Origin of the sequence: Exobacillus caeni (assembly GCF_005747095.1) — a bacterium.
GTDB classification, from domain to species: Bacteria; Bacillota; Bacilli; order Bacillales; family Guptibacillaceae; genus Exobacillus; species Exobacillus caeni.
This window is the reverse complement of the sequence record NZ_SWLG01000020.1, coordinates 1-56,288: the sequence shown is the minus strand read 5'-3', so window position 1 is coordinate 56,288 and position 56,288 is coordinate 1. Positions and strand designations below refer to the sequence as shown.

At 42.4% G+C, this 56,288-nt stretch carries 73 protein-coding genes, 1 rRNA gene and 2 other annotated features (1 of these 76 running past the window's edge); of the genes, 72 read left to right on the top strand and 2 right to left on the bottom strand.

The annotated features are described in order from the left end of the window. From clpC to FCL54_RS19870, 69 genes are all read left to right on the top strand, one after another. Positions 1–1,133 carry the end of an ATP-dependent protease ATP-binding subunit ClpC gene (gene clpC / locus FCL54_RS20210; RefSeq protein ID WP_138128845.1) on the top strand. The gene continues 1,309 nt to the left of window position 1, outside the view, so 1,133 of the gene's 2,442 nt are visible here — the last part of the coding sequence; the start codon falls outside the window, past its left edge; its stop codon occupies positions 1,131–1,133. Between the two features lie 272 nt (positions 1,134–1,405). Further along, entirely contained in the window at positions 1,406–2,779 is a 1,374-nt protein-coding gene (gene radA / locus FCL54_RS20205) for a DNA repair protein RadA (RefSeq protein ID WP_138128843.1), read from the top strand. Positions 2,780–2,781: 2 nt separating this feature from the next. Next, a complete protein-coding gene (gene disA, locus FCL54_RS20200; protein WP_138128841.1) occupies positions 2,782–3,846 on the top strand; it encodes a DNA integrity scanning diadenylate cyclase DisA in 1,065 nt (354 codons plus the stop codon). A gap of 279 nt (positions 3,847–4,125) precedes the next feature. Continuing rightward, positions 4,126–5,223: a PIN/TRAM domain-containing protein gene (locus FCL54_RS20195; protein WP_138128859.1), complete on the top strand. Its 1,098-nt coding sequence runs from the start codon at positions 4,126–4,128 to the stop codon at positions 5,221–5,223. 42 nt (positions 5,224–5,265) lie between these two features. Then, positions 5,266–5,958 (top strand): 2-C-methyl-D-erythritol 4-phosphate cytidylyltransferase, encoded by a 693-nt coding sequence (ispD, locus tag FCL54_RS20190; protein WP_246055370.1) that lies wholly within the window; start codon positions 5,266–5,268, stop codon positions 5,956–5,958. Beyond that, positions 5,955–6,431 carry a 2-C-methyl-D-erythritol 2,4-cyclodiphosphate synthase gene (ispF, locus tag FCL54_RS20185; RefSeq protein WP_138128838.1) on the top strand — a complete coding sequence of 159 codons (477 nt, stop codon included), beginning with the start codon at positions 5,955–5,957 and terminating at the stop codon, positions 6,429–6,431. Before ispD ends, ispF begins: the two co-directional genes overlap by 4 nt. Before the next feature lie 78 nt (positions 6,432–6,509). Next, positions 6,510–7,982 carry a glutamate--tRNA ligase gene (gene gltX, locus FCL54_RS20180; protein ID WP_138128836.1) on the top strand — a complete coding sequence of 491 codons (1,473 nt, stop codon included), beginning with the start codon at positions 6,510–6,512 and terminating at the stop codon, positions 7,980–7,982. Between the two features lie 40 nt (positions 7,983–8,022). Further along, positions 8,023–8,235 (top strand) — a binding site (T-box leader). A gap of 82 nt (positions 8,236–8,317) precedes the next feature. Beyond that, complete coding sequence (gene cysE, locus FCL54_RS20175) at positions 8,318–8,962, top strand: serine O-acetyltransferase (RefSeq protein WP_138128834.1); 645 nt, start codon at positions 8,318–8,320, stop codon at positions 8,960–8,962. Between the two features lie 119 nt (positions 8,963–9,081). Next, entirely contained in the window at positions 9,082–10,482 is a 1,401-nt protein-coding gene (cysS, locus tag FCL54_RS20170) for a cysteine--tRNA ligase (protein ID WP_138128832.1), read from the top strand. Beyond that, on the top strand, positions 10,479–10,907 hold the full coding sequence (locus FCL54_RS20165; RefSeq protein WP_138128830.1) for a Mini-ribonuclease 3: 429 nt from the start codon (positions 10,479–10,481) through the stop codon (positions 10,905–10,907). The genes cysS and FCL54_RS20165 overlap by 4 nt, the downstream gene beginning before the upstream one ends. Further along, positions 10,904–11,650, top strand: a complete 747-nt coding sequence (rlmB, locus tag FCL54_RS20160) for a 23S rRNA (guanosine(2251)-2'-O)-methyltransferase RlmB (RefSeq protein ID WP_138128828.1) — start codon at positions 10,904–10,906, stop codon at positions 11,648–11,650. Before FCL54_RS20165 ends, rlmB begins: the two co-directional genes overlap by 4 nt. Before the next feature lie 6 nt (positions 11,651–11,656). After that, positions 11,657–12,166, top strand: a complete 510-nt coding sequence (locus FCL54_RS20155) for an NYN domain-containing protein (RefSeq protein WP_138128826.1) — start codon at positions 11,657–11,659, stop codon at positions 12,164–12,166. Between the two features lie 71 nt (positions 12,167–12,237). After that, positions 12,238–12,912, top strand: a complete 675-nt coding sequence (sigH, locus tag FCL54_RS20150; protein ID WP_246055367.1) for an RNA polymerase sporulation sigma factor SigH — start codon at positions 12,238–12,240, stop codon at positions 12,910–12,912. 182 nt (positions 12,913–13,094) lie between these two features. After that, on the top strand, positions 13,095–13,244 hold the full coding sequence (rpmG, locus tag FCL54_RS20145; RefSeq protein ID WP_138128824.1) for a 50S ribosomal protein L33: 150 nt from the start codon (positions 13,095–13,097) through the stop codon (positions 13,242–13,244). Between the two features lie 73 nt (positions 13,245–13,317). Then, positions 13,318–13,512: a preprotein translocase subunit SecE gene (gene secE / locus FCL54_RS20140; RefSeq protein ID WP_138128822.1), complete on the top strand. Its 195-nt coding sequence runs from the start codon at positions 13,318–13,320 to the stop codon at positions 13,510–13,512. 81 nt (positions 13,513–13,593) lie between these two features. After that, positions 13,594–14,127, top strand: a complete 534-nt coding sequence (nusG, locus tag FCL54_RS20135) for a transcription termination/antitermination protein NusG (protein ID WP_138128820.1) — start codon at positions 13,594–13,596, stop codon at positions 14,125–14,127. A gap of 159 nt (positions 14,128–14,286) precedes the next feature. Continuing rightward, positions 14,287–14,712 (top strand): 50S ribosomal protein L11, encoded by a 426-nt coding sequence (gene rplK / locus FCL54_RS20130; protein ID WP_138128818.1) that lies wholly within the window; start codon positions 14,287–14,289, stop codon positions 14,710–14,712. Positions 14,713–14,853: 141 nt separating this feature from the next. Continuing rightward, on the top strand, positions 14,854–15,546 hold the full coding sequence (rplA, locus tag FCL54_RS20125) for a 50S ribosomal protein L1 (protein ID WP_138128816.1): 693 nt from the start codon (positions 14,854–14,856) through the stop codon (positions 15,544–15,546). Positions 15,547–15,602: 56 nt separating this feature from the next. Further along, positions 15,603–15,739 (top strand) — a sequence feature (ribosomal protein L10 leader region). 34 nt (positions 15,740–15,773) lie between these two features. Further along, positions 15,774–16,274 carry a 50S ribosomal protein L10 gene (rplJ, locus tag FCL54_RS20120; RefSeq protein WP_138128815.1) on the top strand — a complete coding sequence of 167 codons (501 nt, stop codon included), beginning with the start codon at positions 15,774–15,776 and terminating at the stop codon, positions 16,272–16,274. A gap of 73 nt (positions 16,275–16,347) precedes the next feature. Then, the gene (rplL, locus tag FCL54_RS20115) at positions 16,348–16,710 is read left to right on the top strand and encodes a 50S ribosomal protein L7/L12 (protein ID WP_138128813.1); all 363 of its coding nucleotides are present in this window, start codon (positions 16,348–16,350) and stop codon (positions 16,708–16,710) included. Positions 16,711–16,863: 153 nt separating this feature from the next. Further along, a complete protein-coding gene (locus FCL54_RS20110; protein ID WP_138128811.1) occupies positions 16,864–17,472 on the top strand; it encodes a class I SAM-dependent methyltransferase in 609 nt (202 codons plus the stop codon). Positions 17,473–17,793: 321 nt separating this feature from the next. Next, a complete protein-coding gene (rpoB, locus tag FCL54_RS20105; protein WP_138128809.1) occupies positions 17,794–21,336 on the top strand; it encodes a DNA-directed RNA polymerase subunit beta in 3,543 nt (1,180 codons plus the stop codon). Positions 21,337–21,371: 35 nt separating this feature from the next. After that, the gene (rpoC, locus tag FCL54_RS20100) at positions 21,372–24,989 is read left to right on the top strand and encodes a DNA-directed RNA polymerase subunit beta' (protein ID WP_138128807.1); all 3,618 of its coding nucleotides are present in this window, start codon (positions 21,372–21,374) and stop codon (positions 24,987–24,989) included. An 87-nt stretch (positions 24,990–25,076) separates the two neighbouring features. Then, complete coding sequence (locus FCL54_RS20095; protein ID WP_138128805.1) at positions 25,077–25,325, top strand: 50S ribosomal protein L7ae-like protein; 249 nt, start codon at positions 25,077–25,079, stop codon at positions 25,323–25,325. A 113-nt stretch (positions 25,326–25,438) separates the two neighbouring features. Next, positions 25,439–25,861 (top strand): 30S ribosomal protein S12, encoded by a 423-nt coding sequence (gene rpsL, locus FCL54_RS20090; protein ID WP_138128803.1) that lies wholly within the window; start codon positions 25,439–25,441, stop codon positions 25,859–25,861. 35 nt (positions 25,862–25,896) lie between these two features. After that, a complete protein-coding gene (gene rpsG / locus FCL54_RS20085; RefSeq protein WP_138128801.1) occupies positions 25,897–26,367 on the top strand; it encodes a 30S ribosomal protein S7 in 471 nt (156 codons plus the stop codon). Positions 26,368–26,417: 50 nt separating this feature from the next. Then, entirely contained in the window at positions 26,418–28,496 is a 2,079-nt protein-coding gene (gene fusA, locus FCL54_RS20080; protein WP_138128799.1) for an elongation factor G, read from the top strand. Between the two features lie 122 nt (positions 28,497–28,618). Further along, positions 28,619–29,809: an elongation factor Tu gene (tuf, locus tag FCL54_RS20075; protein ID WP_138128797.1), complete on the top strand. Its 1,191-nt coding sequence runs from the start codon at positions 28,619–28,621 to the stop codon at positions 29,807–29,809. A 739-nt stretch (positions 29,810–30,548) separates the two neighbouring features. After that, a complete protein-coding gene (gene rpsJ / locus FCL54_RS20070; protein ID WP_138128795.1) occupies positions 30,549–30,857 on the top strand; it encodes a 30S ribosomal protein S10 in 309 nt (102 codons plus the stop codon). A 46-nt stretch (positions 30,858–30,903) separates the two neighbouring features. Beyond that, positions 30,904–31,542 carry a 50S ribosomal protein L3 gene (gene rplC / locus FCL54_RS20065; RefSeq protein ID WP_138128793.1) on the top strand — a complete coding sequence of 213 codons (639 nt, stop codon included), beginning with the start codon at positions 30,904–30,906 and terminating at the stop codon, positions 31,540–31,542. A 17-nt stretch (positions 31,543–31,559) separates the two neighbouring features. Next, positions 31,560–32,183, top strand: coding sequence for a 50S ribosomal protein L4 (rplD, locus tag FCL54_RS20060; protein WP_138128791.1), 624 nt, complete (start codon positions 31,560–31,562; stop codon positions 32,181–32,183). Next, entirely contained in the window at positions 32,183–32,473 is a 291-nt protein-coding gene (rplW, locus tag FCL54_RS20055) for a 50S ribosomal protein L23 (protein WP_138128789.1), read from the top strand. Before rplD ends, rplW begins: the two co-directional genes overlap by 1 nt. Positions 32,474–32,499: 26 nt before the next feature. Then, the gene (rplB, locus tag FCL54_RS20050) at positions 32,500–33,330 is read left to right on the top strand and encodes a 50S ribosomal protein L2 (RefSeq protein ID WP_138128787.1); all 831 of its coding nucleotides are present in this window, start codon (positions 32,500–32,502) and stop codon (positions 33,328–33,330) included. A 57-nt stretch (positions 33,331–33,387) separates the two neighbouring features. Further along, positions 33,388–33,666 (top strand): 30S ribosomal protein S19, encoded by a 279-nt coding sequence (gene rpsS, locus FCL54_RS20045; protein ID WP_138128785.1) that lies wholly within the window; start codon positions 33,388–33,390, stop codon positions 33,664–33,666. Between the two features lie 19 nt (positions 33,667–33,685). Next, positions 33,686–34,027 carry a 50S ribosomal protein L22 gene (gene rplV, locus FCL54_RS20040; RefSeq protein WP_138128783.1) on the top strand — a complete coding sequence of 114 codons (342 nt, stop codon included), beginning with the start codon at positions 33,686–33,688 and terminating at the stop codon, positions 34,025–34,027. 3 nt (positions 34,028–34,030) lie between these two features. Further along, positions 34,031–34,690, top strand: coding sequence for a 30S ribosomal protein S3 (gene rpsC, locus FCL54_RS20035; RefSeq protein WP_138128781.1), 660 nt, complete (start codon positions 34,031–34,033; stop codon positions 34,688–34,690). Between the two features lie 3 nt (positions 34,691–34,693). Beyond that, positions 34,694–35,128 carry a 50S ribosomal protein L16 gene (gene rplP / locus FCL54_RS20030; protein WP_138128779.1) on the top strand — a complete coding sequence of 145 codons (435 nt, stop codon included), beginning with the start codon at positions 34,694–34,696 and terminating at the stop codon, positions 35,126–35,128. After that, positions 35,118–35,321: a 50S ribosomal protein L29 gene (rpmC, locus tag FCL54_RS20025; protein WP_138128777.1), complete on the top strand. Its 204-nt coding sequence runs from the start codon at positions 35,118–35,120 to the stop codon at positions 35,319–35,321. Before rplP ends, rpmC begins: the two co-directional genes overlap by 11 nt. 20 nt (positions 35,322–35,341) lie before the next feature. After that, on the top strand, positions 35,342–35,605 hold the full coding sequence (gene rpsQ, locus FCL54_RS20020) for a 30S ribosomal protein S17 (protein ID WP_138128775.1): 264 nt from the start codon (positions 35,342–35,344) through the stop codon (positions 35,603–35,605). A gap of 43 nt (positions 35,606–35,648) precedes the next feature. Next, a complete protein-coding gene (gene rplN, locus FCL54_RS20015) occupies positions 35,649–36,017 on the top strand; it encodes a 50S ribosomal protein L14 (RefSeq protein WP_138128773.1) in 369 nt (122 codons plus the stop codon). Positions 36,018–36,061: 44 nt separating this feature from the next. After that, positions 36,062–36,373: a 50S ribosomal protein L24 gene (gene rplX / locus FCL54_RS20010; protein ID WP_138128771.1), complete on the top strand. Its 312-nt coding sequence runs from the start codon at positions 36,062–36,064 to the stop codon at positions 36,371–36,373. 27 nt (positions 36,374–36,400) lie between these two features. Continuing rightward, a complete protein-coding gene (gene rplE, locus FCL54_RS20005; RefSeq protein ID WP_138128769.1) occupies positions 36,401–36,940 on the top strand; it encodes a 50S ribosomal protein L5 in 540 nt (179 codons plus the stop codon). 16 nt (positions 36,941–36,956) lie between these two features. Continuing rightward, a complete protein-coding gene (locus tag FCL54_RS20000) occupies positions 36,957–37,142 on the top strand; it encodes a type Z 30S ribosomal protein S14 (RefSeq protein ID WP_138124838.1) in 186 nt (61 codons plus the stop codon). Positions 37,143–37,171: 29 nt separating this feature from the next. After that, entirely contained in the window at positions 37,172–37,570 is a 399-nt protein-coding gene (gene rpsH, locus FCL54_RS19995) for a 30S ribosomal protein S8 (protein WP_138128767.1), read from the top strand. A 27-nt stretch (positions 37,571–37,597) separates the two neighbouring features. After that, positions 37,598–38,137, top strand: coding sequence for a 50S ribosomal protein L6 (rplF, locus tag FCL54_RS19990; protein ID WP_138128765.1), 540 nt, complete (start codon positions 37,598–37,600; stop codon positions 38,135–38,137). 32 nt (positions 38,138–38,169) lie between these two features. Continuing rightward, complete coding sequence (gene rplR, locus FCL54_RS19985; RefSeq protein ID WP_138128763.1) at positions 38,170–38,532, top strand: 50S ribosomal protein L18; 363 nt, start codon at positions 38,170–38,172, stop codon at positions 38,530–38,532. 18 nt (positions 38,533–38,550) lie between these two features. Further along, positions 38,551–39,051, top strand: a complete 501-nt coding sequence (gene rpsE, locus FCL54_RS19980; RefSeq protein WP_138128761.1) for a 30S ribosomal protein S5 — start codon at positions 38,551–38,553, stop codon at positions 39,049–39,051. 13 nt (positions 39,052–39,064) lie between these two features. Then, a complete protein-coding gene (rpmD, locus tag FCL54_RS19975) occupies positions 39,065–39,253 on the top strand; it encodes a 50S ribosomal protein L30 (RefSeq protein WP_138128759.1) in 189 nt (62 codons plus the stop codon). A 29-nt stretch (positions 39,254–39,282) separates the two neighbouring features. Further along, positions 39,283–39,723, top strand: coding sequence for a 50S ribosomal protein L15 (gene rplO, locus FCL54_RS19970; protein WP_138128757.1), 441 nt, complete (start codon positions 39,283–39,285; stop codon positions 39,721–39,723). Next, the gene (gene secY, locus FCL54_RS19965; RefSeq protein WP_138128755.1) at positions 39,723–41,015 is read left to right on the top strand and encodes a preprotein translocase subunit SecY; all 1,293 of its coding nucleotides are present in this window, start codon (positions 39,723–39,725) and stop codon (positions 41,013–41,015) included. The genes rplO and secY overlap by 1 nt, the downstream gene beginning before the upstream one ends. Positions 41,016–41,081: 66 nt before the next feature. Further along, on the top strand, positions 41,082–41,732 hold the full coding sequence (locus FCL54_RS19960; protein WP_138128753.1) for an adenylate kinase: 651 nt from the start codon (positions 41,082–41,084) through the stop codon (positions 41,730–41,732). After that, complete coding sequence (gene map, locus FCL54_RS19955) at positions 41,732–42,478, top strand: type I methionyl aminopeptidase (protein ID WP_138128751.1); 747 nt, start codon at positions 41,732–41,734, stop codon at positions 42,476–42,478. The genes FCL54_RS19960 and map overlap by 1 nt, the downstream gene beginning before the upstream one ends. Positions 42,479–42,494: 16 nt before the next feature. After that, a complete protein-coding gene (locus FCL54_RS19950; RefSeq protein WP_138128749.1) occupies positions 42,495–42,809 on the top strand; it encodes a KOW domain-containing RNA-binding protein in 315 nt (104 codons plus the stop codon). After that, on the top strand, positions 42,802–43,020 hold the full coding sequence (gene infA, locus FCL54_RS19945) for a translation initiation factor IF-1 (protein ID WP_113808059.1): 219 nt from the start codon (positions 42,802–42,804) through the stop codon (positions 43,018–43,020). The genes FCL54_RS19950 and infA overlap by 8 nt, the downstream gene beginning before the upstream one ends. 40 nt (positions 43,021–43,060) lie before the next feature. Next, positions 43,061–43,174, top strand: coding sequence for a 50S ribosomal protein L36 (rpmJ, locus tag FCL54_RS19940; protein ID WP_003156543.1), 114 nt, complete (start codon positions 43,061–43,063; stop codon positions 43,172–43,174). Positions 43,175–43,195: 21 nt separating this feature from the next. Further along, positions 43,196–43,561, top strand: coding sequence for a 30S ribosomal protein S13 (gene rpsM / locus FCL54_RS19935; protein WP_138128747.1), 366 nt, complete (start codon positions 43,196–43,198; stop codon positions 43,559–43,561). A gap of 16 nt (positions 43,562–43,577) precedes the next feature. Further along, the gene (gene rpsK / locus FCL54_RS19930) at positions 43,578–43,967 is read left to right on the top strand and encodes a 30S ribosomal protein S11 (protein ID WP_138128745.1); all 390 of its coding nucleotides are present in this window, start codon (positions 43,578–43,580) and stop codon (positions 43,965–43,967) included. 184 nt (positions 43,968–44,151) lie between these two features. Further along, a complete protein-coding gene (locus FCL54_RS19925; RefSeq protein WP_138128743.1) occupies positions 44,152–45,099 on the top strand; it encodes a DNA-directed RNA polymerase subunit alpha in 948 nt (315 codons plus the stop codon). A 39-nt stretch (positions 45,100–45,138) separates the two neighbouring features. Beyond that, a complete protein-coding gene (rplQ, locus tag FCL54_RS19920; RefSeq protein WP_138128741.1) occupies positions 45,139–45,501 on the top strand; it encodes a 50S ribosomal protein L17 in 363 nt (120 codons plus the stop codon). 219 nt (positions 45,502–45,720) lie between these two features. Then, positions 45,721–46,560, top strand: a complete 840-nt coding sequence (locus FCL54_RS19915) for an energy-coupling factor ABC transporter ATP-binding protein (protein WP_138128739.1) — start codon at positions 45,721–45,723, stop codon at positions 46,558–46,560. Beyond that, on the top strand, positions 46,536–47,405 hold the full coding sequence (locus FCL54_RS19910) for an energy-coupling factor ABC transporter ATP-binding protein (RefSeq protein ID WP_138128737.1): 870 nt from the start codon (positions 46,536–46,538) through the stop codon (positions 47,403–47,405). Before FCL54_RS19915 ends, FCL54_RS19910 begins: the two co-directional genes overlap by 25 nt. Beyond that, on the top strand, positions 47,402–48,199 hold the full coding sequence (locus tag FCL54_RS19905; RefSeq protein ID WP_138128735.1) for an energy-coupling factor transporter transmembrane component T family protein: 798 nt from the start codon (positions 47,402–47,404) through the stop codon (positions 48,197–48,199). The genes FCL54_RS19910 and FCL54_RS19905 overlap by 4 nt, the downstream gene beginning before the upstream one ends. 10 nt (positions 48,200–48,209) lie before the next feature. Continuing rightward, positions 48,210–48,947, top strand: a complete 738-nt coding sequence (gene truA, locus FCL54_RS19900; RefSeq protein ID WP_138128733.1) for a tRNA pseudouridine(38-40) synthase TruA — start codon at positions 48,210–48,212, stop codon at positions 48,945–48,947. A 181-nt stretch (positions 48,948–49,128) separates the two neighbouring features. After that, entirely contained in the window at positions 49,129–49,566 is a 438-nt protein-coding gene (gene rplM / locus FCL54_RS19895; RefSeq protein ID WP_138128731.1) for a 50S ribosomal protein L13, read from the top strand. Positions 49,567–49,586: 20 nt separating this feature from the next. Further along, the gene (gene rpsI, locus FCL54_RS19890) at positions 49,587–49,979 is read left to right on the top strand and encodes a 30S ribosomal protein S9 (RefSeq protein ID WP_138128729.1); all 393 of its coding nucleotides are present in this window, start codon (positions 49,587–49,589) and stop codon (positions 49,977–49,979) included. 210 nt (positions 49,980–50,189) lie between these two features. Further along, positions 50,190–50,657 (top strand): hypothetical protein, encoded by a 468-nt coding sequence (locus FCL54_RS19885; RefSeq protein ID WP_138128727.1) that lies wholly within the window; start codon positions 50,190–50,192, stop codon positions 50,655–50,657. 138 nt (positions 50,658–50,795) lie between these two features. Then, positions 50,796–51,233 (top strand): DUF2521 family protein, encoded by a 438-nt coding sequence (locus FCL54_RS19880; protein WP_138128725.1) that lies wholly within the window; start codon positions 50,796–50,798, stop codon positions 51,231–51,233. Positions 51,234–51,300: 67 nt separating this feature from the next. Then, positions 51,301–52,017: an N-acetylmuramoyl-L-alanine amidase CwlD gene (cwlD, locus tag FCL54_RS19875; protein ID WP_138128723.1), complete on the top strand. Its 717-nt coding sequence runs from the start codon at positions 51,301–51,303 to the stop codon at positions 52,015–52,017. A 147-nt stretch (positions 52,018–52,164) separates the two neighbouring features. Next, a complete protein-coding gene (locus FCL54_RS19870) occupies positions 52,165–53,202 on the top strand; it encodes an Mrp/NBP35 family ATP-binding protein (protein WP_138128722.1) in 1,038 nt (345 codons plus the stop codon). Between the two features lie 56 nt (positions 53,203–53,258). Here FCL54_RS19870 and gerD read toward each other — a convergent pair whose 3' ends face one another. Next, positions 53,259–53,888 (bottom strand): spore germination lipoprotein GerD, encoded by a 630-nt coding sequence (gene gerD, locus FCL54_RS19865; protein ID WP_138128855.1) that lies wholly within the window; start codon positions 53,886–53,888, stop codon positions 53,259–53,261. A 148-nt stretch (positions 53,889–54,036) separates the two neighbouring features. Here gerD and FCL54_RS19860 point away from each other — a divergent pair, with 148 nt between their 5' ends. Next, a complete protein-coding gene (locus FCL54_RS19860) occupies positions 54,037–54,639 on the top strand; it encodes a KinB-signaling pathway activation protein (protein ID WP_138128720.1) in 603 nt (200 codons plus the stop codon). 63 nt (positions 54,640–54,702) lie between these two features. Here the strand turns inward: FCL54_RS19860 and pdaB are convergent, their stop codons facing one another. Next, a complete protein-coding gene (pdaB, locus tag FCL54_RS19855) occupies positions 54,703–55,464 on the bottom strand; it encodes a polysaccharide deacetylase family sporulation protein PdaB (RefSeq protein ID WP_246055365.1) in 762 nt (253 codons plus the stop codon). 140 nt (positions 55,465–55,604) lie between these two features. Between pdaB and FCL54_RS19850 the strand changes: the two genes are divergently transcribed. Next, the gene (locus FCL54_RS19850) at positions 55,605–55,829 is read left to right on the top strand and encodes a hypothetical protein (protein ID WP_138128718.1); all 225 of its coding nucleotides are present in this window, start codon (positions 55,605–55,607) and stop codon (positions 55,827–55,829) included. Between the two features lie 363 nt (positions 55,830–56,192). Continuing rightward, a 16S ribosomal RNA gene (locus FCL54_RS19845) occupies positions 56,193–56,288 on the top strand; the annotation flags it as partial.

Here is a 56,288-nt window from a genome sequence, read left to right as displayed (position 1 = left end):
AGTTCGAAAAGGCAGCTTCGTTAAGGGATTCCGAACAACGCCTTCGTGAAGATTTAGAACAGACTAAGAAGGCATGGAAAGAAAAACAGGGCAAAGAGAACCAGGAAGTAACACCGGAAGACATCGCGATCGTGGTGTCGAACTGGACTGGTGTTCCGGTTTCGAAATTGGAAGAAGAAGAAACAGAACGTTTGCTTAAGATGGAAGAAATCCTTCATAACCGGGTTATCGGTCAGGAAGAAGCAGTAAAAGCCATCTCTAAAGCCGTTCGCCGTGCCCGGGCAGGGTTAAAGGACCCTAAACGTCCGATCGGTTCCTTCATCTTCCTCGGACCGACCGGGGTAGGTAAAACAGAACTTGCCCGTGCTGTTGCAGAAACCCTATTTGGGGATGAAGATTCTGTTATTCGCATCGACATGTCTGAGTATATGGAAAAACATGCAACGTCACGGCTTGTAGGTTCACCTCCAGGATACGTAGGATATGAAGAGGGTGGCCAATTAACCGAGAAAGTAAGGAGAAAGCCATACTCAGTTATCCTTTTGGATGAGATTGAAAAAGCACATCCTGATGTTTTCAACATTTTGCTTCAAGTTCTTGAGGATGGGCGCTTGACTGATTCCAAAGGGCGTGTAGTGGACTTCCGCAACACTGTCGTAATCATGACATCAAACGTTGGAGCAAGCACGTTAAAGCGTAACAAGTATCTTGGCTTCACTACCCAATCCGAAGGCCAGGAATATAAAGATATGAAAGACAAAGTAATGGAAGAACTGAAGAAAACATTCCGTCCTGAGTTCTTAAACCGTATCGATGAGATCATTGTCTTCCATTCCCTTGAGAAAAAACATCTCAAAGAAATTGTTCAGCTCATGGCAGATAGTTTAAAACAACGTCTTGTTGAACATGGCATCGAGTTTGAACTTACAAGTGAGGCACTGGAGAAAATCTCTGAAGAAGGTTACGATCCAGACTATGGTGCCCGTCCGCTGCGCCGTGCGCTGCAGAAACAAATTGAAGACCGGCTTTCAGAAGAATTGCTGAAAGGTAATATCTCTAAAGGCCAAAAAGTAAGAATCGATTATAGAGATAATGATTATGTGGTAGACTCATTGTCAGCGACAAAATCTTAAGTCGAATCTGCTTTAATAACCGGAAGGCGTAATTGCCTTCCGGTTGTTTTGTGATAAAATCGAACAGTTTTGATATTAATGGAGCAGAGGTGGTATTTTGTCGTTTTTTAAGTCCAAAATATTCCTTCTAAATTGATAGCAAAACATTATGTTATGATAGAAAATAAGAAGAGATGTTCGCATAATATATAAATAACCATTGTAAATAGGGGAAAAATTAATGCTTATGCAATCGTCTAACAGGCAATATATATAAGAGAGAGCGTGATGAAATGGCAAAGAAAAAAACAAGATTCATATGTCAGGAATGTGGTTATGAATCTCCTAAATGGATGGGGAAATGCCCCGGATGCCACCAGTGGAATACGCTGGTAGAGGAGTTTCTTCCATCGGATGATGATAGAAGAAGGTTCGTAACATCCTCTGATTCTAAAGGGAGCAGGCCGGAATCCATCCAAAACGTTGAGAAGGAAATAGAGCCAAGAATCAATACAAGAATACAGGAGCTAAATCGAGTTCTTGGCGGTGGAATCGTCCCTGGTTCTCTTGTTCTCGTAGGCGGTGACCCGGGGATAGGTAAATCCACCCTATTGCTGCAAACATCTTCTAAGCTGGCAGAAGCTGGCCATAAAGTTCTTTACATTTCAGGGGAAGAATCTGTCAAGCAAACAAAAATAAGGGCTGACCGACTTGATATCAATGCAGAGAAGCTCTATGTATTAGCAGAAACAGATTTAGAGTATATTAATAAAGCGATTGAAGATGTTTCTCCCGATCTGGTCATTATTGATTCCATTCAAACCGTCTACCGTTCGGAAGTTACCTCTGCACCGGGAAGTGTTTCCCAGGTAAGGGAGAGCACGTCCCAATTAATGAGAGTAGCCAAAACAAAAGGGATCGCAATCTTCATTGTTGGCCATGTGACAAAAGAAGGCTCCATTGCCGGACCTAGATTATTGGAGCACATGGTAGATGCAGTCCTTTATTTTGAGGGAGAACGGCATCATACCTTTCGTATTTTACGGGGGGTAAAAAACCGCTTCGGTTCTACGAATGAAATCGGCGTGTTTGAGATGAAAGAAAAAGGGCTTGATGAAGTATTGAACCCATCGGAAATTTTTCTCGAAGAACGTTCACAGGGAGCTGCCGGATCCACAGTCGTTGCTTCCCTTGAAGGAACGCGGACAGTCCTTGTAGAAATACAGGCGCTAATTTCACCGACAAGCTTTGGAAACCCTCGAAGAATGGCGACAGGGATCGATCAAAATCGCGTATCTTTATTAATGGCAGTGTTAGAAAAAAGAGTTGGGCTACTCTTGCAGAACCAGGATGCTTACTTGAATGTTGCCGGAGGGGTGCGTGTAGATGAACCGGCGATCGATCTTGCGATTGCAATATCTATAGCTTCAAGCTTTCGCGATCAAGTTACGAGGCCAACAGATATTATGATCGGTGAGATCGGCCTAACAGGTGAAGTGAGAAGGGTTTCCCGAATCGAGCAGCGAATACTTGAAGCAGCAAAACTGGGCTTTGAAAGAGCAATAATCCCTCAAAAAAATATCGGGGGCTGGGAAGTGCCGAAGGGAATTAAAGTTATCGGAGTCGAAACAGTATCAGAAGCATTAGATTATGCTTTAGGAGGCTAGAAATGAATCAAGAGAAAAAGCAAGAAATCATTAATGGAATTCTGCAAATTGTGGCTCCAGGTACTATGTTAAGGCATGGGATCGATAATATCCTGCGCGCAAACACAGGAGGGCTGATCGTTGTTGGCTATGATGAAAAAATCCAGGGGATCGTAGACGGAGGATTTTCGATTGACTGCAAATTTACGCCTGCCTATTTATATGAGCTAGCAAAAATGGACGGAGCAATAATTTTAAATAAAGATGGGTCTAAGATCTTATATGCAAACACGCAGCTGATCCCGGAAACTTCTATCCCTTCATCTGAAACAGGAATACGACACCGAACTGCAGAAAGGGTAGCAAAGCAAACAGGAAACCTGGTTATTTCTATTTCACAACGTAGAAATGTAATAACGTTGTATCAGGGGAATATTCGTTATTCCTTAAAAGAAATCGGCGTGATTTTGACAAAGGCAAACCAGGCGATGCAAACCCTTGAAAAGTATAAGTCGGTGCTTGACCAGGGGATTACAGATCTCGGCGCCCTCGAATTTGAAGAGCTGGTCACTTTGCATGAGGTTGCCCAGGTCATCCACCGCATTGAAATGGTGATGAGGATAAAACACGAAATATTAAACTATATTAATGAACTCGGAACAGAAGGACGATTAATAAGCATGCAGATGGAGGAGCTTGTTACCAATATCGAAGAAGAAGCCACAAGGCTGATCAAAGATTATACAAAGGTAAAGAACAGCAATCCTAAAGATGTCCTTAAACAGCTTAAAAAACTTTCCAGTGATGAACTTCTTGAAGAAAATAACATTATCAGGTTGTTAGGCTATCATGAGCCCCCGACCGAAACGATGCCTCCTAGAGGATATCGCATTCTTTACAAAATACCTCGTGTGCCATCGATGATCATCGAGAACCTTGTCAGCGAGTTTGGCAATTTAAACAATATAGCTTCAGCTTCTATTGAAGAACTCGATGCAGTTGATGGTATAGGAGAGATCCGTGCAAGAATTATAAAAGACGGTTTAAAAAGGATCCAGGAACAGTTGTTTGTCGATAGGCATATTTGATTCAAAAAGCCTATCATATAAAGGTTTTACTTGATTATAAATAGACAATACACATACCCTGTGCTACGCTAAGAATAATTCCAGCTCACTTATCTAACAGAAAAAACAGTATGGATTTTGAAACATTTTTTACCCGTCCATCGTACAAGTATAGAGAATAATTTTAGGTTTAGGAAAAGAAAGAAAAGGAAATAACATGATATTATTGAATTTATTTTGAAAACAGGTTTCAAATTTTTTTATCTGTTTATAATGATAAAAAGGAGGTGGAACGTGTCAATGATCAAATGGGTAGTTCAATTATTTTTTGTTATTCTTGGCGGCACGTTAGGATTACTGTATATTCCTGATCTTATCCGTTTATTAAATATGGGTGCATTGCCCCCTGTATTTACTAATTCGTATGCTGGTGCAGTCATAGGAGCGATTTTATTTTTCCTTGCCACGTTTTGGATTACAGATTATATTGTTGGACTTATTCGCCTTGTAGAGGAAAAGGTCGTAAAAGCGCCGGTAACAGATGTTATTTTTGGTACGTTAGGATTGGTATTCGGACTTATAGTTGCATTTTTAATTAATGGTTCTTTAAATGAAATTAAAATACCTGTTATCAGCAGCGTGCTTCCGATTTTTATTTCTGTGCTGCTGGGTTACCTCGGGTTTCAGGTTGGATTTAAAAAACGGGATGAACTGATCAGTTTATTTTCGGTCAACCGTTCAAAGGATAAGAAAAAAGATCTTGATGATACAGAGTCATCGCCAAGTATATCAAAGCTAAAAATCCTTGATACAAGTGTGATTATCGATGGCCGTATCGCAGACATATGCCAGACTGGGTTTCTCGAAGGGACCCTTGTTATTCCGCATTTTGTCTTAGAAGAACTCCAGCATATCGCAGACTCTTCAGATGTTCTCAAACGGAACAGGGGAAGAAGAGGGCTGGATATTCTAAACAAGATTCAAAAAGAACTTGCAGTAAATGTAGAGATTTATGAGGGAGACTTTGAAGAAATCCAGGAAGTCGACAGTAAGCTTGTAAAGCTTGCAAAACTTCTTTCAGGGATGGTTGTTACAAACGACTTTAACCTGAACAAAGTGTGCGAATTGCAAAATGTGCCTGTATTGAACATCAATGACCTTGCAAATGCTGTTAAACCGGTTGTTCTTCCAGGAGAGGAACTGAATGTTCAAGTGATTAAGGATGGCAAGGAATACAATCAGGGTGTTGCATATCTCGATGATGGCACGATGATCGTTGTGGAAGATGGCCGCGATTATATTGGCAAAACAATCGATGTACTGGTTACAAGTGTGCTTCAAACATCTGCAGGACGGATGATTTTTGCTAAACCTAAGCTGCTGGAAAAAGCACTATAGAGAAAAACGACAGGTTTTTAAGAGCTTTATGGGGGAATGATAGTGAATTACACAGTTGTAATTCCTGCTGCCGGACAGGGCAAAAGAATGAATGCAGGAAAGAATAAACAATTTATTAAATTGGAGCATAAACCGATTATCATTCATACCCTATCTGTTTTTCAATCAGATGCATCATGTTCTGAGATCGTTCTTGTTGCCAATCAGAATGAACTGGAAGATCTTACTGGATTAATGAACGAATATAAAATTGATAAAGTGTCTTCTATCGTATGCGGCGGAAAGGAACGGCAGCATAGTGTTTATGAAGGGCTTAAAGCAGTTAAACGGGAGCAGATCGTCCTGATCCATGATGGTGCAAGGCCTTTTATCAAACATGAACAAATCAGGGATGTAACAGTAAAAGCTTCTGATACCGGGGCGGCCGTTGTAGCGGTCCCGATTAAAGATACCGTAAAAAAAGTGGAAGATGAGACAATCGTTGAAACGGTTGAGCGCTCTAGCTTGTGGGCAGTCCAGACCCCACAAGCTTTTCGTCTTCCTCTTATTTTAAAGGCACATAAACAGGCGGAGGAAAAACGCATCCTTGGTACAGATGATGCGAGCCTTGTTGAACAGATAGGACATGCTGTTTCGATCGTTATGGGCGATTACCGAAACATTAAACTGACAACACCGGAAGATTTGTTATTTGCAAAAGCGATTATCGAGGAACGAAATGAGGGATTTAAGTGATAAGAGTAGGACAGGGTTTTGACGTACACCAGCTTGCAGAAGGCAGGCCCTGTATTATTGGCGGAGTGGAAATACCGCATGAAAAAGGGCTGTTAGGCCACTCGGATGCTGACGTTCTGCTTCATGCCATTGCAGATGCGGCACTGGGGGCGATTGGGGAAGGAGATATAGGGAAACATTTTCCTGATACGGATGAAGCTTATAAAGATGCAGATTCAAAAAAACTCCTCAGCTCAGTCTGGAAGCTCGTTAAAGATCGAGGGTATGAGCTCGGAAATGTCGATTGTACAGTGATTGCCCAGAGGCCAAAGATGGCCCCGTATATTCGGCAAATACAAGAGACAGTAGCCGGCCTTTTAGAATCAGAAGTTTTTAACGTTAACGTAAAAGCTACAACATCTGAAAAGCTGGGATTCACTGGACGTGAAGAAGGAATAGCGGCTCAAGCAGTTATTTTAATACAGAAAACTTGACCGATGGTATTTTAATAGTGATAAAATAAGAATGCGAGAAAACGGTTCAAAATCGATTTTTAAGTGGTGGTGAAAATTATGGGAAATGAAGTAAGGGTTCGGTATGCACCAAGTCCTACAGGACATTTACATATAGGAAACGCAAGGACAGCATTATTTAACTATCTGTTTGCCCGTAATCAAAACGGGAAATTTGTCATTCGTATCGAGGATACAGACCAAAAGCGAAACGTTGAGGGTGGAGAGCTTAACCAGCTCAACTATTTGAAATGGCTTGGAATCGACTGGGATGAAAGCATCGATAAAGAAGGCGAATACGGGCCTTATCGACAAATGGAACGTATTGATATTTATAAAAAGTACTATGAAGATCTTCTTGATCGTGGCCTGGCATACAAGTGCTATTGTACGGAAGAGGAGCTTGAAAAGGAAAGAGAAGAACAGCAGGCTAAAGGCCAGATGCCGCGGTATTCAGGCAAATGCCGCCACCTTTCAGATGAGCAGCGGAAAAAGTACGAAGAAGAGGGCAGAACGCCAAGCATTCGGTTTGCTGTACCATCAGATAAAACGTATGTGTTTGATGACATCGTAAAAGAACGCGTTACGTTTGATTCTAATGGCTTCGGCGACTGGGTGATTGTGAAAAAAGATGGCATCCCTACGTATAACTTTGCGGTAGCGGTTGACGATCATTTAATGGCGATCACACATGTGCTTCGTGGAGATGACCATATTTCAAACACTCCTAAACAACTGATGGTATATGAGAGTTTTGATTGGGAACCTCCTAAGTTTGGCCATATGACATTAATCGTTAACGAAAATCGAAAAAAACTTAGTAAGCGTGACGAATCGATCGTTCAATTTATTGAGCAGTATAAAGATCTTGGATATCTCCCGGAAGCATTGTTTAACTTTATTACCCTGTTAGGCTGGTCTCCAAAAGGGGAAGAAGAACTGTTTACGAAAGAAGAACTCATTGAAATCTTTGATCCTGAACGACTGTCTACTTCGCCTGCTGTATTCGATCCTCAAAAGTTAAAATGGATCAATAACCAGTATATTAAAAAAGCTGACTTTGATAGAGTTGTTAACCTTACCCTTCCTCATCTTGTTGAGGCGGGAAGACTTCCTGAGAATATGAACAGTGATCAACAGGAATGGGCAAGGGAATTGATTTCTCTTTACCATGAGCAGCTTCAGTATGGGAAGGAAATTGTTGAGCTTACCGATATGTTTTTTAAGACAACGATTGAGTACGATGAAGAGGCGCAACAGGTACTGAATGAAGAACAGGTTCCTGAAGTGATGGAAAGCTTCCTTGGAAAAGTAAAAGAGATGGAATCGTTTGAACCGGATGAAATTAAAGCTACGATCAAAGCTGTTCAGAAAGAAACAGGGCATAAGGGGAAGAAGTTATTCATGCCGATCCGAGTCGCTACAACCGGGCAAACACACGGACCGGAGCTTCCTCAGTCTATCTCCCTGCTTGGCAAAGAAACGATTATCGCCCGCTTAGAAAATGTATTGCACACACTGAAAAATAATTAATAGGAACACTTTATCTGATTTATAATAGATATAGGTATATGAAAAAGCTTTGATGAGGAGAAGTAAGGCTGCATATTTCTTTCAGAGAGAACCGCCATAGGCTGGGAGCGGTTTAGGAAACGGCTGCTTGAAATGCACCTCGGAGCCTTTTATCGAAATTACAGTAGATAAAAGCGACTGACCACCGTTAACTGGTCCTGGAGAGGCTTTATGCCTGAAACAGAGTGGAACCACGTTTTGCAACGTCTCTGTGTGATCATCACACAGGGGCGTTTTTATTTTTCGAAACAGAAACGCAAGAAAAGCCAGTGCATTTATAAAAGGAGGGGGAGAAGATGTTTAAAACGTTGCGGGAAGATATTGAAGTTGTTTTTGACCAGGACCCTGCTGCCCGAAGCTATTTTGAAGTGATTCTGACATATGCAGGACTTCATGCGATTTGGTCACATCGGCTTGCCCACGCTTTCTGGAAGCGTAAGTTTTTCTTTTTGGCCCGTTCCATTTCCCAGATCAGCCGCTTTTTTACAGGGATTGAAATACATCCCGGCGCTAAGATTGGCCGGCGATGCTTCATCGACCACGGGATGGGTGTTGTCATTGGGGAAACTTGCGAAATTGGTGATAATGTTACCCTGTACCAGGGAGTTACTCTCGGAGGAACAGGAAAAGAGAAAGGGAAGCGACATCCGACTTTAAAGGATAACTCTCTTGTAGCAACAGGCGCTAAAGTGTTAGGCTCTATCACGATTGGGGAAAATTCAAAGGTAGGAGCAGGCTCAGTAGTACTGCAGGATGTGCCGGATAATTCTACGGTTGTCGGCATACCGGGTAAGATTGTAATCCAGAACGGAAAGAAAGTGAAGCGGGACCTGAATCATCAGAATATGCCGGATCCGGTTGCGGAGAGGCTTGAACAGCTTGGACAGCAGGTGAAAGAGCTACAAGAGGAGCTTGATCGTTTGAAGAAGCGCTCTGGATAGTGGAACACGATGGAAGCTGAAGCTTATGCTCTCAGTCATTCCTGTTTTGGTATCAATTTTTATGAAAAAAAAACTATATAAAAACAATAGAACAAGTTTCTGGAAAAGGAGTGAAAAGAATGGCGATTCATCTATATAACACGTTAACAAGGCAAAAAGAATTGTTTAAGCCGATAGAAGAAGGAAAGGTAAGAATGTATGTCTGCGGACCGACTGTCTATAACTATATCCACATTGGGAACGCCAGGCCGCCGATTGTATTTGATGTGGTACGGCGTTATTTTGAATACCGCGGATACGAGGTTAACTATGTTTCAAATTTCACGGACGTCGATGACAAAATCATAAAAGCTGCGAACGAACTTGGAGAAACGGCCCCTGAAATCGCCAATAAATTTATCGCTGCATATCATGAAGATGTAAAAGCTCTGGGTGTGATGGAAGCAACATGCCATCCGCGAGTAACCGAGAATATACAAGAAATCATCGATTTTGTCTCAGCTCTTATTGAGAAAGGATACGCATATGAAGCTGAAGGAGATGTTTATTTCAAAACAAGGGAGTTTGAAGGGTACGGAAAGCTCTCCCATCAATCGGTGGACGAACTCAGGAGCGGGGCAAGGATTGAAGTTGGAGAAAAAAAGCAAAACCCGCTCGACTTTGCGCTCTGGAAAGCTGCGAAGCCGGGAGAGCCTTACTGGGAAAGCCCGTGGGGCCCCGGACGTCCTGGCTGGCATATCGAGTGCTCTGCCATGGCCCAGAAGTATCTTGGTGACACGATTGATATCCATGCTGGCGGGCGTGACCTTGCGTTTCCACATCATGAAAATGAAGTTGCCCAATCAGAAGCATTGACCGGCAAAACGTTTGCCAATTACTGGCTTCATAATGGATATATCAATATCAACAATGAAAAGATGTCTAAGTCGCTTGGAAACTTTGTACTTGTACACGATATGATAAAAAACCAGGATCCTGAAGTAATCCGTTTCTTCATGTTGTCGGTTCATTACCGGAATCCGATTAACTTTAGTGACGAACTGCTCGAAAGTGCAAAAACCGGGCTGGAACGAATCAAGGCAACCTTTGAAAACCTGCACCACCGTCTTGCAAACAGTGCAGATCTAAGTGAAGATATCGATAGCTGGAAAGAAACGCTGGCAAACTATAAAAAGCGGTTTATCACAGAAATGGATGACGATTTTAATACTGCAAATGCTATTTCCATCCTTTTTGAGCTAACCAAAGAAGCTAACCTTTACTTGCAGGAACCAAATAGCTCAAAAGAAATTCTTGAACTGTTCATCCAGACTTTTGAAGAGATTGCTTCTGTCCTTGGCCTTGATCTGATGGAAGAAAAAGAGCTTCTTGATGGTGAAATAGAACAGTTGATCGAAGAACGAAACGAGGCAAGAAAATCCCGAAACTTTGCTCGTGCTGATGAAATCCGAGACCTGCTTAAAGAGAAGAATATCATTCTTGAAGATACACCGCAGGGCGTTCGCTGGAAAAGGAAATGATCGCGATGCGCCATAAGGATGTTAAACAATTAAACGCGCTTGCACTGGCATACATGGGAGACGCCATCATGGAATCCCATGTACGCCTGCATTTATTGCAGCTAGGGAATGTGCGGCCTCATAAACTACACCGTACTGCAACAAACTATGTCTCAGCTAGAGCACAGGCTTCTTTTCTTCATCACCTGATGGAACATGAGACGTTTGCCGATGAAGAAATGGCTGTTATAAAGCGAGGGCGGAATGCAAAATCAGGTACCATACCGAAGAATACTGATGTTCAAACATACCGGCATTCAACGGCATTAGAAGCATTGATCGGATACCTGTACTTAAGCGGAAATGATGAGCGCGTCGATGAAATGATGGACAAGATGTTTGCATTTGTTGAACAACCGATGAAAGAAAGGAGTGAAATCGAATGAATAAGGAAATGATCGTCGGACGTAACCCTGTTCTTGAAGCTTTACGATCTGGCCATGAAATTAATAAGATATGGATCAATGAAGGATCCAAAGGCGGACAGGTCCAGCACATAATCGATAAAGCAAAACAAAGCAATGTGCTGGTTCAGTTTGTCCCGAAAAAGAAACTGGATCAGCTGGCGGACACATCTAATCACCAGGGTGTAATTGCGGCGATAGCAGCTTATGAATATGCGGAAATTGATGATTTATTTGCAAAAGCGGAGAAATCCGGACAACCGCCGTTTTTCATCGTTCTTGATGAAATAGAAGACCCGCACAACCTTGGCTCCATTTTAAGAACAGCAGATTCAGCTGGCGCACACGGGATTATCATTCCAAAGCGAAGAGCAGTAGGTCTAACCGCAACCGTTGCAAAGGCTTCAACAGGAGCTATCGAATATATTCCTGTCGTAAGGGTAACCAATATCGCTAGAACGATGGATGAATTAAAAGACCGCGGAATTTGGTTTGTAGGAACAGATGCAAAGGCGAATCAGGATTTCAGGGAAGCTGATTACAACATGGGAATAGGGCTCGTCATAGGAAGTGAAGGGAAAGGAATCGGCAGGCTGGTCAAGGAAAAGTGTGACTTCCTTGTAAAAATGCCGATGGCAGGAAAAGTAACTTCTTTAAATGCATCAGTCGCAGCAGGGCTTATGATGTACGAGGTTTTTCGCAAACGCAACCCGCTCGGGGAATAACGGCCGATGGATGTACTTATTGTTGATGGTTACAACATCATTGGTGCCTGGCCTACCCTGCGGCGGTTAAAGGACAATGACTTTGCGAAAGCAAGGGATCTGTTGATTGAAAAGATGGCGGAGTATCAAGCCTATACAGGTTACAGGGTGATAGTTGTTTTTGACGCCCATCTTGTCAGGGGAGTGGAAAAGAAGCATCGCCATTATCGCGTAGAGGTTATTTACACAAGGGAAAATGAAACAGCGGACGAACGGATTGAAAAGCTAGCAAGGGAACTGAAAAACGTTAAAACAAAGATTTACGTTGCAACGTCTGATTATACGGAACAATGGGCCATTTTTGGCCAGGGAGCTCTAAGAATTTCGGCGAGGGAACTTCTTCTGGAAATGGAAAAGATCGAAAAAGGGATAGAAAAAAAGGTAAAAAAAAATAATCGTAAAAACCCTTCTACACGAATAGCCATCCCGGAAGAAATTGCTGAAATTTTTGAAAAATGGCGTCGAGGAGACCGTTGACGTGTTGACGCTCTTTTAAAAGGTGCTGTATAATATTGCTATATTTAGCTACTGGTCGGGGGGAACGCATAGTGAGCATTCTAGACCTCAAGGAGAGCACAGTTGATTTAAAAGAACAGGATCAGGTAGAATTTGATCTTCATGACGATGAAATTCTTGTTACTATGGTTCATGATGGCAACAGCACAGCCCTGGAATACTTGATTAATAAATATAAAAATTTTGTACGGGCAAAGGCAAGGTCATATTTTTTAATTGGCGCTGACCGTGAAGATATTATTCAAGAAGGTATGATAGGCCTTTACAAGGCGATCAGGGATTTTAAAGGAGACAAGTTTTCCTCCTTCAAAGCGTTTGCTGAGCTTTGTATCACCAGGCAAATGATCACCGCTATTAAAACAGCCACAAGACAAAAACATATTCCGCTCAACTCGTATGTCTCTCTCGATAAACCAATTTATGATGAAGAATCCGATCGAACTTTACTAGATGTTATTTGCGGGACAAAGGTAACCGACCCTGAAGAATTAATCATTAACCAGGAAGAGTTTGATGACATCGAAATTAAAATGTCTGAAATTTTAAGCGATTTAGAACGGAAAGTGCTAATGCTTTATCTAGATGGCCGCTCTTACCAGGAGATTTCTCTAGACCTGAATCGCCATGTGAAATCTATTGATAACGCCCTTCAACGGGTAAAAAGGAAGCTTGAGCGGTACCTGGAGTTAAGGGAAGTAAGTTTATAGACAGGACAAGCTTTAACAGGGAAGTTCCCTGTTTTTCTTTTGCTTTTTAGTAAAAGTAGCTGCGCCAGTTAATATGACACGTTTCAGGCTTTATTGACACAAGAAAACGGGCTGTGATAAAGTGTTAAAAGTACGAATGTCAAATTAAAAGGTTTTTTGCCTTGTTTGGGGAAGGTGTCACAATGCGAAATAAAGTTATTCTGGCATGCACCAAATGCAATCGCCGCAATTATACATCGATGAAAAACAAGCAATCTAGCCCTGATCGCATTGAAGTGAAAAAGTATTGCAAATACTGCAATGAGCACACCATTCACCGTGAAACAAAGTAAAAGGCAGTTAGAATGCCGTTATAACTAAAAGGCTGCAGGGGAGAACCTGTGATATAAAATGGGGGTTGCATCAATGGCAAGTTTTTTTGAACGTTCTGGAAGTTTCTTTCGCAATGTAGCAAAAGAAATGAAGCGAGTAAGCTGGCCTACTAGAAAAGAATTGGTACGCTATACGATCATCACGTTATCTACTGTTATCTTTGTAGCAGTGTTCTTTGCGTTGATCGATGAGGGTATCTCTTCATTAATTCGTGTAATTTTAGGTTAGTCCGTTATAAATTCTAGCTGAAACGGTTAGAATGATAGAGTAAATCAGCTGGGGAGGGAAGGACAAAGCCGTCCTGAATATATGGAAAAAAGATGGTACGTTGTTCATACTTATTCTGGATATGAGAATAAGGTAAAAGCCAATCTAGAAAAACGTGTGGAATCAATGGGGATGACGGACAAGATTTTTAGAGTTCTCGTACCTGTTGAAGAAGAAACAGAAATAAAAAATGGCAAAAAGAAAACACTTATGAAAAAAGTGTTTCCTGGCTATGTGCTTGCGGAAATGGTCATGACTGACGATTCCTGGTATGTAGTGCGCAATACGCCTGGTGTTACCGGCTTCGTTGGCTCAACGGGCGCTGGTTCTAAACCGACTCCTTTGCTTCCTGAAGAAGTGGAGAACATTTTGAAGCAAATGGGCATGAAAGAACCGAAGGCCGATGTAGACTTTGAGCTAAAAGAAAAAGTAAAGGTTAAAGAAGGACCTTTTGCTGATTTTGTTGGTTCTGTGGAAGAGATCGATGCGGACAAACAAAAAGTGAAAGTTCACGTCAACATGTTTGGCCGTGAAACTCCTGTGGAGCTAAACTTTACGCAGGTTGAAAAGATCTAAACGATAAGGTCTTGAAAAACGAAAAAATTAATGATAGAATCTTAATGTTTGATAAGTCTTCTATCATTAAATAGAGACGTTTTACTTGATATACAAGTAAACATGGGTGGGAGGGTGTAAGCCCAAATACCACATCACGGACTTAAGGAGGTGTGTCGCGTGGCTAAAAAGGTAATTAAAGTAGTAAAATTGCAAATCCCAGCTGGTAAAGCGAACCCAGCACCGCCAGTAGGACCAGCATTAGGTCAAGCAGGTGTTAACATCATGGGTTTCTGTAAAGAGTTCAACGCTCGTACATCAGATCAAGCTGGTATGATTATCCCAGTTGAAATCACGGTTTTTGAAGACCGTTCATTTACATTCATCACCAAAACTCCACCAGCAGCAGTGTTGCTTAAGAAAGCAGCTGGTATCGAATCTGGTTCTGGTGAGCCGAACCGTAACAAAGTTGCAACTGTTAAACGTGATAAAGTGCGTGAGATCGCTGAAACTAAAATGCCAGATCTTAACGCTGCTGACGTTGAAGCTGCAATGCGTATGGTTGAAGGTACTGCGCGCAGCATGGGAATCGTTATCGAAGACTAATAACTTATTGAAGGTTGCGATTAAAGGGGGCAGACCCTGCCTTTAAAAGGTTCGCAACCTTTATTATGGAGTTGGGATAACTCGGCTCCGTCGTACTAGTGGGAGGTTAATCCGCTAAACCACAAAAGGAGGAAATTTAAAATGGCAGTTAGAGGTAAAAAATACCAGGATGCTCTAAAACAAGTAGACCGTCAAAAATTATACGAAGCTACAGAAGCGATCGAACTAGTAAAGAAAACTTCTGTTGCGAAATTCGATGAAACTGTAGAAGCTGCAGTTCGTCTTGGGGTAGACCCTAAGAAAAACGACCAGCAAGTACGTGGAGCTGTTGTGCTTCCGCACGGTACTGGTAAAACTCAACGTGTGCTTGTTTTCGCGAAGGGTGAAAAAGCAAAAGAAGCTGAAGCTGCAGGCGCAGACTTCGTTGGTGATCAAGAGTACATCAACAAAATTAACCAGGGTTGGTTTGATTTTGATGTGATCGTTGCGACACCTGACATGATGGGTGAAGTTGGTAAGCTTGGGCGCGTTTTAGGACCAAAAGGATTAATGCCTAACCCTAAAACTGGCACAGTAACATTTGAAGTGGAAAAAGCTGTTAACGAAATTAAAGCAGGTAAAGTAGAATACCGCGTCGACCGTTCTGGAAACATCCACGTGCCAATCGGAAAAGTTTCTTTTGATTCGGACAAACTAGTAGAAAACCTTGAGACTATCGTCGAAACACTTGTTAAAGTGAAGCCTGCTGCAGCAAAAGGTACTTACCTTAAGAATATTGCAGTTGCGTCAACGATGGGTCCTGGGGTGAAAGTTAACGCTGGTTCTTACCGCTAAAAATTGGCAGTTGACATTTAATATAAATTTCAATATACTAGCTATTGTGATTTAATTAGTTAATAATTTCTATACCGTAGACAGTAGGTGCTTACAAGGCTTAATTTCCTACCGAGGTGTTAAGATAATCGATTTTGATTCGGATATCTATGCCTTCATGTCTACGTGACGTGAAGGCTTTTTTAATGCCATGCGGTATGGCTTAAAATACTGTAGGAGGTGGAACAATGAGCAGTGCGATTGAACAAAAAAAGCATGTAGTCTCTGAAATCACTGATAAGTTCCGCGCGAGCCAGTCAACTATCCTTGTTGATTATCGCGGATTGGACGTAGCAGAAGTTACTGAATTACGTAAACAATTACGTGAAGCAGGCGTAGATTTCAAAGTTTACAAAAACACAATGACACGCCGAGCTGCTGCAGAGTTAGAACTTACTGGATTGAACGATCACCTTGTTGGACCAACAGCGATCGCTTTCAGTAACGAAGACGTTGTAGCGCCAGCGAAGATCTTGAATAATTTTTCGAAGGATCACGAAGCACTTGAAATCAAAACAGGTGTGATCGAAGGAAACATCGTAGAATTGGAAAAGATCAAGGAACTTGCGGAACTACCATCCCGCGACGGACTTCTTTCCATGCTACTCAGCGTGCTTCAAGCACCTATGCGCAACTTTGCGCTTGCAACAAAAGCTGTTGCAGATCAAAAAGAAGAACAGGGCGCATAAGCGGGTTTTCCCTTGCAGCCTGGCAATATAAGAACGAAAAAATAAACAAACAAAATTTAAGGAGGATTTACTCATGAGTAAAGAGCAAATCATTGACGCGATTAAAGAAATGACAGTTTTAGAATTAAACGACCTTGTTAAAGCAATCGAAGAAGAATTTGGTGTTACTGCAGCAGCTCCAGTAGCTGTTGGTGGCGGAGCTGGTGCTGAAGCAGCTGAAGAGCAAACTGAATTCGACGTAGTTCTAGAAAGCGCTGGAAGCAGCAAAATTAAAGTTATCAAAGCAGTACGTGAAATCACTGGTCTTGGCTTGAAAGAAGCTAAAGAACTAGTTGATGGAGCTCCTAGCACAGTTAAAGAAGCGATTTCGAAAGAAGACGCTGAAGAAATGAAAGCTAAGCTTGAAGAAGCTGGAGCATCTGTTGAACTTAAGTAATCTCACCGATTACCTAAAAAAGCTCGCTTTATAAGCGGGCTTTTTTATTTCTTATGGTTAGTGAAGATCATGGATGGCTAAAATAAGTAACGGATGTTTGATTCTCTTGCTAGTTTTTGTAATTTAAATGAGTAATAGAAGTGGGGGAGTGGGATGGGAGAGCATTACTATTCAGAAAAGCCCCGGGTAAAGAGTGAGCCTCAAACAATTAAAAGCAATCTTAGAGGGCGTTCCCTAACATTTACTACTGATCGAGGAGTATTCTCCAAAGATAATGTGGACTTTGGGACAAGGCTGCTTGTAGAAGTATTTGAGTTTCCTGATCTTGAAGGTGATGTTCTTGATGTAGGCTGCGGCTATGGACCGATCGGATTGACGGTTGCAGCAAGCGAACCTGCAAGAAAAGTATCGATGGTTGACATCAATGAACGCGCTGTCGAACTTGCCCGCCAAAACGCCCATAAGAATAACATCGAAAATGTATCGATTATGCAAAGCGATAGGCTGGAAACACTTAAAGACCATCATTTTGCTGCGGTGCTGACGAATCCTCCGATTCGGGCGGGGAAGGATGTTGTGCATGATATTTTTGAACAATCCTTTCAAGTCCTAAAGCCGGGAGGAGAACTCTGGGTCGTCATCCAAAAGAAACAGGGTGCCCCATCAGCCATCAAGAAACTCGAAGAATCTTTTGAAACTGTAAAAATAGTTCAAAAGAGCAAAGGCTACTATATTTTAAAAGCAGTAAAACAGGAAAGATAAACTCATTTAAATACTATTCAAAGAAAATTCTTTTAATCTTATTTACGAATGTTATGCTTTTGTGGTAGAATTCAATATTTAAAGATTGACTTGACTTTTTGGCTATGCTAATATAGTAAAATGCCAATGATGGATTTTCCAGCGCTTGATATTTGAGGGATGGAAGTATAAAACTTGAAGCGTTTGGGAAAACTAATATAATCGATAATGGATAAGGGAAATGGATTTTTTGTGCCCTTTTTCTTTTTTGTCTAACGATAGATTCAGAATTGAATCAGTTGGACAGTAAAAATACTACGCTGGATTTGAGGGGTGAATCATTTGACAGGCCAACTAGTTCAGTATGGACGCCACCGTCAAAGAAGAAGTTATGCTCGGATCAAAGAAGTTTTGGATCTACCAAACTTGATCGAGATTCAGACCTCTTCTTATCAATGGTTTCTTGATGAGGGATTAAAAGAAATGTTCGAGGACATTTCACCCATCGAAGATTTCACCGGTAACCTGGTACTAGAGTTTGTGGATTATAGTCTGGGTGAACCAAAGTACCCTGTTGAGGAATCGAAAGAGCGGGATGCTACATTTTCTGCTCCACTTCGTGTGAAGGTCCGACTAATCAACAAGGAGACTGGTGAAGTAAAAGAACAAGAAGTATTTATGGGAGATTTCCCATTAATGACTGACACAGGAACGTTCATCATTAACGGGGCAGAACGGGTAATCGTTTCCCAGCTTGTTCGTTCGCCAAGTGTGTACTTTAGTGAAAAGATCGATAAAAACGGGAAGAAAGGTTTTACAGCTACTGTAATTCCAAACCGAGGTGCATGGTTAGAGTTTGAAACCGATGCTAAAGATGTTGTGTATGTACGGATTGATCGTACAAGAAAGCTACCGATCACAGTCTTGTTAAGAGCATTGGGGTTTGGGTCTGATCAAGAAATCATCGATTTGCTTGGTGAAGACGAGTACCTTCGTAATACGCTTGATAAAGATAATACGGACGGTACCGACAAAGCTCTCCTTGAAATCTATGAACGCTTACGACCGGGTGAACCACCTACAGTCGATAATGCTAAAAGTTTGCTTGATTCTCGTTTCTTTGATCCGAAACGGTATGACCTGGCAAACGTAGGTCGTTATAAAATCAATAAAAAGCTGCATATAAAAAATCGTCTGTTTAACCAGCGGTTAGCTGAAACGCTTGTAGACCCTGAAACAGGTGAAGTGCTGGCAGAAGAAGGAACTGTACTTGACCGTCGTATGCTGGATAAGATCTTGCCTGCATTAGAGACTAACGTTGGTTTCCGTGAAGTCTCTCCTGTTGGTGGAGTAGTACAGGATGATGAAGTTGTTCTGCAATCCATTAAAATTTATGCACCGGATGATCCTGAGGGTGAACGTGTCATAAATGTTATCGGAAACGGCGGAATTGAGAAAAAGATTAAAAACATCACTCCCGCTGACATCGTCTCTGCAATCAACTACTTCTTTAACCTCCTTCACCAGGTAGGAGATACAGATGATATTGACCATCTTGGAAACCGACGCTTGCGTTCTGTCGGAGAACTTCTGCAGAACCAATTCCGGATCGGATTATCCAGAATGGAACGTGTTGTACGTGAAAGAATGTCGATACAGGATACGAATGTGATTACACCTCAAGCACTGATTAATATCAGACCTGTAATCGCATCGATGAAAGAGTTCTTTGGAAGCTCTCAATTGTCCCAATTTATGGACCAAACAAACCCGCTAGCAGAATTAACGCATAAACGTCGTCTATCTGCGTTGGGACCAGGTGGTTTAACGCGTGAACGCGCTGGTTTTGAAGTACGTGACGTTCACTATTCCCACTATGGCCGCATGTGTCCGATCGAAACGCCAGAGGGACCAAACATCGGTTTGATCAACTCGCTTTCTTCTTATGCAAGAGTGAATGAGTTTGGGTTTATCGAAACGCCATATCGTCGTGTGGATCCTGAAACAGGAAAAGTTACGGCTCAAATCGATTATTTGACAGCAGATGAACAGGACAACTATGTTGTTGCCCAGGCGAATGCAAAGCTTGGAGAAGACGGTTCGTTCCTTGATGATGAAGTAATCGCGCGTTTCCGTGATCAGAACATCGTGGTAAAACGTGAAAAGATCGACTATATGGACGTATCTCCTAAGCAGGTAGTATCTGCTGCAACTGCTTGTATTCCGTTCCTGGAAAACGATGACTCCAACCGTGCGTTGATGGGTGCGAACATGCAGCGTCAGGCTGTGCCGTTGATGGTTCCTGAGGCTCCGATCATCGGTACCGGCATGGAGTATGTGAACGGAAAAGATTCCGGGGCAGCTGTTATCTGTAAACACCCAGGAATAGTGGAATTTGTTTCTGCTGCTGAAGTCCATGTTCGACGCGTTTCCGAAATTGACGGCAATGAAACAAAGGGAGAACTTGATAAATACAAACTCCTTAAGTTCATCCGTTCCAACCAGGGAACCTGTTATAACCAGAAGCCGATCGTTAGTGCCGGTAACAGAGTTGTCAAAGGTGAAGTTCTTGCAGACGGTCCTTCGATGGAAGATGCTGAACTTGCTCTTGGCCGTAACGTACTTGTTGGCTTTATGACATGGGACGGCTATAACTATGAGGATGCCGTTATCATGAGCGAGCGCCTTGTAAAAGACGATGTGTATACTTCGATCCATATTGAAGAGTATGAATCTGAAGCACGTGATACAAAGCTTGGACCTGAAGAAATCACTCGCGATATTCCGAACGTTGGGGAAGATGCGCTTCGCAATCTTAACGAACGTGGAATTATCCGGGTTGGTGCAGAAGTAAAAGACGGTGATATTCTAGTAGGTAAAGTAACGCCTAAAGGTGTAACAGAGCTTACAGCGGAAGAACGTCTATTGCATGCGATCTTCGGCGAAAAAGCACGTGAAGTACGTGATACTTCACTTAGAGTTCCTCACGGTGGAGACGGAATCGTCCTTGATGTGAAAATCTTCAACCGTGAAGACGGCGATGAGCTGCCTCCTGGCGTGAACCAGCTTGTTCGTGTGTATATCGTTCAAAAACGTAAAATACACGAAGGGGATAAAATGGCTGGCCGTCACGGTAACAAAGGTGTTATCTCAAGGATTCTTCCTGAAGAAGATATGCCGTACTTGCCGGATGGCACACCGATCGACATCATGTTGAATCCACTGGGTGTACCTTCCCGTATGAACATCGGACAGGTGCTTGAGTTGCATCTTGGAATGGCTGCCCGCCAGCTTGGCATCCATATGGCAACACCGGTATTCGATGGTGCCCGTGAAGAGGATGTTTGGTCTACGCTTGAAGAAGCAGGACTTCCCCGTGATGGAAAAACGGTCCTATATGATGGCAGAACAGGTGACCCGTTCGACAACCGAGTCTCTGTCGGCGTCATGTATATGATTAAACTTGCCCACATGGTAGATGATAAACTGCATGCTCGTTCAACTGGGCCATACTCACTCGTTACCCAGCAGCCACTTGGAGGTAAAGCTCAATTCGGTGGTCAGCGTTTCGGTGAGATGGAGGTATGGGCCCTTGAAGCTTACGGTGCTGCATACACGTTGCAGGAAATCCTGACAGTTAAGTCGGATGACGTTGTAGGCCGTGTGAAAACATATGAGTCGATTGTTAAAGGCGAAAACGTACCAGAGCCAGGCATCCCTGAATCCTTTAAAGTATTGATCAAGGAACTTCAGAGCCTTGGTATGGACGTCAAGATGTTAACGATTGATGAAGAAGAGATCGAAATGAAAGAACTTGATGATGAAGAAGAACAAACCAACGAAAAGCTAAACCTTAACGTTGGATCAAACCAGGCTAGTGAGTAAGGGTAAAACCTGAATTTTAAAGGGAGGTAGGCCCCTTGTTAGATGTAAATAACTTCGAATACATGAAAATCGGTCTTGCTTCACCAGATAAAATCCGTTCGTGGTCTCGCGGTGAAGTGAAAAAACCGGAAACGATTAACTACCGAACCTTAAAACCAGAAAAAGATGGTTTATTTTGTGAACGTATCTTCGGGCCAACGAAGGATTGGGAATGCCATTGCGGAAAATACAAGCGGATCCGTTATAAAGGTGTCGTTTGTGACCGCTGTGGTGTAGAAGTTACGCGTGCGAAAGTACGCCGTGAGAGAATGGGGCACATCGAACTTGCTGCCCCGGTTTCTCACATCTGGTATTTTAAAGGGATTCCAAGCCGTATGGGGCTGGTTCTCGATATGTCTCCAAGGGCACTAGAAGAAGTTATTTACTTTGCTTCTTACGTAACCACTGAAACTGGAGATACTCCGCTCGAGAAGAAGCAGCTTTTATCGGAAAAAGAATACCGTTCTTACAGGGAAAAATATGGCGATACATTTAAAGCTGAGATGGGTGCTGAAGCGATTAAAAAGCTTCTCTCAGACATCGACCTCGATAAAGAAGTTGATATGCTGAAAGAAGAGCTTAAGACTGCACAGGGCCAACGCCGTACCCGAGCAATCAAGAGACTTGAAGTTTTGGAAGCGTTCAGAGGCTCCGGTAATGATCCGGCTTGGATGATACTTGAAGTACTTCCGGTGATCCCTCCTGAATTGCGCCCGATGGTGCAGTTAGATGGTGGCCGTTTCGCTACTTCGGATTTAAATGACCTTTATCGACGTGTTATCAACCGTAACAACCGTTTGAAGCGTCTGTTAGACCTTGGAGCGCCAAGTATTATTGTGCAAAACGAAAAACGTATGCTTCAAGAGGCTGTTGACGCACTTATTGATAACGGCAGACGTGGACGTCCTGTTACAGGTCCTGGTAACCGTCCGTTAAAATCTCTGTCTCATATGCTTAAAGGTAAGCAAGGGCGTTTCAGACAGAACTTGCTAGGTAAACGTGTTGACTACTCTGGCCGTTCTGTAATCGTTGTTGGCCCTAATTTAAAAATGTACCAGTGCGGTCTTCCGAAAGAAATGGCACTGGAGCTATTCAAGCCATTCGTAATGAAAGAATTGGTAGCAAACGGTATTGCGCATAACATTAAAAGCGCGAAGCGAAAAGTAGAAAAAGTCCATCCGGAAGTGTGGGATGTGCTTGAAAACGTCATTAAGGAGCACCCTGTTCTATTGAACCGGGCACCTACTCTTCATAGATTAGGAATTCAGGCGTTCGAGCCTATTCTTGTTGAAGGACGTGCGATTCGCCTTCATCCGTTAGTGTGTACGGCATACAATGCGGACTTTGATGGTGACCAGATGGCTGTTCACGTTCCTTTATCAGCTGAAGCTCAAGCTGAAGCACGAATCTTAATGCTAGCAGCTCAAAATATCCTGAACCCGAAAGACGGAAAACCTGTTGTTACTCCATCGCAGGATATGGTTCTTGGTAACTATTACCTAACGATGGAAAGAGAAGGGGCTGTCGGGGAAGGTTCTGTTTTTGCTGATGCAAACGAAGCTATTATTGCTTACCAGAATGGTTATGTACACTTGCATTCTCGAGTAGCGGTGCCGGCCAGGTCGCTTGGCAAAACATCGTTCACAGATGACCAGATGAACAAGTTGTTACTAACAACCGTTGGAAAACTGATCTTTAACGAGATTATGCCGGAGTCGTTCCCATATATTAATGAACCGACAAATTCAAACCTTGAAATAGCGATTCCTGAAAAATATTTCTTGGCTCATGGCGCAAATGTAAAAGAAGAGATTAAAAAGCGTGAATTGATCCCTCCTTTCAAAAAGGGAATTCTCGGGAACGTAATCGCTGAGGTATTTAAACGCTTTAAGATATCGGAAACATCCAAAATGCTTGACCGGATGAAAGATCTTGGCTTTAAGCATTCTACAAGAGCTGGAATTACCGTTGGTGTAGCAGACGTAGTAGTACTTCCTGAAAAGCAAGTAATCATCGGCGAGGCTGAAGAAAAGGTTAACAAAGTTATGAAGCAGTTCCGCCGTGGCTTGATAACAGAAGAAGAGCGATATGATCGGGTAATTTCAATCTGGAGCAGTGCGAAAGACCAAATCCAGGAAAAACTGATGAAAACCCTTGATATCGACAACCCAATCTTTATGATGAGTGATTCCGGAGCCCGTGGTAACGCGTCTAACTTTACGCAGCTTGCTGGTATGCGTGGTCTAATGGCCAACCCGGCTGGACGAATCATCGAACTTCCGATCAAATCAAGTTTCCGTGAAGGGTTAACAGTGCTTGAGTACTTTATCTCTACACACGGAGCCCGTAAAGGTCTGGCGGATACTGCCTTGAAGACAGCGGACTCAGGTTATCTGACTCGCCGTCTAGTAGATGTTGCACAGGATGTAATCGTCCGTGAAGATGATTGCGGCACAGACCGAGGCCTGTGGGTTAAAGCAATTAAAAACGGAAACGAAGTTATTGAAGGGCTATATGACCGTCTTGTTGGCCGAACAGCCTTCAAAACAATCAAGCACCCTGATACAGATGAGGTTATGGTTCGTAAAAACGAAACCATCAATGAAGATACAGCTGCTGCCATCGTAGAAAGCGGAATCGAAGAGGTATACATCCGAAGCGCGTTCATGTGTAACACCCGACACGGTGTTTGTAAGAAGTGTTACGGAAGAAACCTCGCGACAGGAACAAATGTTGAAGTCGGAGAAGCGGTCGGAATCATTGCTGCCCAATCCATTGGTGAGCCAGGAACACAGCTTACAATGCGTACGTTCCATACTGGTGGGGTAGCCGGAGACGATATCACTCAGGGTCTTCCACGTATCCAGGAGGTCTTTGAAGCCCGTAATCCTAAAGGTCAGGCAGTTATTTCCGAACTCGACGGCAAAGTTATTGACCTGTCAGAAGTGAAGGATAAAAAAGAAATTGTTGTCCAGGGAGAAACGGAAACACGCAACTATCCGGTTCCTTACGGTGCCCGTCTAAAAGTTGCTGTTGGCGATGAAGTAAAAGCTGGTCAAGGGCTAACAGAAGGATCGATCGACCCTAAAGAACTTCTAGGGGTTTCTGGTGTCGATGCCGTTCAAGAATACCTGCTGCGTGAGGTTCAGAAAGTATACCGTATGCAGGGGGTTGAAATCGGCGATAAACACGTTGAGGTTATGGTACGTCAAATGATGCGTAAGATCCGTGTTATCGATGCAGGGGATACGGAAATCCTGCCGGGCTCTCTTGTTGACATCCATCAGTTTAAGGATGTTAACGTGAAAGTGCTTCAGTCAGGTGGACTTCCTGCAACAGGCCGTCCGGTGCTTCTTGGTATCACAAAAGCATCTCTTGAAACAGAATCATTCTTGTCTGCTGCTTCCTTCCAGGAAACGACAAGAGTCCTTACTGATGCTGCGATCAAAGGTAAGCGCGATGAACTTCTTGGCTTGAAAGAGAACGTTATTATCGGTAAGCTCGTGCCGGCTGGTACAGGAATGACCAGATACCGTCAGGTGAAGGCGCAGGGTGAAACGGAAGACGTTCAAACAGAAGTTTCGTTAGAAGAAAATTTAGTTAATCAAGAATAAACAGGTGAAGTGTTGACAAATGGGAGCACGGGGTGATATTATATCAAAGGTGTTCCCGAAAACCCTGTTACTTTGGAGGATATGTTAATGTCTTATGATAAAGTAGAGCAGGCAACAGAGCTAGTCATCGGGACAAAACAAACTCTGAAAGCTTTGCAAAGTGGCGAAGCAAAAGAAGTTTTTATTGCCGATGATGCTGATCGCAGGCTTACAAGCAAAGTCTTGGCGCTTGCAAAAGAAAAGGCAATACCAATTACCAGAGTCGATTCCATGAAGAGGCTTGGAAAAGCCTGTGGAATTGAAGTTGGAGCAGCAACTGTAACGATAAAAGGATAACCGTTTTTGTTGAGAGGAGAACTCCTCTCAGCAAAAACTTTACTTTTATCAAAATATGAACCACCTGGATGTGTGGGTTTATAAAACTTCTTCAGGAAGGGAGGAAAAAAAGAATGCCAACTATTAACCAGTTAGTACGTAAAGGCCGTTATACAAAAGGCAAAAAGTCTGACTCTCCAGCGTTGAACAAAGGTTACAACAGCTTTAAAAAGTCTCACACTAACCTTTCTTCACCACAAAAGCGCGGAGTGTGTACTCGTGTTGGTACAATGACGCCTAAGAAACCGAACTCTGCATTGCGTAAATATGCTCGTGTACGTTTAACTAACGGAATCGAGGTTACTGCATATATCCCTGGTATCGGCCACAACCTTCAGGAGCACAGTGTAGTGCTAATCCGTGGAGGACGTGTAAAAGACTTACCGGGTGTACGTTACCACATCGTTCGTGGTGCGCTTGATACTGCAGGAGTTAACGACCGCAGACAAGGCCGTTCAAAATACGGTACTAAAAAGCCTAAAGATGAAAAGAAGTAAAACGATAAACAGATCAGTTGAAAGGGGGTAAAACAATGCCACGTAAAGGTCCTGTAGAACGTCGCGATGTGCTGCCTGATCCGATTTACAACTCCAAGCTTGTAACTCGTTTGATCAACCGCATCATGCAAGACGGTCAAAAAGGTAAAGCACAACAAGCGCTATACAAAGCGTTTGATCTAATTAAAGAACGCAGTGGTCAAGATCCGATGGAGGTTTTCGACCAGGCGCTAAAAAATGTAATGCCAGTACTTGAGGTTAAAGCTCGCCGTGTAGGTGGTTCTAACTACCAGGTGCCGGTTGAGGTTCGTCCTGAACGTCGTACTTCACTTGGTCTTCGCTACCTTGTAAACTATGCTCGTCTTCGCGGTGAGAAGACAATGGTAGAAAGACTTGCTAATGAAATCCTGGATGCATCCAACAACACTGGAGCGTCTGTTAAAAAGCGTGAAGACATGCACAAAATGGCTGAAGCGAACAAAGCATTTGCTCACTACCGCTGGTAGAATTCAGCAAACAAACTATATTATCTTTATAAAAGGAAGGAGAATTACCCATGGCAAGAGACTTCTCCTTAAAAGATACACGTAATATCGGCATCATGGCCCACATCGATGCCGGTAAAACAACAACAACAGAGCGTATCCTGTTCTATTCCGGACGTATCCATAAAATTGGAGAAACACATGAAGGTGCTTCCCAGATGGACTGGATGGAGCAAGAGCAAGAACGTGGAATTACAATCACTTCCGCGGCTACTACTGCTCAGTGGAAAGACCACCGTGTTAACATCATAGACACGCCTGGTCACGTAGACTTCACTGTTGAGGTTGAACGTTCTTTGCGTGTATTAGACGGAGCTGTTGCGGTACTTGATGCTCAATCTGGAGTTGAACCGCAAACAGAAACTGTATGGCGTCAAGCTACAAACTACGGAGTTCCTCGTATCGTATTCATTAACAAGATGGATAAAATCGGTGCGGACTTCTTGTATTCAACTGGCACGCTTCATGAGCGCCTACAGGCGAATGCACATCCGATCCAACTTCCGATCGGTGCTGAAGATGAATTTGAAGGAATCATCGACCTTGTAGAAATGAAAGCTTTCTACTATGAAGATGACCTTGGAACTCGTACAGATGCACGTGACATTCCTGATGAATACAAAGAGCAAGCTGAAGAATACCGCACAAAGCTAATCGAAGCTGTTTCTGAGCTTGATGAAGAACTAATGATGAAATACCTTGAAGGGGAAGAATTAACAACAGAAGAAATCAAGGCCGCTATCCGTAAAGGTACTTGTAATGTTGAATTCTACCCGGTTCTTTGCGGTTCAGCATTTAAGAACAAAGGTGTTCAGTTAGTACTGGATGCAGTAATTGATTACTTACCATCACCACTTGATGTACCTGCGATCAAAGGTCATATTCCTGAAAGTGAAGAGGAAGTTACTCGTGAGTCCAACGACGAAGGTCCGTTCTCTGCTTTAGCATTTAAAGTAATGACTGACCCTTACGTTGGTAAACTTACATTCTTCCGTGTTTACTCAGGAACACTAGACTCGGGTTCTTACGTTCAAAACTCTACTAAGGGTAAACGTGAGCGTGTAGGTCGTATCCTGCAAATGCATGCGAACTCTCGTGAAGAGATTTCAAAAGTATACGCAGGGGACATCGCGGCAGCAGTAGGTCTTAAAGACACAAGCACTGGTGATACGCTATGTGATGAAAAGAGTCTTGTTATTCTTGAATCCATGGAATTCCCAGAGCCTGTTATCTCTGTTGCGATCGAGCCTAAAACGAAGAGTGACCAGGACAAAATGTCTGTAGCACTTGCAAAGCTTGCCGAAGAGGATCCTACTTTCAGAACTGAAACAAACGAAGAGACTGGACAAACAATCATCTCTGGTATGGGTGAACTTCACCTTGACATCATTGTTGACCGTCTTCGCCGTGAGTTTAAAGTTGAAGCGAATGTAGGTGCTCCACAGGTAGCATATCGTGAAACAATCCGCCAGGCTGGAAAAGTTGAAGGTAAATTCGTACGTCAATCCGGTGGTCGTGGACAATACGGTCACGTTTGGGTTGAGTTCGAACCGAACGAAGAAGGCGCTGGATTTGAATTTGAAAACAAGATCGTCGGTGGTGTTGTTCCTCGTGAATACATCCCAGCTGTTCAATCAGGTCTTGAAGATTCACTTGCAAACGGATTGCTTGCTGGATATCCAGTGATCGATATTAAAGCAAGACTAGTGGATGGATCTTACCATGATGTTGACTCTAACGAGATGGCATTTAAGATCGCGGCTTCAATGGCACTTAAGAAAGCAAAAGAAGCTTGTAAGCCGGTAATCCTTGAGCCAATGATGAAAGTAGAAGTTGTTGTTCCTGAAGAATACATGGGAGATATCATGGGGGATGTAACAAGCCGCCGTGGACGTGTAGAGGGAATGACTGCTCGTGGTAACGCACAAGTAATCAATGCTTTCGTTCCACTTTCAGAAATGTTTGGTTATGCTACTACTCTGCGTTCTCGCACACAGGGTCGTGGAACTTACACAATGCACTTCGATCACTATGAAGAAGTACCTAAGAGCATTGGTGAAGAAATCATCAAAAAAGCAACTGGTCAATAATTAAATTTACTAGTTGAGCATGTTTCATTTTTGTTGTAACCTAAGATGGGTGGGATACTAAAGCATTTCGCCTATCTTTGGCATAGATAAATTATCTCTTATAAATAAGGAGGCAATCTATAATGGGAAAAGAAAAATTTGACCGTTCAAAACCCCATGTTAACATTGGTACAATCGGCCACGTTGACCATGGTAAAACAACTCTAACAGCTGCTATCACTTCTGTACTTTTCAACAAATCTGGTAAAGGTACTGCGATGGCTTATGACCAAATCGACGGTGCTCCAGAAGAGCGTGAGCGTGGAATCACAATCTCAACTGCACACGTTGAGTATGAAACTGACAACCGTCACTATGCGCACGTAGACTGCCCAGGACACGCTGACTACGTTAAGAACATGATCACTGGTGCTGCACAAATGGACGGAGCTATCCTTGTAGTATCTGCTGCAGATGGCCCAATGCCACAAACTCGTGAGCACATCCTTCTTTCTCGTCAAGTAGGTGTACCTAAAATTGTTGTATTCTTAAACAAATGCGACATGGTTGACGATGAAGAGCTACTTGAACTAGTTGAAATGGAAGTACGTGACCTTCTTACTGAGTACGACTTCGATGGCGATGATGTTCCAGTAATCAAAGGTTCTGCTCTTAAAGCTCTTGAAGGTGACGAAGAGTATGCTAACAGAATCTTCGAACTTATGGATGCGGTTGATGAGTACATCCCGACTCCAGAACGTGACACTGACAAGCCATTCATGATGCCAGTTGAGGACGTTTTCTCAATCACTGGTCGTGGTACTGTTGCAACTGGTCGTGTTGAGCGTGGACAAGTTCGCGTTGGTGACGAAGTTGAAATCCTTGGTCTTGCTGAAGAGAACAAGAAAACAACTGTTACTGGTGTAGAAATGTTCCGTAAGCTTCTTGACTATGCTGAAGCTGGCGACAACATCGGTGCACTTCTTCGTGGTGTATCACGTGACGACATCCAGCGTGGACAGGTTCTTGTTAAGCCAGGAACTGTAAATGCACACACTAAGTTTAAAGCTGAAGTATATGTTCTTTCTAAAGAAGAAGGTGGACGTCATACTCCATTCTTCGCTAACTACCGTCCTCAGTTCTACTTCCGTACAACTGACGTAACTGGTACTATTTCTCTTCCTGAAGGAGTAGAAATGGTAATGCCTGGTGACAACGTTGAGATGACTGTAGAACTAATCGCTCCAATCGCGATCGAAGATGGAACTAAGTTCTCTATTCGTGAAGGTGGACGTACAGTAGGCGCGGGCGTTGTAGCAACAATCATCGAGTAGTTCTCGATCTGATAAAAGGCACCCAATTGTGGGTGCCTTTTTGTATTTCTTCTATATAGAAGTAGGTAGCGGGCATACTTGCTATCCCTGGCTTTTCATTATGTTCCTGTACCCTTACATGCGAGCATGAGGAATCCAGTAACATAATGAAAATTGTCGTTTCGCTCCTACAAAATAGGATTTGATAATCTATTTTTATGGGATAGCAAAGAAGTGTCGCTGCGTGGTCCATATTTTAAAAAACTAGTATAAAACCGTCTATAAGATCCATGTAGAATGGTGAGGAAATTATAGACATCCATGCCGCTATTTGAATAAAAACTGCGATTTTACTAGTGCTATAGGACAACTGGTCCTCTATTTGATTAATTTTCTAAAAAAAGTTGAAATACATAAGAGTTTCTTCCGTTAGCGGCACAAATGTGTATTGTGTTATATAAGTAACCACGACAACCTTCTACACCTTTATATAGGAAGAAATAATTGGCTAAGATTCTTTTTTGATTAAATGTTGCATTCTGTGTCGAAGATAAGTATAATAGCAGAAGTGTGGCCGGCAGATACCTAAAATAATGCTTGCATCGAGGCGTTGTTTTTATTATAATTAATAATGTTGGTCATAAACAGCGATGAAGTGGAAGGTTGCTGACACACCCGGCCCCTTTGCCATGGCGAGTGTGACAGGTTTTTCCGCGGAGAAATGTCTATTAAAAATATGGGCGATAAAGGAGGGGAAATAATGGCAAAACAGAAAATTCGTATTCGTTTAAAAGCATATGATCACAGAATTCTTGATCAATCTGCTGAGAAAATTGTAGAAACTGCAAAGCGTTCTGGAGCTAGTGTTTCTGGACCGATTCCATTACCAACGGAAAAGTCTGTATACACAATTCTACGTGCGGTGCACAAATACAAAGATTCTCGTGAGCAATTTGAAATGCGTACTCACAAACGTTTAATCGATATCGTTGAACCAACACCACAAACTGTTGATTCATTGATGCGTTTGGATCTGCCGTCTGGTGTTGACATTGAAATCAAACTTTAATGAACGAATGAATAAAAAAACACAAACATTATAGGAGGTGTGACGAATGACCAAAGGAATCTTAGGTAGAAAAATCGGAATGACTCAAATTTTCGCAGAGAATGGAGATCTTATCCCGGTAACAGTTATTGAAGCTGACTCTAACGTAGTCCTTCAAAAGAAAACTGCAGAAACTGATGGATATGAATCAATCCAGATCGGTTTTGCTGATAAAAAGAAATCTATTATCAACAAACCTGCCGCTGGACACGCTGCGAAAGCGAACGCAACACCTAAGCGCTACATGAAAGAAATCCGCGGAGTAAACGGTGCGGATTACGAAGTTGGTCAGGAAGTCAAGGTAGATATCTTTAACGAAGGTGACATCGTTGATGTAACTGGTACATCAAAAGGGAAAGGTTTCCAGGGTGCGATCAAGCGCCACAACCAATCTCGCGGGCCAATGAGCCACGGTTCACGTTACCATCGTCGTCCTGGTTCTATGGGACCGATCGACCCGATGCGCGTTATGAAAGGTAAAGCATTACCTGGTCGTATGGGCGGAGAGCGTATCACTGTTCAAAACCTTGAAATCGTAAAAGTTGATACAGAGCGTAACTTGCTTCTCATCAAAGGTAACGTACCTGGAGCGAAGAAAAGCTATGTAACAATCAAAAGTGCGGTTAAAGCAACTGAAGCTAAGTAAGAAGGGAGGATATTACAGTGCCAAAAGTAGCATTATTTAATCAATCCGGATCTCAAGTTGGCGATATCGAGCTAACTGACGCGGTATTCGGAATTGAACCAAACGAAAACGTATTATATGATGCTGTTGTTATGCAACAGGCTTCAAGACGTCAAGGGACGCACGATGTAAAAGGTCGTTCTGAAGTAAGCGGCGGAGGACGTAAACCATGGCGCCAAAAAGGTACCGGCCGTGCTCGTCAAGGATCTATCAGATCTCCACAATGGGTTGGCGGTGGAACAGTGTTCGGACCAACTCCAAGAAGCTATGCTTACAAATTGCCTAAAAAGGTTCGTCGCCTGGCGATCAAATCTGCTTTGTCAAGCAAAGTGAGAGATGAAGAAATCGTAGTTTTAGAAGGTCTTAATCTAGATACACCAAAAACAAAAGAGATGGCAGGTATTTTAACAAATCTATCTGTAGCAGCTAAAACTCTTATTGTTACTGGAGATTACAATGAAGCAGTAGAATTATCTGCCCGTAATATCCCTGGCGTGACCGTAGTTACAGCTCAAGGTATCAGTGTTTTAGACGTACTAAAGCATGATAAGCTTGTAATTACAAAAGACGCTGTGGAAAAGGTAGAGGAGGTGCTAGCGTAATGGCAAACGCACGTGATATTATCAAGCGCCCCGTGATCACTGAACGTTCAACTGAAAACATGGTTGACAAAAAATATACTTTTGAGGTTGACCCTCGCGCCAACAAAACTCAAATCAAGAGTGCGGTTGAAGAAATTTTCGGTGTGAAGGTAGAGAACGTTAATACTCAAAACTATAAAGGCAAATTTAAACGTGTAGGTCGTTACGGCGGTTTCAAATCTCGTCGTAAAAAAGCAATTGTAACTCTTACTCAAGAGAGTAAAGAACTGGACTTCTTTGAAGGAGTTTAAGATTTAAAAGAAGGAGGGAAACGAGAATGGCGATTAAAAAGTATAAACCGACATCTAACGGTCGTCGTGGAATGTCTGTTTTAGATTTTGCTGAAATCACCACTGACAAGCCTGAAAAGTCATTGCTGGCTCCATTAAGCAAAAAGGCCGGCCGTAACAATCAGGGTCGTTTGACAGTACGCCACCAGGGCGGCGGTCACAAACGTAAATATCGTATCATTGACTTTAAACGTAACAAAGACGGTATACCAGGACGCGTTGCTACGATCGAGTACGATCCAAACCGTTCTGCTAACATCGCATTGATCAACTATGCGGATGGAGAAAAGCGTTACATTCTTGCTCCAAAAGGAATCAAAGTAGGAATGGAAATCATGTCTGGCCCAGAGGCTGACATTAAAGTGGGTAACGCTCTTCCGTTACAAAACATCCCGGTTGGTACAACAATCCACAATATTGAGTTGAAACCAGGACGCGGTGGACAACTTGTACGTTCTGCAGGTGCTGAAGCACAACTTCTTGGTAAAGAAGGCAAATACGTTCTTGTACGTCTTCGTTCAGGCGAAACTCGCTTAGTTCTTGCGACTTGCCGCGCTACAATCGGCCAGGTTGGGAACCTTGAGCATGAACTTATCAACATCGGTAAAGCAGGACGTTCTCGCTGGTTAGGCAAGCGCCCTACAGTACGTGGTTCTGTAATGAACCCTGTTGATCACCCACACGGTGGTGGTGAAGGACGCGCTCCTATCGGACGTAAATCACCTATGTCTCCATGGGGTAAACCGACTCTTGGATACAAAACTCGTAAGAAAAATAAAGCTTCTGACAAATATATTGTACGTCGTCGCAAAAAATAATGAGATTAAGCTACGGTTCCTTAGAACCGTAGGCTAATCAATAAGGGAGGTTCACAAATGGGTCGTAGTTTGAAAAAAGGACCTTTCGTCGATGATCATTTAATGAAAAAAGTTGAAGATTTAAATGAAAAAAACGACAAAAAGGTAATCAAAACTTGGTCTCGTCGCTCTACTATTTTCCCGGAATTTATCGGACACACATTTGCGGTATATGACGGCCGTAAGCACGTGCCTGTATATGTAACGGAAGATATGGTCGGACATAAACTTGGTGAATTCGCACCATCCCGCACATACCGCGGACATGGAGCAGATGACAAGAAAACTAGACGTTAATTGAGAGGAGGTACACCGAATGCAAGCTAAAGCAGTTGCAAAACATATTCGTATTGCTCCTCGTAAAACGCGATTAGTCGTAGATTTGATTCGGGGAAAGCAAGTCGGTGAAGCTATTGCAATCTTACGCCTTACAAATAAAGCGGCATCTCCAGTAGTGGAGAAAGTGCTAAACTCTGCGATCGCTAACGCAGAACACAATTACGAGATGGAACCTAACAACCTTGTAGTTGAAAAAGCATTTGTTGATGAAGGTGTAACTTTAAAACGATTCCGTCCTCGCGCTATGGGACGTGCAAGTCGTATAAATAAGCGCACAAGCCACATCACAATCGTGGTATCAGAAAAGAAGGAGGGATAATTAGTGGGTCAAAAAGTAAATCCAGTAGGACTTAGAATCGGCGTTATCCGTGACTGGGAATCAAAATGGTACGCTGGTAAAGACTACGCAGACCTTTTACACGAAGACATCAAGATTCGTGAATACATTGCTAAGCGTCTTAAAGATGCTGCGGTATCCGCTGTTGAAATCGAGCGTGCGGCTAACCGTGTAAACGTAACTGTTAAAACTGCAAAGCCTGGTATGGTAATCGGTAAAGGTGGTTCCGAAGTAGAATCTCTTCGTAAATCCCTTACTGCTCTAACAGGCAAGAAAGTACATGTTAACATTTTTGAAATCAAGCAAGCTGACATCGATGCAACTCTAGTTGCTGAAAATATTGCACGTCAACTTGAAAATCGTATTTCGTTCCGTCGTGCTATGAAACAAACGATTCAACGCGCAATGAGAGCTGGAGCTAAAGGTATTAAAACTGAAGTTTCCGGACGTCTTAACGGTGCAGATATTGCTCGTTCTGAATCATACAGTGAAGGTACTGTACCACTTCATACTCTTCGCGCAGATATCGACTATGGTACTGCAGAAGCAGATACAACTTACGGTAAATTAGGAATCAAGATCTGGATTTATCGTGGTGAAGTCCTTCCAACGAAAGGAACACAAAAAGAGGAAGGGGGAAAATAAATCATGTTGATGCCTAAACGTGTTAAATACCGTAGAGAACACCGTGGAAAAATGCGTGGCCGTGCGAAAGGCGGTACTGAAATAGCATTTGGAGAGTACGGACTACAGGCTTTAGATGCTTCATGGATCACTAACCGTCAAATCGAGGCTGCACGTATTGCTATGACTCGTTACATGAAACGTGGCGGTAAAGTATGGATTAAAATTTTCCCATCCAAGCCTTATACTGCAAAACCTCTAGAAGTACGTATGGGTTCCGGTAAAGGTGCTCCTGAAGGATGGGTAGCAGTTGTAAAACCAGGAAAAATCATGTTTGAAATCGCAGGCGTATCTGAGGAAGTAGCTCGCGAAGCATTGCGTCTTGCTTCTCACAAGCTTCCAGTCAGAACTAAATTCGTAAAACGCGAGGAAGTGGGTGGTGACACAAATGAAAGCTGAAGAAATCCGTAACCTGACCACTGCTGAAATCGAGCAAAAGATCAAGGCTTTCAAAGAAGAGCTTTTCAATCTTCGCTTCCAACTTGCTACAGGTCAATTGGAAAACCCAGCCCGCATTCGTGAAGTTCGTAAGTCTATCGCTCGTGCAAAAACTGTTTTGAACGAGAGAGAGCTTGGCATCACAAACGGCTAATTTGAGGGGAGGTTTGCAGAATGAGCGAACGCAATAATCGTAAGGTGTATACTGGACGTGTAGTCTCTGACAAAATGGATAAAACAATCACTGTTTTAGTTGAGACTTATAAAAAAGATCCACTTTACGGCAAACGAGTAAAGTACTCTAAGAAATTTAAAGCGCATGATGAAAACAACACAGCGAAAATGAACGACATCGTTAAAATTATGGAAACTCGTCCGCTATCTAAAGACAAACGTTTCCGTTTATTGGAAGTTGTTGAAGAAGCTGTTATTATCTAATGATTCGGATTCGATGAACATGTCCGAAAGGAGGTCCCTATAAATGATCCAACAAGAAACTCGTTTAAGAGGTGCCGATAACTCTGGAGCCCGTGAACTACTTTGCATTAAAGTACTGGGTGGTTCTGGACGTAAAACTGCTAATATTGGCGATGTAATCGTGTGTTCGGTGAAACAAGCAACACCTGGTGGCGTTGTTAAGAAAGGCGACGTTGTTAGAGCAGTTATCGTACGAAGCAAAAGCGGTGTTCGCCGTACTGATGGTTCTTACATTCGCTTTGATGAAAATGCTGCAGTAGTAATTCGTGATGACAAGAGCCCTCGTGGAACACGTATCTTTGGACCAGTTGCACGTGAACTTCGTGACAATCAATTCATGAAGATCGTTTCTCTTGCTCCTGAAGTACTTTAATAAATCGAAATATGAAGCCCTTGCAAGGAGGTGCAGATGTCGTTATGCACGTAAAAAAAGGAGATAAAGTTCAAGTGATTTCCGGTAAGGATAAAGGCAAACAAGGTGTGATCCTTGAGGCTTATCCGAAGAAAGACCGTGTGATCGTTGAAGGTATCAACGTTGTTAAGAAACACTCAAAGCCTTCTCAAGCTAACCCACAAGGCGGTATTGTTGAGCAAGAAGCTGCGATCCATGTTTCCAACGTTATGCCGGTTGATCCAAAAACAGGTGAACCTACACGCGTCGGTTATAAAGAAGAAAACGGCAAAAAGGTTCGCGTAGCTAAAAAATCTGGAGAATTACTAGATAAGTAATTTTTGTAGTGAAAGGAGGTCCATCCTGTGAATCGTCTTCAAGAAAGATATCAAAACGAAATCAAAAATGCTCTAATGGATAAATTCAACTATTCTTCTGTTATGGAAGTACCTAAAATTGAAAAGGTCGTTGTCAACATGGGTGTAGGTGATGCGGTACAAAACCCAAAATCACTTGATACTGCTGTTGAAGAGCTTTCTTTAATCTCCGGTCAAAAACCGTTGATTACAAAAGCGAAGAAATCCATCGCTGGATTCAAACTTCGTGAAGGCATGCCGATCGGTGCTAAAGTTACGCTTCGCGGAGAGCGCATGTATGAGTTCTTAGACAAACTTATCGCTGTATCTCTTCCTCGTGTACGTGACTTCCGCGGTGTTCCTAAGAACTCTTTTGATGGTCGCGGTAACTACACTTTGGGTGTAAAAGAGCAATTGATTTTCCCTGAAATTGATTACGATAAAGTGAACAAAGTTCGTGGAATGGATATCGTAATTGTAACGACTGCTGATTCAGATGAAGAAGGCCGTGAATTGTTAAAACAATTTGGCATGCCATTTCAAAAGTAAGTAAGGAGGGAAAATTGTGGCGAAAAAATCTATGATCGCGAAACAAAAGCGCAAAGCGAAATATGGCGTACAAGAATATACACGCTGCGAACGCTGTGGACGTCCACATTCTGTAATTCGCAAATTTAAACTTTGCCGTATCTGTTTCCGTGAACTTGCATATAAAGGTCAAATTCCTGGCGTTAAAAAAGCTAGCTGGTAAACCCGATATAGGGAAGGAGGTAATTTCTAATGGTCATGACAGATCCTATCGCAGATATGCTTACTAGAATTCGTAACGCGAACACAGTTCGCCACGATAGCCTAGAAGTTCCTGCATCTAAAGCGAAAAAGCACATTGCAGAAATCTTGAAACGTGAAGGTTTTATCCGTGATTTCGAATACGTTGAAGACAACAAGCAGGGCATCCTTCGCCTTTTCCTTAAATACGGCCAAAATAACGAGCGCGTTATCACTGGTTTGAAACGAATCAGTAAACCAGGTCTTCGTGTTTATGCAAAAGCGAATGAAGTTCCTAGAGTTCTTGGTGGTCTTGGAATCGCGATTGTTTCAACTTCTAACGGTATTATGACTGATAAAGACGCACGTCAACAGCAGGTTGGCGGAGAAGTAGTAGCATACGTTTGGTAATCCTTATATAGGAATGGAGGTGTAATTATGTCTCGTGTCGGTTTAAAACCAATCGAAATCCCAGGCGGAGTAACGCTGGATCAAAAAGAAAACAACACAGTGACTGTAAAGGGGCCTAAAGGTGAACTCACTCGTACGTTCCACCCTGACATCACGATTAAAGTTGAAGATAATCAAATTCTTGTTGAGCGCCCGAGCGACAACAAAGCACACCGTGCTCTTCATGGTACAACTCGCAGCCTTTTAAACAACATGGTTGAAGGTGTAACAAAAGGTTTTGAAAGAAGCCTTGAGCTAATCGGGGTAGGTTACCGTGCAAGCAAATCTGGTCAAAAACTAGTATTGAACGTTGGTTATTCTCACCCGGTTGAAATCGTACCTGAACAAGGCGTTGAGATCGATGTTCCAGCAAACACAAAAGTGATTGTTAAAGGAATCGATAAAGAACGTGTAGGCGCAGTAGCGGCAAACATTCGCTCCGTACGTCTTCCTGAGCCATACAAAGGTAAAGGTATTCGTTATGAAGGTGAATATGTACGTCGTAAAGAAGGTAAAACTGGTAAGTAGGCCATAAGCTAGCGGAAAGGAGTGGCGTTTAAATGATTACGAAGGCTGATAAGAACAAAGCGCGTAAGAAAAGACATGCTCGTGTCCGCCGTACTGTAACAGGTACTGCAGAACGTCCGCGTCTAAATGTATTCCGTTCTTCAAAGCACATTTACGCTCAATTAATTGACGATGTAAATGGTGTAACTCTTGCTTCAGCATCTACACTGGATAACGGCGTAGAAGTTGAACAGGGCGGAAACGTTGATGCAGCGCAAAAAGTCGGCGAAGCAATTGCACAACGCGCAATTGATAATGGATATAAAGAAGTAGTATTTGATCGTGGTGGATACCTCTATCACGGACGTGTTAAGGCATTAGCAGAAGCAGCTCGAGAAGCTGGTCTGAAATTCTAATAAGAAGGAGGTAAACTAATGCAAACAATTGACCCGAACAAACTTGAACTTGAAGAACGCGTAGTTACTGTTAACCGTGTAGCAAAAGTTGTTAAAGGTGGACGTCGTTTCCGCTTTGCTGCAGTGGTTGTAGTCGGTGATAAAAACGGTCACGTTGGTTTTGGAACAGGAAAAGCCCAGGAAGTTCCTGAAGCGATCCGTAAAGCTATTGAAGATGCGAAAAAGAATTTGATCACAGTTCCAGTTGTTGGAACAACAATTCCTCACCAAATTACAGGCCACTTCGGAGCTGGTAATGTATTATTGAAACCTGCTTCTGAAGGTACTGGAGTTATTGCAGGCGGACCGGTTCGTGCGGTACTAGAGCTTGCAGGTGTCGGTGACATCCTTTCTAAGTCATTAGGATCTAACAACCCGATTAACATGGTGCGTGCAACAATTAATGGTTTGAAAAACCTTAAGCGCGCTGAAGATGTTGCAAAACTACGTGGTAAATCAGTAGAAGAACTGTTAGGATAAGGAGGGAAATGATATGGCTAAGAAATTAGAAATCACCCTCTCACGTAGTGTTATTGGTCGTCCACAGGACCAACGCGTGACGGTTAAAACTCTTGGTTTGAAAAAAATGCACCAAACAGTTGTGCATGAAGATAACCCGGCGATCCGTGGCATGATTAACAAGGTATCTCATCTGTTAACGGTTAATGAAATAAACGCTTAATAAAAATTATTAAATGAGGAGGTGCCAGAATGAAACTTCACGAACTAAAAGCAGCTGAAGGTTCTCGTAAAGAACGTAACCGTGTTGGTCGTGGTATCGGCTCTGGAAACGGTAAGACAGCAGGCCGCGGTCATAAAGGCCAAAATGCACGTTCTGGTGGAGGCGTACGTCCTGGATTTGAAGGTGGACAATTACCTATCTTTAAACGTCTTCCAAAACGTGGTTTCACAAACATGAACCGCAAAGAATTTGCGATCGTGAACCTTGAAACTTTAAACCGTTTTGAAGACGGAACTGAAGTAACTCCTGAGTTGCTGATCGAAACTGGTTTGGTAAGCAATCTTAAAGATGGAGTTAAGGTTCTTGGTAACGGTAAGATTGAGAAAAAACTTACTGTCAAAGCTCACAAGTTCTCTGCTTCTGCTAAAGAAGCGATTGAAGCGGCAGGCGGAAATACAGAGGTGATCTAATGTTCCGAGCAATCTCCAACATTATGCGCGTAGGTGATATCAGAAACAAAGTTATCTTCACCTTACTGATGCTTGTCGTCTTTCGAATTGGAACGTTCATTCCAGTTCCAGGCGTAAACAGAGAAGTTTTACAATTTCAAGACCAACTAAGCCTTTTTGGATTCCTTAACACCTTTGGTGGAGGAGCTCTTAAAAACTTCTCCATCTTTGCTATGGGAATCATGCCGTATATTACGGCTTCTATTATTGTTCAGCTCTTGCAGATGGATGTTGTACCAAAGTTTACGGAATGGTCCAAACAAGGTGACGCAGGTCGTAAAAAGTTAACACAGGTTACTCGTTATGGAACCATTGTCCTGGCATTTATCCAGGGAATCGGCCTTTCCATCGGGTTTAATAATATGGTTGGCGGCCAGTTGATTCAAAACCCTGGTATTCTGACATACATGATGATCGCTCTGGTATTAACTGCCGGAACAGCGTTCTTGATGTGGCTTGGTGAGCAAATTACAGCTAAAGGTATAGGGAATGGAATTTCAATCATCATCTTTGCAGGTATCGTAGCGGCAATTCCTCCAGGGATTAACCAGCTATATGCTCAGATGTTTGGAGGAGAGCAAGACAATATCTTCATCAGTATTGTCACTCTTGCATTGATCCTTCTGGCTGTAATTGCACTGGTTGTTGGCGTAATCTTCGTCCAACAAGCACTTCGCAAAATTCCAATCCAGTATGCAAAGCGTACTGTCAATCGTAAAACAACGGGCGGCCAATCCACTCATTTACCGATCAAAGTAAATGCAGCTGGGGTTATCCCGGTAATCTTTGCCGTATCACTTATCATTACACCGCCGACAATAGCTCGACTATTCGGCAGCAATACGGTAACAGACTGGATCGTAAGGGTGTTTGATTATACCCAGCCAATCGGTATGGTTATCTATGCGGCTCTAATCATCGGGTTCACATATTTCTATACATTTGTTCAGGTAAATCCGGAACAGATGGCAGAAAACCTGAAGAAGCAGGGCGGCTATATCCCGGGCATTCGACCTGGTAAAAATACTCAGATTTATATCACACGTATTTTATACCGATTAACGCTGGTCGGTTCTGTATTCCTTGCATTTGTTGCTATCATTCCGGTGTTTTTCACAAAGTTTGCAGGACTACCTCCCCAATTACAAATTGGCGGTACGAGCTTGCTGATTGTGATCGGTGTAGCACTTGATACGATGAAGCAAATTGAAAGTCAATTAATCAAGCGTCATTACAAAGGCTTTATAAAATAGATTTTTTGGGGGGCAGGGGAGAGAAATCTTCCCATAATACCTCAAGGTGGCGTATGGAGGGATTAGATGAATCTAGTATTAATGGGTTTGCCGGGTGCCGGTAAAGGAACCCAGGCCGAAAAGATTGTCGAAAAATATGGCATCCCTCATATCTCAACTGGAGATATGTTCCGAGCAGCAATTAAAGATGGAACACCTCTTGGAAAAAAAGCGAAAGAATATATGGATTCCGGAAATTTGGTACCAGACGAAGTAACGATTGGTATAGTTCGTGATCGATTAGGTAAAGCTGATTGCGATAAAGGATTTCTATTAGATGGATTTCCGCGTACGGTTGCGCAGGCAGAAGCGCTGCAAAACCTATTAGCCGATTTGAATCGTAAGCTTGACTACGTTATCAATATTGCCGTGGATGAAGACCAGCTGATGAGAAGGCTGACCGGACGCCGCATTTGCAGTAATTGCGGTGCAACATACCACATCATCTATAATCCTCCAAAAGTCGAAGGAATCTGTGACAAGTGCGGGGGAGAACTTTATCAGCGTGAAGATGATAAAGAAGAAACCGTCAGAACCCGTCTTGAAGTAAACAAAGAACAACAACAACCATTGTTGGACTTTTATGATGACAAAGGTTATTTAAGAAACATAAATGGCAATCAAGAGATCGATGAAGTATTTAAAGATGTCGATGAACTTCTTGGAGGTTTGTCGTAATGATAATCTGCAAAACTCCTCGTGAGCTTGAAATCATGCGGGAAGCAGGCAAAATTGTTGCATTGACCCACCAGGAACTGCAAAAATATCTAAAGCCTGGCATTACGACAAAAGAACTGGATACTATTGCCGATAAGTTTATACGCAAGCATGGTGCAATTCCTTCCTTTAAAGGGTACAATGGTTTTACTGGAAGCATATGCACCTCTGTTAATGAACAGCTTGTGCATGGCATACCAGGAAAAAAGGTGTTAAATGATGGCGACATCATTAGCATCGATATTGGTGCCAAGTACAATGGGTATCATGGCGACTCAGCCTGGACGTATCCGATAGGTAACATATCCGAGGAAGATGAACGGTTGCTAGAAGTCACCGAAGAGTCATTGTACAGAGGCTTAAAAGAAGCGAAACCGGGAATAAGGTTAACGAATATTTCTCATGCTATCCAAATATATGCCGAAGAAGAAGGTTTTTCTATTGTTCGGGAATATGTTGGTCACGGGGTAGGCCAGGAACTTCATGAAGATCCACAAATTCCACATTACGGACCTCCAGAAAAGGGGCCAAGGCTTAAGCCGGGAATGGTTCTTGCCATCGAACCGATGGTGAATGCAGGATCTCGCCATGTGAAGACGCTTGGTGATAACTGGACTGTCGTAACCAGCGACGGTAAACGCTGTGCCCATTTTGAGCATACGATCGCTGTTACGGAAGATGGTTATGAGATATTAACAAAAGCCTAAGCGCAGGTGATGGTTTGTGAATGATTCAGTTCCGCGAATAGGCCAACTTGTGCGGAATTTAAGAGGAAGAGATGCTGATCAATACGGGATTGTCATCAAGGTACTGGATGAGCGCTTCGTTTTGATCGCTGATGGTGATAAACGAAAGTTCGATAAGCCGAAGCGAAAGAACATTGCCCATTTAGAGATGACAGATTTTATATCCCCAGAAGTAGAGAACAGTATCAAAGAAACCGGCCGTGTTACGAATGGTAAGCTGCGTTTCGCTGTTTCAAAGTATATGAACCAACAAGTCATTGATTTAAAGGAGGGAGAGCAAGTAGATGGCTAAAGAAGATGTAATTGAAATGGAAGGTACGGTCATTGAACCTTTACCAAATGCAATGTTTCGAGTTGAGTTGGAAAACGGTCATAAAATCCTTGCTCATGTATCCGGAAAGATACGAATGCACTACATTCGGATTTTGCCAGGTGACAAAGTAACAGTCGAGTTATCTCCATATGACTTATCACGTGGTCGTATCACGTATCGATATAAGTAATTCTATTTAGAGATCTCCGAAACTAAGGAGGGTAAACAAAATGAAAGTAAGACCATCAGTTAAACCAATTTGTGAAAAATGCAAAGTCATTCGACGCAAAGGTAAAGTTATGGTAATCTGTGAAAACCCTAAGCATAAACAAAAACAAGGCTAAAACTAAGGAGGTGCGCAATTAATGGCTCGTATTGCTGGAATTGATATTCCTCGTGACAAACGTATCGTTATCGCGTTGACTTACATTTACGGTATTGGAAAATCTACTGCTCAACAAGTGCTTAAAGATGCTGGTGTATCTGAGGACACTCGTGTACGTGATCTTACTGAAGACGAACTTGGAAAGATCCGTGAAACACTCGATAAAATCAAAGTTGAAGGTGACCTTCGCAGAGAAGTATCCCTTAACATCAAACGTCTGATCGAAATCGGGAGCTATCGTGGACTTCGTCATCGTCGTGGTCTTCCTGTTCGCGGTCAAAACACTAAGAACAACTCTCGCACACGTAAAGGCCCTCGTCGTACAGTAGCGAACAAGAAAAAGTAAGGGAGGTAAATAACACATGGCTAAACGTACTAACACACGTAAAAAACGTGTCAAAAAGAATATTGAAAGTGGCGTAGCGCACATTCGCTCCACTTTTAACAATACAATCGTAACGATTACAGATACTCATGGAAACGCGGTATCCTGGGCAACTTCAGGACACCTTGGTTTCAAAGGTTCTCGTAAGTCAACTCCATTCGCTGCCCAGATGGCTGCTGAAACTGCTGGTAAAACTGCAATGGAACACGGCATGAAAACTGTTGAGGTTTCTGTAAAAGGACCTGGAGCTGGACGTGAAGCTGCAATCCGTGCGCTTCAAGCGGTTGGTTTAGAAGTAACTGCTATCCGTGATGTAACACCGGTTCCACATAACGGTTGCCGCCCGCCAAAACGTCGTAGAGTTTAATTAAACAAAAGATTCGTTTTAACGGTATACATTTCGTCAACATGTCAATAATGATGATGGATAAAAACTTTATGTTATGCGAATCATAAATAGATTTAACTATAAGGAACCGCCTAATGTGAAGATCGGTTAGACGGCATGGCCGACCTGGCCGAGTTCGACGTTTTGAAGGAGGGTTTGTTGGATGATCGAAATCGAAAAGCCAAAAATTGAAACGGTTGAAATCAACGAAGATGCCAAATACGGGAAATTTGTTGTAGAACCATTAGAACGTGGATATGGAACAACGTTAGGGAACTCCTTGCGCCGAATTCTATTATCCTCACTTCCTGGTGCTGCTGTAACTTCCGTACAAATCGACGGAGTGCTCCATGAGTTCTCCACAGTCGATGGTGTAGTCGAAGATGTCACAACGATTATTCTTAATCTTAAGAAGCTAGCAATGAAGATTTATTCTGAAGAGGAAAAAACAATGGAAATCGACTTGCAGGGCGGCTCCGGGGCTGTTACTGCAGGAGATATTACTCATGACAGTGATGTGGAGATTCTTAATCCAGATCTTCATATCGCTACTCTTGCAGAGGGCGCTAACCTTCACATGAAGATTACTGCGAAACGCGGAAGAGGATATGTACAGGCAGAAGGGAATAAATCAGATGATCAACCTATCGGTGTGATTCCGATTGATTCTATCTATACACCTGTTTCCCGTGTTAACTATCAAGTTGAAAATACCCGTGTTGGACAGGTAACCAACTATGATAAACTTACCCTCGATGTATGGACTGATGGCAGCATTCGTCCTGAAGAAGCCGTTTCTTTAGGTGCTAAGATTTTAAATGAACATTTAAATATTTTTGTGAGTTTAACAGATCAAGCTCAAAAAGCAGAGATCATGGTTGAAAAAGAAGAAGATCAGAAAGAAAAAGTTCTGGAAATGACCATTGAAGAACTTGACTTGTCTGTTCGTTCTTACAACTGCTTGAAACGTGCTGGAATCAATACAGTACAAGAGCTGACACAGAAGTCCGAAGAGGACATGATGAAAGTAAGGAATCTTGGAAGAAAGTCTCTTGAGGAAGTACAAGAAAAGCTTGAAGAGCTTGGCCTTGGACTTCGTAATGAAGACTAAGCATCTAAGAACTTAGCGTAAAAAGGGAGGGAATAACTCATGGCATATCAAAAATTGGGACGTACGTCTGATGTTCGTAAGGCTTTGTTCCGTGATCTAGTTACTGACTTGATCATCAACGAGCGTATCGAAACAACTGAATCCAAAGCGAAAGAGCTTCGTACGTTTATTGATAAAATGATTACTCTTGGAAAGCGTGGAGACTTGCATGCCCGCCGCCAAGCTGCTTCTTTCGTTCGTAATGAAGTTGCAGACGAAGAGAGCGGAAAGGATGCAGTTCAAAAGCTATTCAGCGATATCGCACCTCGTTATGATGAGCGCCAGGGCGGTTACACTCGTATCCGTAAGCTTGGACCTCGCCGCGGTGACGGTGCTGAGATGGTAATAATTGAATTAGTATAGTGTGCACATGGCAAAAAGGGCGGGACAGGATCTCGGAGCAAGATACTGATTCTATGCCCTTTTTTTGTGCTTTTTTTTAGTTAGGGAACTAGCAAAGATGTTTCGCTTTGTAGTCTTCATTTTTTAAAAAGATCAAAAGATATTTAGAAGCAAAGCTTTTAGTTAGAAAGCAGGTTATTTTGCTTTGGTTAGGATTTAACAGGCAGGAGGAGAGCGGTAGTGAAGGATTTGATTTCTGTCCACGGTGTTCACTTTCGCTATGATGAGGAGAGCGATTGGACGTTAAATAACGTTTCACTATCAGTATATCCAGGGGAATGGCTTGCGATCGTCGGCCATAATGGCTCAGGAAAGTCTACGCTTGCCAAACTGCTTAATGGTTTACTGATTCCTGAAAAAGGTGAAGTCGTGGTCGAAGGATACAACAGTAGAGATGAGAATAGCATTTGGGAAATCCGAAGAAGAGTCGGCATCGTTTTTCAAAATCCCGATAACCAGTTCGTAGGAACTTCAGTTATGGATGATGTGGCTTTTGGGTTAGAAAATAACGGAATTGAAAGAGAAGAAATGATTCGCCGAATCAAAGCAAGCATTCAAAAGGTAAAGATGGAAAACTTTCTGGATCAAGAGCCGCACCATCTTTCTGGAGGTCAAAAGCAGCGTGTTGCGATCGCAGGAATACTTGCGCTAAAGCCGTCGATTGTAATTCTCGATGAGGCAACTTCAATGCTTGATCCGATGGGGAGAAAAGAAGTACTGGAAACGATGCGTGAACTTAATAAGCAAGAAGGAATCACAGTTATATCGATTACCCATGATCTTGAAGAAGCTGCAAAGGCGGACAGGGTACTGGTAATGAAAGCAGGCAAAGTACATGCTGAAGGAACACCAGAGGATATTTTTAAACAATCTGGGATGCTTCTGGATATCGGCCTTGATTTGCCGTTTGCAGTTAAGCTTCAACACCAAATGAACAAACAGGGATTACATTTGTCTTCATTACATTTGACGCAGGAAGAAATGGTGGATGATTTATGGACATTACGATCAAAAACTTAGAACACCGTTATCAGCCCAATACTCCTTTTGAGCGTGTTGCGCTGGACGGTATCAACCTATCAATAAGGTCAGGATCCTTCGTTTCCATCATTGGGCATACCGGTTCAGGGAAATCAACGCTAGTTCAGCATCTGAATGGGTTGTTGAAGCCGATTTCAGGCAGTATACAAATAGGAGAAAAAGTAATTCGGTCATCCGAGAAAGCAAAACAGTTAAAAGAATTAAGAAGGCGAGTGGGGATTGTCTTCCAATATCCCGAACACCAGCTTTTTGAGGAGACAATTGAAAAAGATATCATATTTGGCCCCATGAATTTCGGTGTTTCGGAAGAAGAGGCAAAGAAAAAAGCGAGAGAAGTCATCAAGTTGGTCGGACTGCCGGAGGATTACTTGAACCGCTCCCCTTTTGATTTAAGCGGAGGGCAAATGCGAAGGGTAGCGATTGCTGGTGTGCTTGCGATGGAACCGAGAGTGATAGTCCTCGATGAACCTACTGCAGGTCTTGATCCACGTGGAAAAGTCGAGATTATGAACCTGTTTTACCAGTTGCACTCTGCCAAAGGGCTAACAACGATACTTGTTACTCACAGTATGGAAGATGCAGCATTATACTCAGATGAGATAATCGTGATGGACCAGGGGAAAGTTTTTCACAAAGGGACCCCTGTTGAGGTGTTTAAAGACCCGGTGCAATTGCGAGGCCTCGGATTGGATGTTCCTGAAACAGTAGAGTTTGTTTTAAAGCTGGAAGAAAAGTTTGGCAAAAGGCTTCCAAGAGATGTTTTTACTGTGGAAGAAGCTGCTAACGTTGCAGTTTCCCTTATCCGGAAGGAGGGGGAAGAATGATTCAAAATGTGATCATCGGACAATACGTACCTGGCAAATCATTGATTCATCGGTTTGATCCAAGAGCAAAGCTGCTTACTGTCTTTTTATTTGTTATTATTGTATTTCTTGCAAACAATTGGCTGACATACGCTGCCTTAGGTTTGTTTACCCTTGGAGCAATCATTTTATCTAAATTGCCGTTCAGGTATCTGTATAATGGTTTAAAACCGATCCTTCTTGTCATTATTTTAACGTTCTTTCTTCATGTCCTGTTAACCAGGGAAGGGAATGTTCTTTTCAGTCTTGGATGGTTTAAGGTATATGAAGGCGGTGTGGAACAAGGGATCTATATTTCCTTGCGATTATTGTTTTTAATTATGATCACTTCCCTTTTAACGTTAACAACTACACCGATCGACATTACAGACGGCATTGAATCATTGCTGGGACCGTTTAAGCGATTCGGCCTGCCTGTTCATGAGTTTGCCCTTATGATGTCTATCGCTTTAAGGTTTATCCCTACTCTTCTTGAAGAAACGGATAAGATTATGAAGGCACAATCAGCAAGAGGGGCGGAATTTTCAAGTGGACCGATCAAGGAACGTTTGAAAGCGATCATCCCATTGCTTGTTCCCCTTTTTATCGGAGCTTTTAAACGGGCAGAGGACCTTGCGCTCGCAATGGAAGCAAGAGGATACAGAGGCGGGGAAGGAAGAACGAAACTCAGGCTGCTGGAATGGAGCGCAAAGGATACGATGTTGATCGTTTCCCTGGTTGTTCTCTCGGTTTTATTAATCATGCTGCGAGGATAGGAATGATAAGATGCAGAGGATGAAAGCAACGATATCATATGATGGCTCAGGCTTCAGCGGATACCAGGTTCAGCCAGACCAGAGAACTGTCCAGTCGGAGCTTGAAAGTGCTCTGAGAAAGATGCATAAAGGCACACCGGTAAAAGTGACAGGATCAGGTAGAACAGATGCGGGTGTTCATGCAGCTGGGCAAGTAATCCACTTTGATACGCCTTATTCGATAAAGGAAGAAAACTGGATAAAAGCGTTAAACACAATGCTTCCGGATGATATCGTCATTTTAAAGGTTGAACAGGTACCTGAAGATTTTCATGCGAGATTTGATGTGAAAAAGAAAGAGTATCGGTATCGCGTATTGAGGACAGAGAAGCCCAATGTGTTTAAGCGTGCATTCACTTACCATTATCCGTATCAGCTTGATGTTGGCGCGATAGAGAAGGCGGCAGCATATATACTGGGAGAACATGACTTCAGTTCTTTTTGTTCAGCAAAAACCGAAGTTAACGATAAAGTAAGAACTATTTACGAGGCAGAGATAATAGTGGAGGAAAATGAATTGGTCTTCCGCTTTGTTGGCAATGGCTTCTTGTATAACATGGTCCGGATATTAGGCGGAACTTTTCTCGAGGTTGGCAGCGGTAAAAGAAGCGCAGATGATCTGCCTGCTATCATCGAATCAAAAGAACGATCGAATGCGGGAAAGACTGCACCAGCACATGGGCTTTATCTCTGGTCAGTCACTTATTGACTGGGAATTCCAGCAAAAACGAATAAACGTTAAACATCGCCTTGACATTCCCGGCACCGTGTATTAAGATATTATTTGGCATTTCTATATCCACTAGCCCCGGATTTAGAAATCGTTACGATAACGAAGACAATGACAATGACTGTATTAAAATATAGTGATCCAATTAGGAGGGAAACTCATGCGTACGACATATATGGCAAAATCAAACGAAGTAGAGCGCAAATGGTATGTCGTTGATGCTGAAGGACAAACACTAGGTCGTTTAGCTAGTGAAGTAGCATCAATTTTGCGTGGCAAACACAAACCATCTTTCACACCTCACGTTGATACTGGTGATCATGTAATCATCCTCAACGCAGAGAAAATTGAACTTACTGGTAAGAAGCTGACTGACAAAATGTACTATCGTCACAGTGGACATCCAGGCGGATTGAAGTCAAGAACTGCTCTTGAAATGCGTACTAACCGTTCACAGCAAATGCTTGAAATCGCGGTTAAAGGTATGCTTCCGAAAAACAGCCTTGGACGTAAAATGGCTAAAAAGCTTCACGTTTATGCTGGAAGCGAGCATAACCATCAAGCACAACAACCTGAAAAATATGAACTTAGAGGTTAATAAATAAGGAGGGGACCAATTTGGCACAAGTACAATACACTGGAACTGGTCGTCGTAAGCATTCTGTTGCCCGTGTTCGCCTACTTCCTGGAAACGGACGTATGGTAGTAAACGGTCGCGAACTAGACGACTATTTTAACTTAGAAACTTTAAAGCTTATTGCTAAGCAACCACTTGTTGAAACTGAAACTGAAGGAACTTACGATATTTTCGTAAACGTAAACGGCGGAGGTTTCACTGGACAAGCGGGCGCGATCCGTCACGGAATCGCTCGTGCACTTCTTGAAGCAAACCCTGAATACCGTACTTCTCTTAAGCGTGCTGGTTTCTTAACTCGTGACCCACGTATGAAAGAGCGTAAGAAATACGGTCTTAAAGGCGCTCGTCGTGCACCACAGTTCTCAAAACGTTAATTTCATTACGTTTCAAGGCTCTCAGACTTTTGTCTGGGGGTCTTTTTTATTTTGTTCAAAATGTACGGTGTAGCATTAGCCCAATTTTTTCATAAAGTACTACTAACAAAAGAATGGCCGTTTGTGATTTTTTAAAAAGGCTCTTTTCCTGCAAAAACAACATTCTTTTAGAAAATAGCTTTAAAAAAAGATAACGGGAGAGGATGCTTAATGAAGTTTACAGTTCAGTATATACCTCTTAGCAAAATCAAAGCAGACAGGAGTATCAAAGTAACGGAGCAACTTAAAAAGCTACAGAGGTTAGTGTGGGACTGCATGTATCTTCTGGTTGTAAGAAAAAATGGAAATGACGGCTTCTATACGCTTCTCGACGGACTGGAAAGGTTTGAACACCTAAAAAAACGAACGAAAAATATTTATGCGCCCTGCATAATAGCTAAAAGCCGTCCCAGTAGAATGAAGTCACTCTTTGCAATTTGCTTTAACAAACAGCCGCTTGATGACTTTCCAATGAAACCAGTGAGCTGGTCTATCGTCCGTTCTTTTTTAAAACAAGAACCTCGTTTTAGTCAACTGTCGAGGACCCAGCAAATAAAAGTACTGATCCTTGGTATACGGTACAAACGAACGGTGATCGGTTCCATGAGAGCAAGGATCAATCAGATGACAAGGGACTGATGTGATTTATCGCTTGAGGTGAATTCCACTTTTTCCAATGATTAAACCGTATAGTTAAAGTATTGAGTAAAAAAATAAAGAAAAGGTTTAATCAATCTCTGCTACATACAGGCAAGAGAGACGAGGGGGATTCACACAATGAATGTCATTACAACCTTCAAAGAAAAACACAGAAAAAAGCAGATGAAATTTGAAAAGCGTGTTCTAATGGAGATTTCTCTTGAAGAAATAACGAAGGATATCCAGAAGATCTTTTCTCCTTTTTTCTCAACTTCTATCTTATATAAAGGGGATATTGAAAACCTCTGTATCGATATCGCCATTGAAGCTTATCTGCTTGGTGCAGAGTTCAGCAAGTTTTCCTACTATGGCGAAACAATTGGGCAGGTCAGAGACCGGAGCTACACTTTCGAGCAGGCATTAATAGAAGCTCTTTTCGATTACTGGCTGTTTTGGAAGTCGAGTAATCAATCCAGTGAGGAATCCATTTATACCGGCTGCGAGGCCTTTGTAAACAAATGGTGGATGGAAGGTTTTCAAAACGGCGTGAAAAGGCATCGACTTCGACTTCATTAATTTCATATTTTTGCCTCTTGTCCCATATAAATAGGAAAGACTATTGAAACAGATGGGGAGAGGTAAAATGAAAATATGGTGGAAGAGAATCGGAGTTTTTCTCGGAATCGTCATTTTAGCCTTTATTTTAAATTACCAGTTCGTGATCGATAACTCATGGAACACTTGGAACCTTCCGCTGGCCGGAAAGATAATTGTATTGGATCCTGGCCACGGAGGACCTGATGGAGGAGCAGAAGGCAAGGGGGATGTGCAGGAAAAAGATATCGCGTTAAAAATAGCCCTCAATTTAAGGGACTATTTACAGGAGGCAGGCGCCTTAGTGGTAATGACGCGGGAAATAGATGAGGATCTTGCCGATAAATCCACTCGGGGGTTAAGCAACAGGAAGTCTGAAGATTTAAGGCGCAGGGCAAAGATAATAAACAACGAACATACCGACTTATTTATTAGCATTCATTTAAATGCGATACCTTCACCAAGGTGGCGAGGAGCCCAGACTTTCTATAATCCCAACAATGAACAAAGCAAAAATTTATCGAAGTTTATCCAGAATGAGATTATCAGGAATCTTGAAAATACTACAAGACAGGCCAAAAGCATCCAGGGAGTTTACCTTCTAAGACAGGCAAAAATCCCGGGTGCATTGGTTGAAGTAGGATTCCTTTCAAATCCTTCCGAAAAAGAACTGCTAAAATCGGAATCCTACCAGAATAAAGTATCGGCGTCTATCTACCAGGGCATTCTCCGTTTCTATACGAACGAACCAGCACCTTCGGAATGAAGGTGTTCTTTACTTTCGGTTACGAGAAATTAAGTCAATCATTAACGTTCGGGTTTATGCTAATAAGGCCAAGCCCCCGTTAGTAAATTTCTGACTAATTTGTGTTATACTAAAAAAGTTAACGAATACAATAAGGTGGTGTCGAAATTGTTATCTAGAGAGGAAGTACTCGAGCTTTTAAAAGAGATTAAGGACCCATTTATACATAAAAGTGTTACTGTAAGAGATGTGAAGATAAAAGAGGGCTATGTTAGCGTGAAGGTCGCTTTGGCGCAAACAGGGAATGCTGAGCAGATGCAAGTCCAACAGGAGATCGTTAATACGCTAAAGGGAGCTGGCGCAGAATCCGTCGGTCTCCGTTTTGAAGAGTTAACGCAGGATGAGCTTCCGGGGGATGCCCGCCAAAGCAATCCAGGGATGCCGCCGCTGTTATCACCTGACAGCAAAACAACATTTATTGCTGTAGCAAGTGGTAAAGGAGGAGTCGGAAAATCAACAGTTACTGTTAACCTTGCCACTTCTCTTGCACGGCTTGGAAAGAAGGTTGGAGTAATCGATGCTGACATTTACGGATTTAGTGTCCCGGATATGATGGGGATTGAAGAGCGTCCAAAAATAATCGATGATAAAATCCATCCAGTTGAGCGGTTCGGTGTAAAAGTTATTTCAATGGCGTTTTTCGTAGAGGATAATGCACCGGTAATTTGGCGCGGACCGATGCTTGGTAAAATGCTGAATAATTTCTTCAGTGAGGTTGAGTGGGGAGAACTTGACTATTTATTGCTTGATCTTCCTCCGGGAACTGGCGATGTTGCACTGGACGTACATACGATGCTTCCTTCCTGTAAGGAAATTATCGTTACGACACCTCACGCAACAGCTGCGTTTGTGGCAGCCAGAGCGGGAGCCATGGCGATCAAAACAAATCATGAAGTGCTTGGTGTAGTGGAGAACATGTCTTATTTTGAAAGTAAAGTTACTGGAGAGAAAGAATATGTCTTCGGCCAGGGCGGAGGAGAGAAGCTTGCAGAGGAACTTTCTACAGACTTGCTCGGCAAACTTCCACTTGGACAACCGGACATGGATAAAGACGACTTTGCTCCATCAATATATGAACAAGATCATCTTATCGGAAAACGGTATATGGAAATAGCTGAAAAAGTAATTGAAAAAATTAATAACTAATGCAAAAGGGGCTGACTAAAAGCAAAGTGTCAGCCCCTTTTTTGAATTGCAAACGACTATCCTTCTTGACCTTGATCACTGCCTCCACCCTGGCCTTCTTCATCTTTTTTCTTGTCTCCACCTTGTTTTTCCGCTTTTTTTAATTGTTCCGCTGTGGTGTTAGCAACCATTTCTTGAACTTTTGCCATAAACAGAGGGCTTTCGAATATTTCTGTCACAGTCGTTTTCATCTGTTCCCGGAAAGCTTTGCTTTCGAGGAGCTGCAGATATCTTTTTTCCATTTCAGGATCCTGGAGAATATCCATTAACTTTTCCTGATATTCAGGATCATTCATCAGGCCTTTCATAAGGGCCTCATGTTCACTCTGTAATGATTTGGCATACTCTTTTACAAATTTAGGATCTTTCATGATTTCCTGCCAGTACTTTTTGCCTTCTTCAGTAGTAAGCGTCTTTTGTATCGATTCTTTAACAAACGATTGTTCCATTACAAGGTCCTGTTTGATTTTATCGTCTGTCATTATTTCATGGATAGCCTTTTTACCATCATCCGTTTTAAGCATATCCACCATCATCTTTTTGGTTTCTTCATAGTCCGGCTGGGCATTTTCAGCAGCACCTGCCGCACAGGCTGTAACTGACAGGAACAAAATACAGCAAATGAGCAGTCTAAAATATTGGTACATGGCAATCTGCTCCTTTCCATCTATCATTTATTTATAATATGGAATTAGCTCATCTTAAAAATACTTGGTGAATATAGGAAAGCTGGTAATTTCGCTTCCTCACTGGTAAAATCGAAAAGGGATATTGAAAAACATGGAGGAAAGTATTTTGAAGGCAAAAAATCTGGTTTTTTTATTTTTTACAACATTGTTAATTGGTGCCTTTTCCGGTGTTTTAACCGGTTTAGTTTTAGATTGGAGCACGTACTGGGGAGATTTAAAACAGGGAGATATCGTTTCCTTTCTCATGGTAATCCTTTGGCTGTTTGGCGTTTCATCGATTTTTAGCTTGATCAGTCAGATGGGGTTTTTCGCTTATCTAACGATTCACCGTTTTGGACTTGGAATTTTTAAATCTGTTAAGCTCTGGAACGGAGTACAAATCATTTTAATCATCTTTGCATTATTCGATCTCGTTTACCTTCGTTATACAGGTTTTGCAGAGCCGGATGAAAGCTGGCTAAATTATTTCTGGATCGCATTGTTGCTGCTTATCATCGGACTGGCAGTGGCATATAAGAAACAAAAAGAAACGAATAAGCAAGCGTTCATCCCTACATTATTCTTTATTGTTGTTGTTACTATTCTAGAGTGGATACCGGCATTGCGTGGAAACGATTTTAAATGGCTATGGCTAATATTCTTCCCGCTTTTGACCAGCAACATCTGGCAAATTCTTGTTTTGCATAGACTGGCTGGCAGAAAAGCTTAACAAAATATATGATAATAATGAACAGAAAACCGCATGCTGCACTCTAATGCAGCATGCGGTTTTTTATTTTACTTCTTTGCTTTTTGCTTTGGTATCTGCGATTAGTTCCGTAACAGAGACAAATGTGTAGCCATCATCTTTTAACTTATCGATTATAACAGGTAGGGCAGCGGCGGTTTGTTTGGCAGAATCTGAAGCATGTAACAGGATGATATCACCGCGCCTGACGTTTTCTGTGACATTTTCAATGATTTTGTCTGTTCCAGGGTTCTGCCAATCTTCAGAGTCAAGGCTCCAATGAACGACTGTTTGCTTTAAGCGACCGGAAATATTCAAAACCCTTTTATCAAAATTGCCGTTCGGTGGCCTAAGAAGGGTAGGAACTTCATCGCTGATCTTCTCGATTGCTTCCTGAGCCCTCACTATATCTTTCCTTATTTCTTCGTCTTCCATCTCTGTATAATTTTTGTACCTATATCCCATACTTGCTAGTTCATGACCGTTCTCAATGATTGTTTCGACCGTATCAGGATGGCGCTCTGCCCAGGCTCCGGATAAAAAGAACGTAGTATTCTTCACATTTTTTTGCTTTAATACTTCAAGAATTGGAATTGCTCTAGACTCCCCCCAGCTAATATCAAACGTCAATGCAACCTTCTTGTCCTTCGTTCTAACTTTATCTACTGCTCGAGGACCGTCTGCTGTCGAAAAAACAGCCAGATCTCCGCCTTCCATGAAAATAATGGTGGCTGCAAAAAAAGCAGCTACGATAATAACAAATACTTGTTTAAAGTTTCGGCCGTTTATCGTCCAAAAAAACTTCACGCTAATCCCTCCTTTGTCCAATTTTTATGCTTGTTTTAAAAAAGATATGTATATGAGAGAGGAGTAGAAACGGAAAATTACTCATAATTAATGGTCTTGAAGGAAATAATTGTATATAGCACTGATGAAGAGGTGAGCGAATGCTTGGACTGTTAATTGATTTTAAGGAAGTAAAAGAGCTGGAATACTTATTAAAGAAGGAAATGGAAGAGCTATTGCTAGATCTTGGTGATAAGCGGATCGATTGTCTCGTTAAAAGAGCAATGGAGGAAAGGTATCAACTGCTATTCCGTATTTTCAAAAGGTTTGCTTCACCCTCGGATTGTACAAAGTATATGAGGCTATTGAGGCAAAAAACAAACTGACAGTAATAGAGAGTAAGTAAAATAGTTCCTTTTCGTGAATGAAAATGGTTTCGTTGTATAGTTTAAAAAAGTTATTGACTTAGTTTGTTAGCAGTGATATACTTGGAAAGTCGCTGTTGAGCGGCAGGACAAATTTAACTATTAGAACAGTTAAGGAGTTATAGAAAAAAGAGTCCCAAAAACTTCTTTAAGAGTTATTGACTTCTGCGAAACAAGATGATATACTTAATCTTGTCGCTGAAAACGACGAAACGCATAAAGGATTACTGGCTATATACCATCACATCCTGTGCGTCGTAGTTCTTTGAAAACTGAACAAAACGCCAAGCGAATTAAGCTTTAAAGCTAGATTGAACTTATCTTTTATCGGAGAGTTTGATCCTGGCTCAGGACGAACGCTGGCGGCGTGCCTAATACATGCAAGTCGAGCGAAGAGATGGGAGCTTGCTCCCTGATCTT

Bases quoted from the DNA above. Each gene is read 5' to 3' on its own strand.
- radA (WP_138128843.1), top strand. From the start codon at position 1,406: ATGGCAAAGAAAAAAACAAGATTCATATGTCAGGAATGTGGTTATGAA.
- disA (WP_138128841.1), top strand. From the start codon at position 2,782: ATGAATCAAGAGAAAAAGCAAGAAATCATTAATGGAATTCTGCAAATT.
- FCL54_RS20195 (WP_138128859.1), top strand. From the start codon at position 4,126: ATGATCAAATGGGTAGTTCAATTATTTTTTGTTATTCTTGGCGGCACG.
- gltX (WP_138128836.1), top strand. From the start codon at position 6,510: ATGGGAAATGAAGTAAGGGTTCGGTATGCACCAAGTCCTACAGGACAT.
- cysE (WP_138128834.1), top strand. From the start codon at position 8,318: ATGTTTAAAACGTTGCGGGAAGATATTGAAGTTGTTTTTGACCAGGAC.
- cysS (WP_138128832.1), top strand. From the start codon at position 9,082: ATGGCGATTCATCTATATAACACGTTAACAAGGCAAAAAGAATTGTTT.
- FCL54_RS20165 (WP_138128830.1), top strand. From the start codon at position 10,479: ATGATCGCGATGCGCCATAAGGATGTTAAACAATTAAACGCGCTTGCA.
- rlmB (WP_138128828.1), top strand. From the start codon at position 10,904: ATGAATAAGGAAATGATCGTCGGACGTAACCCTGTTCTTGAAGCTTTA.
- FCL54_RS20155 (WP_138128826.1), top strand. From the start codon at position 11,657: ATGGATGTACTTATTGTTGATGGTTACAACATCATTGGTGCCTGGCCT.
- rpmG (WP_138128824.1), top strand. From the start codon at position 13,095: ATGCGAAATAAAGTTATTCTGGCATGCACCAAATGCAATCGCCGCAAT.
- secE (WP_138128822.1), top strand. From the start codon at position 13,318: ATGGCAAGTTTTTTTGAACGTTCTGGAAGTTTCTTTCGCAATGTAGCA.
- nusG (WP_138128820.1), top strand. From the start codon at position 13,594: ATGGAAAAAAGATGGTACGTTGTTCATACTTATTCTGGATATGAGAAT.
- rplA (WP_138128816.1), top strand. From the start codon at position 14,854: ATGGCAGTTAGAGGTAAAAAATACCAGGATGCTCTAAAACAAGTAGAC.
- rplJ (WP_138128815.1), top strand. From the start codon at position 15,774: ATGAGCAGTGCGATTGAACAAAAAAAGCATGTAGTCTCTGAAATCACT.
- rplL (WP_138128813.1), top strand. From the start codon at position 16,348: ATGAGTAAAGAGCAAATCATTGACGCGATTAAAGAAATGACAGTTTTA.
- FCL54_RS20110 (WP_138128811.1), top strand. From the start codon at position 16,864: ATGGGAGAGCATTACTATTCAGAAAAGCCCCGGGTAAAGAGTGAGCCT.
- FCL54_RS20095 (WP_138128805.1), top strand. From the start codon at position 25,077: ATGTCTTATGATAAAGTAGAGCAGGCAACAGAGCTAGTCATCGGGACA.
- rpsL (WP_138128803.1), top strand. From the start codon at position 25,439: ATGCCAACTATTAACCAGTTAGTACGTAAAGGCCGTTATACAAAAGGC.
- rpsG (WP_138128801.1), top strand. From the start codon at position 25,897: ATGCCACGTAAAGGTCCTGTAGAACGTCGCGATGTGCTGCCTGATCCG.
- fusA (WP_138128799.1), top strand. From the start codon at position 26,418: ATGGCAAGAGACTTCTCCTTAAAAGATACACGTAATATCGGCATCATG.
- tuf (WP_138128797.1), top strand. From the start codon at position 28,619: ATGGGAAAAGAAAAATTTGACCGTTCAAAACCCCATGTTAACATTGGT.
- rpsJ (WP_138128795.1), top strand. From the start codon at position 30,549: ATGGCAAAACAGAAAATTCGTATTCGTTTAAAAGCATATGATCACAGA.
- rplC (WP_138128793.1), top strand. From the start codon at position 30,904: ATGACCAAAGGAATCTTAGGTAGAAAAATCGGAATGACTCAAATTTTC.
- rplW (WP_138128789.1), top strand. From the start codon at position 32,183: ATGGCAAACGCACGTGATATTATCAAGCGCCCCGTGATCACTGAACGT.
- rplB (WP_138128787.1), top strand. From the start codon at position 32,500: ATGGCGATTAAAAAGTATAAACCGACATCTAACGGTCGTCGTGGAATG.
- rpsS (WP_138128785.1), top strand. From the start codon at position 33,388: ATGGGTCGTAGTTTGAAAAAAGGACCTTTCGTCGATGATCATTTAATG.
- rplV (WP_138128783.1), top strand. From the start codon at position 33,686: ATGCAAGCTAAAGCAGTTGCAAAACATATTCGTATTGCTCCTCGTAAA.
- rplP (WP_138128779.1), top strand. From the start codon at position 34,694: ATGTTGATGCCTAAACGTGTTAAATACCGTAGAGAACACCGTGGAAAA.
- rpmC (WP_138128777.1), top strand. From the start codon at position 35,118: ATGAAAGCTGAAGAAATCCGTAACCTGACCACTGCTGAAATCGAGCAA.
- rpsQ (WP_138128775.1), top strand. From the start codon at position 35,342: ATGAGCGAACGCAATAATCGTAAGGTGTATACTGGACGTGTAGTCTCT.
- rplN (WP_138128773.1), top strand. From the start codon at position 35,649: ATGATCCAACAAGAAACTCGTTTAAGAGGTGCCGATAACTCTGGAGCC.
- rplX (WP_138128771.1), top strand. From the start codon at position 36,062: ATGCACGTAAAAAAAGGAGATAAAGTTCAAGTGATTTCCGGTAAGGAT.
- rpsH (WP_138128767.1), top strand. From the start codon at position 37,172: ATGGTCATGACAGATCCTATCGCAGATATGCTTACTAGAATTCGTAAC.
- rplF (WP_138128765.1), top strand. From the start codon at position 37,598: ATGTCTCGTGTCGGTTTAAAACCAATCGAAATCCCAGGCGGAGTAACG.
- rplR (WP_138128763.1), top strand. From the start codon at position 38,170: ATGATTACGAAGGCTGATAAGAACAAAGCGCGTAAGAAAAGACATGCT.
- rpsE (WP_138128761.1), top strand. From the start codon at position 38,551: ATGCAAACAATTGACCCGAACAAACTTGAACTTGAAGAACGCGTAGTT.
- rpmD (WP_138128759.1), top strand. From the start codon at position 39,065: ATGGCTAAGAAATTAGAAATCACCCTCTCACGTAGTGTTATTGGTCGT.
- rplO (WP_138128757.1), top strand. From the start codon at position 39,283: ATGAAACTTCACGAACTAAAAGCAGCTGAAGGTTCTCGTAAAGAACGT.
- secY (WP_138128755.1), top strand. From the start codon at position 39,723: ATGTTCCGAGCAATCTCCAACATTATGCGCGTAGGTGATATCAGAAAC.
- FCL54_RS19960 (WP_138128753.1), top strand. From the start codon at position 41,082: ATGAATCTAGTATTAATGGGTTTGCCGGGTGCCGGTAAAGGAACCCAG.
- map (WP_138128751.1), top strand. From the start codon at position 41,732: ATGATAATCTGCAAAACTCCTCGTGAGCTTGAAATCATGCGGGAAGCA.
- infA (WP_113808059.1), top strand. From the start codon at position 42,802: ATGGCTAAAGAAGATGTAATTGAAATGGAAGGTACGGTCATTGAACCT.
- rpmJ (WP_003156543.1), top strand. From the start codon at position 43,061: ATGAAAGTAAGACCATCAGTTAAACCAATTTGTGAAAAATGCAAAGTC.
- rpsM (WP_138128747.1), top strand. From the start codon at position 43,196: ATGGCTCGTATTGCTGGAATTGATATTCCTCGTGACAAACGTATCGTT.
- rpsK (WP_138128745.1), top strand. From the start codon at position 43,578: ATGGCTAAACGTACTAACACACGTAAAAAACGTGTCAAAAAGAATATT.
- FCL54_RS19925 (WP_138128743.1), top strand. From the start codon at position 44,152: ATGATCGAAATCGAAAAGCCAAAAATTGAAACGGTTGAAATCAACGAA.
- rplQ (WP_138128741.1), top strand. From the start codon at position 45,139: ATGGCATATCAAAAATTGGGACGTACGTCTGATGTTCGTAAGGCTTTG.
- FCL54_RS19910 (WP_138128737.1), top strand. From the start codon at position 46,536: ATGGACATTACGATCAAAAACTTAGAACACCGTTATCAGCCCAATACT.
- FCL54_RS19905 (WP_138128735.1), top strand. From the start codon at position 47,402: ATGATTCAAAATGTGATCATCGGACAATACGTACCTGGCAAATCATTG.
- truA (WP_138128733.1), top strand. From the start codon at position 48,210: ATGCAGAGGATGAAAGCAACGATATCATATGATGGCTCAGGCTTCAGC.
- rplM (WP_138128731.1), top strand. From the start codon at position 49,129: ATGCGTACGACATATATGGCAAAATCAAACGAAGTAGAGCGCAAATGG.
- FCL54_RS19885 (WP_138128727.1), top strand. From the start codon at position 50,190: ATGAAGTTTACAGTTCAGTATATACCTCTTAGCAAAATCAAAGCAGAC.
- FCL54_RS19880 (WP_138128725.1), top strand. From the start codon at position 50,796: ATGAATGTCATTACAACCTTCAAAGAAAAACACAGAAAAAAGCAGATG.
- cwlD (WP_138128723.1), top strand. From the start codon at position 51,301: ATGAAAATATGGTGGAAGAGAATCGGAGTTTTTCTCGGAATCGTCATT.
- gerD (WP_138128855.1), bottom strand. From the start codon at position 53,888: ATGTACCAATATTTTAGACTGCTCATTTGCTGTATTTTGTTCCTGTCA.
- FCL54_RS19850 (WP_138128718.1), top strand. From the start codon at position 55,605: ATGCTTGGACTGTTAATTGATTTTAAGGAAGTAAAAGAGCTGGAATAC.